The 57,671-nt window shown below is 45.6% G+C and carries 47 protein-coding genes (2 of these 47 cut by a window edge); 25 read left to right on the top strand and 22 right to left on the bottom strand.

Annotation, left to right across the window (positions count from 1 at the left end):
- The 4 genes from BLR32_RS28090 to BLR32_RS28075 form a co-directional block, all read left to right on the top strand.
- Positions 1-492, top strand: partial view of a RagB/SusD family nutrient uptake outer membrane protein gene (locus BLR32_RS28090; RefSeq protein ID WP_089836937.1) — the final stretch only. The gene continues 1,152 nt to the left of window position 1, outside the view; 492 of the gene's 1,644 nt are visible here — the last part of the coding sequence; its start codon lies beyond the left edge, outside the window; its stop codon occupies positions 490-492.
- A gap of 17 nt (positions 493-509) precedes the next feature.
- Positions 510-1,769, top strand: coding sequence for a glycan-binding surface protein (locus BLR32_RS28085; protein ID WP_089836936.1), 1,260 nt, complete (start codon positions 510-512; stop codon positions 1,767-1,769).
- 93 nt (positions 1,770-1,862) lie between these two features.
- Positions 1,863-3,605, top strand: a complete 1,743-nt coding sequence (locus BLR32_RS28080; protein ID WP_089836934.1) for an alpha-L-arabinofuranosidase — start codon at positions 1,863-1,865, stop codon at positions 3,603-3,605.
- Between the two features lie 107 nt (positions 3,606-3,712).
- Positions 3,713-5,179, top strand: coding sequence for an MFS transporter (locus tag BLR32_RS28075; protein ID WP_089836932.1), 1,467 nt, complete (start codon positions 3,713-3,715; stop codon positions 5,177-5,179).
- Between the two features lies 1 nt (position 5,180).
- On the opposite strand, the gene BLR32_RS28070 is transcribed toward BLR32_RS28075, so the two are convergent.
- Positions 5,181-5,648, bottom strand: coding sequence for a group II truncated hemoglobin (locus BLR32_RS28070; protein WP_089836929.1), 468 nt, complete (start codon positions 5,646-5,648; stop codon positions 5,181-5,183).
- 15 nt (positions 5,649-5,663) lie between these two features.
- Complete coding sequence (locus tag BLR32_RS28065; RefSeq protein WP_218124266.1) at positions 5,664-6,068, bottom strand: antibiotic biosynthesis monooxygenase family protein; 405 nt, start codon at positions 6,066-6,068, stop codon at positions 5,664-5,666.
- Positions 6,069-6,160: 92 nt separating this feature from the next.
- Between BLR32_RS28065 and BLR32_RS28060 the strand changes: the two genes are divergently transcribed.
- The 4 genes from BLR32_RS28060 to BLR32_RS28045 all read left to right on the top strand — a co-directional run bounded on the left by BLR32_RS28060 (position 6,161) and on the right by BLR32_RS28045 (position 14,451).
- Positions 6,161-6,526 carry a winged helix-turn-helix transcriptional regulator gene (locus tag BLR32_RS28060; RefSeq protein ID WP_089836928.1) on the top strand — a complete coding sequence of 122 codons (366 nt, stop codon included), beginning with the start codon at positions 6,161-6,163 and terminating at the stop codon, positions 6,524-6,526.
- A 76-nt stretch (positions 6,527-6,602) separates the two neighbouring features.
- Positions 6,603-9,038 (top strand): bifunctional YncE family protein/alkaline phosphatase family protein, encoded by a 2,436-nt coding sequence (locus BLR32_RS28055; protein WP_089836926.1) that lies wholly within the window; start codon positions 6,603-6,605, stop codon positions 9,036-9,038.
- 422 nt (positions 9,039-9,460) lie between these two features.
- Complete coding sequence (locus BLR32_RS28050) at positions 9,461-12,646, top strand: SusC/RagA family TonB-linked outer membrane protein (protein WP_089836924.1); 3,186 nt, start codon at positions 9,461-9,463, stop codon at positions 12,644-12,646.
- Positions 12,647-12,669: 23 nt separating this feature from the next.
- On the top strand, positions 12,670-14,451 hold the full coding sequence (locus BLR32_RS28045) for a RagB/SusD family nutrient uptake outer membrane protein (protein WP_089836921.1): 1,782 nt from the start codon (positions 12,670-12,672) through the stop codon (positions 14,449-14,451).
- Between the two features lie 64 nt (positions 14,452-14,515).
- Here the strand turns inward: BLR32_RS28045 and BLR32_RS28040 are convergent, their stop codons facing one another.
- The 5 genes from BLR32_RS28040 to BLR32_RS28020 form a co-directional block, all read right to left on the bottom strand.
- Positions 14,516-15,046, bottom strand: coding sequence for a hypothetical protein (locus BLR32_RS28040; protein WP_089836919.1), 531 nt, complete (start codon positions 15,044-15,046; stop codon positions 14,516-14,518).
- Between the two features lie 19 nt (positions 15,047-15,065).
- Positions 15,066-15,338 (bottom strand): hypothetical protein, encoded by a 273-nt coding sequence (locus BLR32_RS28035; protein ID WP_089836917.1) that lies wholly within the window; start codon positions 15,336-15,338, stop codon positions 15,066-15,068.
- A gap of 127 nt (positions 15,339-15,465) precedes the next feature.
- The gene (locus BLR32_RS28030; RefSeq protein WP_143011619.1) at positions 15,466-16,200 is read right to left on the bottom strand and encodes a hypothetical protein; all 735 of its coding nucleotides are present in this window, start codon (positions 16,198-16,200) and stop codon (positions 15,466-15,468) included.
- A gap of 7 nt (positions 16,201-16,207) precedes the next feature.
- Entirely contained in the window at positions 16,208-16,909 is a 702-nt protein-coding gene (locus BLR32_RS28025; RefSeq protein ID WP_089836914.1) for an LA_2272 family surface repeat-containing protein, read from the bottom strand.
- A 31-nt stretch (positions 16,910-16,940) separates the two neighbouring features.
- Positions 16,941-17,600 carry an LA_2272 family surface repeat-containing protein gene (locus tag BLR32_RS28020; RefSeq protein ID WP_143011618.1) on the bottom strand — a complete coding sequence of 220 codons (660 nt, stop codon included), beginning with the start codon at positions 17,598-17,600 and terminating at the stop codon, positions 16,941-16,943.
- A 156-nt stretch (positions 17,601-17,756) separates the two neighbouring features.
- Here BLR32_RS28020 and BLR32_RS28015 point away from each other — a divergent pair, with 156 nt between their 5' ends.
- On the top strand, positions 17,757-17,981 hold the full coding sequence (locus BLR32_RS28015) for a DUF2798 domain-containing protein (protein ID WP_089836910.1): 225 nt from the start codon (positions 17,757-17,759) through the stop codon (positions 17,979-17,981).
- Between the two features lie 22 nt (positions 17,982-18,003).
- Positions 18,004-18,573 (top strand): Crp/Fnr family transcriptional regulator, encoded by a 570-nt coding sequence (locus tag BLR32_RS28010; RefSeq protein WP_089836908.1) that lies wholly within the window; start codon positions 18,004-18,006, stop codon positions 18,571-18,573.
- Between the two features lie 27 nt (positions 18,574-18,600).
- On the opposite strand, the gene BLR32_RS28005 is transcribed toward BLR32_RS28010, so the two are convergent.
- The 5 genes from BLR32_RS28005 to BLR32_RS27985 form a co-directional block, all read right to left on the bottom strand.
- Complete coding sequence (locus BLR32_RS28005) at positions 18,601-19,290, bottom strand: hypothetical protein (RefSeq protein WP_176842455.1); 690 nt, start codon at positions 19,288-19,290, stop codon at positions 18,601-18,603.
- 92 nt (positions 19,291-19,382) lie between these two features.
- On the bottom strand, positions 19,383-20,435 hold the full coding sequence (locus tag BLR32_RS28000; protein WP_089836906.1) for a hypothetical protein: 1,053 nt from the start codon (positions 20,433-20,435) through the stop codon (positions 19,383-19,385).
- Between the two features lie 87 nt (positions 20,436-20,522).
- Positions 20,523-21,920, bottom strand: a complete 1,398-nt coding sequence (locus tag BLR32_RS27995) for a sialate O-acetylesterase (RefSeq protein WP_089836904.1) — start codon at positions 21,918-21,920, stop codon at positions 20,523-20,525.
- Positions 21,921-21,944: 24 nt separating this feature from the next.
- Positions 21,945-23,789, bottom strand: a complete 1,845-nt coding sequence (locus BLR32_RS27990) for a glycoside hydrolase family 2 protein (RefSeq protein WP_089836902.1) — start codon at positions 23,787-23,789, stop codon at positions 21,945-21,947.
- A gap of 73 nt (positions 23,790-23,862) precedes the next feature.
- Complete coding sequence (locus BLR32_RS27985; RefSeq protein ID WP_089836900.1) at positions 23,863-27,945, bottom strand: two-component regulator propeller domain-containing protein; 4,083 nt, start codon at positions 27,943-27,945, stop codon at positions 23,863-23,865.
- A 209-nt stretch (positions 27,946-28,154) separates the two neighbouring features.
- Between BLR32_RS27985 and BLR32_RS27980 the strand changes: the two genes are divergently transcribed.
- The 7 genes from BLR32_RS27980 (at position 28,155) to BLR32_RS27950 (ending at position 40,862) form a co-directional block, all read left to right on the top strand.
- Entirely contained in the window at positions 28,155-31,088 is a 2,934-nt protein-coding gene (locus BLR32_RS27980; protein ID WP_089836898.1) for a SusC/RagA family TonB-linked outer membrane protein, read from the top strand.
- 18 nt (positions 31,089-31,106) lie between these two features.
- Positions 31,107-32,699 carry a RagB/SusD family nutrient uptake outer membrane protein gene (locus BLR32_RS27975; RefSeq protein WP_089837256.1) on the top strand — a complete coding sequence of 531 codons (1,593 nt, stop codon included), beginning with the start codon at positions 31,107-31,109 and terminating at the stop codon, positions 32,697-32,699.
- A gap of 20 nt (positions 32,700-32,719) precedes the next feature.
- A complete protein-coding gene (locus BLR32_RS27970) occupies positions 32,720-33,775 on the top strand; it encodes a SusE domain-containing protein (protein WP_089836897.1) in 1,056 nt (351 codons plus the stop codon).
- Positions 33,776-33,814: 39 nt separating this feature from the next.
- Positions 33,815-34,843, top strand: coding sequence for a glycoside hydrolase family 53 protein (locus BLR32_RS27965; RefSeq protein ID WP_089837254.1), 1,029 nt, complete (start codon positions 33,815-33,817; stop codon positions 34,841-34,843).
- An 18-nt stretch (positions 34,844-34,861) separates the two neighbouring features.
- Positions 34,862-37,417, top strand: coding sequence for a cellulase family glycosylhydrolase (locus BLR32_RS27960; protein ID WP_143011617.1), 2,556 nt, complete (start codon positions 34,862-34,864; stop codon positions 37,415-37,417).
- Positions 37,418-37,420: 3 nt separating this feature from the next.
- A complete protein-coding gene (galB, locus tag BLR32_RS27955; protein WP_089836895.1) occupies positions 37,421-39,865 on the top strand; it encodes a beta-galactosidase GalB in 2,445 nt (814 codons plus the stop codon).
- Positions 39,866-40,100: 235 nt separating this feature from the next.
- The gene (locus BLR32_RS27950; RefSeq protein ID WP_089836893.1) at positions 40,101-40,862 is read left to right on the top strand and encodes a hypothetical protein; all 762 of its coding nucleotides are present in this window, start codon (positions 40,101-40,103) and stop codon (positions 40,860-40,862) included.
- A 12-nt stretch (positions 40,863-40,874) separates the two neighbouring features.
- On the opposite strand, the gene BLR32_RS27945 is transcribed toward BLR32_RS27950, so the two are convergent.
- Positions 40,875-41,096, bottom strand: a complete 222-nt coding sequence (locus BLR32_RS27945) for a hypothetical protein (protein WP_089836891.1) — start codon at positions 41,094-41,096, stop codon at positions 40,875-40,877.
- A gap of 105 nt (positions 41,097-41,201) precedes the next feature.
- Here BLR32_RS27945 and BLR32_RS27940 point away from each other — a divergent pair, with 105 nt between their 5' ends.
- A complete protein-coding gene (locus tag BLR32_RS27940; protein WP_089836889.1) occupies positions 41,202-42,080 on the top strand; it encodes a serine hydrolase in 879 nt (292 codons plus the stop codon).
- A gap of 12 nt (positions 42,081-42,092) precedes the next feature.
- Here BLR32_RS27940 and BLR32_RS27935 read toward each other — a convergent pair whose 3' ends face one another.
- The 4 genes from BLR32_RS27935 to BLR32_RS27920 all read right to left on the bottom strand — a co-directional run bounded on the left by BLR32_RS27935 (position 42,093) and on the right by BLR32_RS27920 (position 44,934).
- Positions 42,093-43,433: a BamA/TamA family outer membrane protein gene (locus BLR32_RS27935; protein ID WP_245705537.1), complete on the bottom strand. Its 1,341-nt coding sequence runs from the start codon at positions 43,431-43,433 to the stop codon at positions 42,093-42,095.
- A gap of 107 nt (positions 43,434-43,540) precedes the next feature.
- Positions 43,541-43,972, bottom strand: a complete 432-nt coding sequence (locus BLR32_RS27930) for a hypothetical protein (RefSeq protein WP_143011616.1) — start codon at positions 43,970-43,972, stop codon at positions 43,541-43,543.
- Positions 43,973-43,984: 12 nt separating this feature from the next.
- Positions 43,985-44,488, bottom strand: a complete 504-nt coding sequence (locus BLR32_RS27925; RefSeq protein WP_089836886.1) for a GNAT family N-acetyltransferase — start codon at positions 44,486-44,488, stop codon at positions 43,985-43,987.
- 11 nt (positions 44,489-44,499) lie between these two features.
- Complete coding sequence (locus tag BLR32_RS27920) at positions 44,500-44,934, bottom strand: MarR family winged helix-turn-helix transcriptional regulator (protein WP_089836884.1); 435 nt, start codon at positions 44,932-44,934, stop codon at positions 44,500-44,502.
- A gap of 209 nt (positions 44,935-45,143) precedes the next feature.
- Here BLR32_RS27920 and BLR32_RS27915 point away from each other — a divergent pair, with 209 nt between their 5' ends.
- Both BLR32_RS27915 and BLR32_RS27910 read left to right on the top strand, forming a co-directional pair.
- Positions 45,144-45,959, top strand: coding sequence for a helix-turn-helix domain-containing protein (locus BLR32_RS27915; protein WP_089836882.1), 816 nt, complete (start codon positions 45,144-45,146; stop codon positions 45,957-45,959).
- Positions 45,960-45,977: 18 nt separating this feature from the next.
- On the top strand, positions 45,978-46,775 hold the full coding sequence (locus BLR32_RS27910; RefSeq protein ID WP_089836880.1) for an SDR family NAD(P)-dependent oxidoreductase: 798 nt from the start codon (positions 45,978-45,980) through the stop codon (positions 46,773-46,775).
- A 110-nt stretch (positions 46,776-46,885) separates the two neighbouring features.
- Here BLR32_RS27910 and BLR32_RS27905 read toward each other — a convergent pair whose 3' ends face one another.
- The 4 genes from BLR32_RS27905 to BLR32_RS27890 all read right to left on the bottom strand — a co-directional run bounded on the left by BLR32_RS27905 (position 46,886) and on the right by BLR32_RS27890 (position 50,197).
- A complete protein-coding gene (locus BLR32_RS27905) occupies positions 46,886-47,134 on the bottom strand; it encodes a hypothetical protein (protein ID WP_089836878.1) in 249 nt (82 codons plus the stop codon).
- 121 nt (positions 47,135-47,255) lie between these two features.
- Positions 47,256-48,251: an alpha/beta fold hydrolase gene (locus BLR32_RS27900; RefSeq protein WP_089836876.1), complete on the bottom strand. Its 996-nt coding sequence runs from the start codon at positions 48,249-48,251 to the stop codon at positions 47,256-47,258.
- A gap of 186 nt (positions 48,252-48,437) precedes the next feature.
- Complete coding sequence (locus BLR32_RS27895; protein ID WP_089836875.1) at positions 48,438-49,187, bottom strand: M57 family metalloprotease; 750 nt, start codon at positions 49,185-49,187, stop codon at positions 48,438-48,440.
- A gap of 266 nt (positions 49,188-49,453) precedes the next feature.
- Positions 49,454-50,197, bottom strand: coding sequence for an SDR family oxidoreductase (locus tag BLR32_RS27890; RefSeq protein WP_089836873.1), 744 nt, complete (start codon positions 50,195-50,197; stop codon positions 49,454-49,456).
- A 93-nt stretch (positions 50,198-50,290) separates the two neighbouring features.
- On the opposite strand from BLR32_RS27890, the gene BLR32_RS27885 reads away from it, so the two are divergent.
- The 4 genes from BLR32_RS27885 to BLR32_RS27870 all read left to right on the top strand — a co-directional run bounded on the left by BLR32_RS27885 (position 50,291) and on the right by BLR32_RS27870 (position 52,873).
- Positions 50,291-50,860, top strand: a complete 570-nt coding sequence (locus BLR32_RS27885; RefSeq protein ID WP_089837251.1) for a Crp/Fnr family transcriptional regulator — start codon at positions 50,291-50,293, stop codon at positions 50,858-50,860.
- 102 nt (positions 50,861-50,962) lie between these two features.
- Positions 50,963-51,697 carry a peptidase associated/transthyretin-like domain-containing protein gene (locus BLR32_RS27880; RefSeq protein WP_089836871.1) on the top strand — a complete coding sequence of 245 codons (735 nt, stop codon included), beginning with the start codon at positions 50,963-50,965 and terminating at the stop codon, positions 51,695-51,697.
- 40 nt (positions 51,698-51,737) lie between these two features.
- Positions 51,738-52,001, top strand: a complete 264-nt coding sequence (locus tag BLR32_RS27875) for a hypothetical protein (RefSeq protein ID WP_089836870.1) — start codon at positions 51,738-51,740, stop codon at positions 51,999-52,001.
- 128 nt (positions 52,002-52,129) lie between these two features.
- Entirely contained in the window at positions 52,130-52,873 is a 744-nt protein-coding gene (locus tag BLR32_RS27870) for a 1-acyl-sn-glycerol-3-phosphate acyltransferase (RefSeq protein WP_089836868.1), read from the top strand.
- A 740-nt stretch (positions 52,874-53,613) separates the two neighbouring features.
- On the opposite strand, the gene BLR32_RS27865 is transcribed toward BLR32_RS27870, so the two are convergent.
- Positions 53,614-56,367, bottom strand: coding sequence for a putative LPS assembly protein LptD (locus tag BLR32_RS27865; protein ID WP_143011615.1), 2,754 nt, complete (start codon positions 56,365-56,367; stop codon positions 53,614-53,616).
- Positions 56,368-56,606: 239 nt separating this feature from the next.
- Between BLR32_RS27865 and BLR32_RS27860 the strand changes: the two genes are divergently transcribed.
- Positions 56,607-57,671: the 5' portion of an N-acetylmuramoyl-L-alanine amidase gene (locus BLR32_RS27860; protein WP_089836864.1), read on the top strand. The gene runs 594 nt beyond the window's last position; only the first 1,065 of its 1,659 coding nucleotides appear in the window; its start codon is at positions 56,607-56,609; the stop codon falls past the right edge of the window.

Below are 57,671 nucleotides of genomic sequence, written 5' to 3'. Positions count from 1 at the left end.
GAAGACAATGATGGTAAAGTTACACAACAGCATACGGAGATCAACACCTATATGCTTCGCCTGGCAGACGTATACCTGATATATGCGGAAGCAGTACTCGGTAATTCACCATCTACCAGCGATGCCAAGGCGCTCCAGTATTTTAATGCTATACGTACAAGAGCCGGCGTACCGGCAAAGACCAGCATCACCTGGGATGATATCTACGTGGAAAGAAGGCTGGAACTGGCGATGGAAGGACAGGCATGGTATGATATCGTGAGACTGCATTACTATGATCCTGCAAAAGCGATCACTATGCTGAACAACCAGGACAGGGGTACTTACAGGATCGTTGCCAATGCAGCCACCAATGCTACTTCCTGGACTGTTACCTCAGATACGCCGGCGTTCTACCCGGTAACGGAAAGCAACTTCCTGCTGCCCTACCCTGCCGCGGAAATGACAGCTGCGCCTAACCTGAGAAAACCACCGGTGCCGTACAAGTTTTAACTAAAAAAGAAAACGTTATGACTCACTATATATCAGCCACTATCAGAAATATGAAATGGATACTCTTCTTCATCCTGCCAGTGGCGCTTTCCCTGTTCGTATCCTGTTCGAAAGATGAGAGCCACACAGGAATGCCTATTGTCAGCAGCGTCACCCTGCTGGATTCTACCAAACAGGATAGCGCCTTTGTAAGGGCCTTACCCGGTACACTTATTCTGATCACCGGTCAGAACCTGGGCGGCATAACCCGGGTGGAATTCAACGGACAAAGCGCATATTTTAATCAGACTTACAATACGGATACACACCTGATCATTACCATACCTGGTAATGCACCAACAGAAGCAACAGATCCAAAGGTGCCCAATACGATCCATATCGTGACCACTCATGGTGAAACATCCTACTCTTTTGTAGTAGATATTCCACCACCTTCCATTGCGGTTATTTCGAACGAAAATGCGCTGCCTGGAGATTCCCTGATCATTTACGGCTCCAGCTTATGGCTGATTGACAAGATCGTTCTGCCCGGCGGCAGAGAGATCACAGCATTTGCTGCCAATGAAGCAGGTACCCGGGTTGGCCTCATTATGCCAGACCTGGGCTCAGATACCGGCAGATTGGTGATCCATGCAAAATATGGTACTACCATGTCTGACGGTCCGTTGAATGACCATGAGAGCGGTGATGTAATCAGCAACCTGACCAATGCCGGCGAAACAGGAGAAAATCCGGTATTCAACTGGGGATGGTGGGGCGCTAACAGAACAAACGATGCTACACTGTTCCCCGGCACAAGGGGTAGCTACCTGCAGAATATCTTCGGTGGTGTTGGTGCTAACGATGGTGCATGGTGGAATGGCAACCGCTCCGGCAATTTTTCAGATATAACAAACATGTTCACCGCAGCTATCATGACACAGCAGGCATCCAACTATGTATTGAAGTTTGAAATCAACACCAAGGAGCCCTGGACAGCCGGTATCAATCTGATCCGCTTCGGTGACAATTATGCATACCGCTTCATGCCCTGGTCAGGAGCTCCTGACAGCAAATTTGATACAGAAGATAAATGGAGAACCGTTACCATCAATTTAGCAGCCTTTAAAGCAGCAGCAGACGGAAAAGAAGGTACAGGCGCAGGCGCTGTAACCATGGGAGATCTGCTAAAGCCTGGCGGTGTGGTAACATTTGGTTATCGTTTCATAACAGAAGATGCTCCTGTAGACGTGTATAATGCTGCATACGACAATTTCAGAATTATTAAGATAAGATAGAAGACGTTAGTTAGTTACCGGGAAAAGATCAGGTCTGCAGAAGCAATTCTGTGGGCCTGTCTTAAAAATGTATCACTAAATAAAATTTTGCGGATGAAGAGAATATCAGCTATCTGTTCGGTATATATGTTACTGACGATAGCAACCGCCTGCAGCAAGAACGGCAATGAGAAATATAACAATGAAAGCAATGGCAGTGATACAACGAAGGAAGTCGTTAAGCCTGAGGATCCTTCAGTGGCAGCCAGCATTGGGCTTTTCATGGATACGTGGACACCAAAGAATTTCACAGCACCATTTTATACCGAAGTGGCGCCACCGACATCAACGGAATATACAGTGAATGTAGATGCTTCTGTGGTATTGACAAAGATCTCTCCGGCATTATTTGGCAATAATAGCAATCCCTACATGAGCCAGATAGTGACAGAGCCGGCACTGATGCAGCACATCACAAATCTGCATCCCCGCATTATCAGGTTCCCCGGCGGCAATATCAGCAGTGTTTATTTCTGGAACAGGCAGCCCGGCAATCCGCCTGCTGACGCACCTGCCAAGGTGCTGAATGCGGATGGATATCAGACAGATCCCGGGTACTGGTATGGTGGTAATACTGTCGGCTGGACATTGTCTGTCGAGAACTACTATAATATGTTACAGACCACAGGTAATGAAGGGATCATCACGGTCAACTACGGCTACGCAAGATATGGCACCAGTGCCGACCCTGTTGCTGCTGCTGCTCACCTGGCTGCAGACTGGGTAAGGTATGACAACGGTCGGACCAAGTACTGGGAAATAGGCAATGAAAGCAATGGTACCTGGCAGACAGGCTACAGGATAGACGTATCGCAGAACAAAGATGGTCAGCCGGAGTACGTTAGCGGAGAACTGTATGGCCGTCATTATAAAGTGTTTGCAGACTCTATGCGTAAAGCGGCGGCTGAAAAGGGTAAAACAATCTATATCGGTGCACAGATGCTGGAACATGAACCGGCATTCTGGGCAAACAATGTTGATAAACAATGGAACGCTGGTGTACTGCAACAGGCGGGCGCTGCTGCGGACTACTTTATCGTACACAGCTATTATACACCGTATAACACCAATTCTAATCCGCAGGAGGTGCTTGCCTCTGCCACTACTGTTACCAAGGCGATAAGTGATTATTTATCTACTACTATCGCCGGCAGCGGTACTACCATGAAACCTATTGCGCTGACAGAGTGGAACATCTTTGCCGTGGGTTCACAGCAAATGGTATCGCAGGTAGCAGGTATGCATGCAGTAATGGTGTGGGGTGAGCTGATGAAGAACAAGTTTGGCATGGCCAGTCGCTGGGACCTTGCCAACGCTTGGGAGAACGGAAATGATATGGGACTTTTCAGCCAGGGAGAGGCTGCTTCCGGCGAAACAAAATGGGCGCCGAGACCAGCATTCTATTACCAGTATTTCCTGCAGAAATTCCTGGGCGACAGATGTATCAATGCAACGGTATCTGACAGCAGTGCCAATATCAATGCATATGCATCCACCTTCACTTCGGGAGAAGTGTCGGTAACACTGGTCAACCGGGCGGGCACTACACAGAACGTAGCGCTTTCCTTTAAGAACTTCAACGCGGGCGCCCGTTTCTACTGGTATGTATTAAACGGTGGAGAAGGCAGCACAGGCTTTTCCCGCAAGGTATTTATAAATGGCGCAGGACCTTCAGGTGTTGCAGGTGGTCCTGAGGGATACACCACACTAAAGGCATATGCCGCCAGTACCGGCAATGGCGTAAAGATCGCATTGCCGCCGATGTCTGTCGTCAATTTGGTTGTGGATAAAAAATAGGCATACCAAAAGCCGGTATCGTGTCAACGATGCCGGCCTTTTCTGTAATACCGCGGGAATGAAATTTGTAATAAACGCTGGAACTTGAAAACACTAACAGCGGCCTTATGAATTTAAAACCGAAAGAAGTACTAACAGAGAGTGAAGTCCGGCGGGGAATGAATGTAGTGATATGGGACGGGCTTGCTTCTGAAATGATGACTACTTTTACCGGTAGCGCCTTCCTCGTGGCAATGGCTTTGCTGATGGGCGCGAACAATGTTCAGATCGGGATACTGGCTGCATTGCCAACATTTACAAATATATTTCAACTCATCTCAATATGGCTGGTCCGCAAGTTTAACAACAGGCGGGCCATTGCAGTTTTCTGTGCCTTTCTGGCGAGGTTTCCCCTGGTATGTATTGGCGCCAGCGCCTTGTTCTTTTCCGGCAGTTCTATCAGCATCCTTATTTTCTTTCTTTTCTTTTATTACCTGTTTGGATCTATTGCCGGCCCTGCCTGGAACTCGTGGATGAAAGACCTCATCCCTGAAAGTATGCTGGGCGGGTACTTCTCCCGGCGCAGCCGTTACAACCAGATACTGGATGTGGTATTCAGTATTGTGTTGGCCGGGCTGCTGGATTTTGTCAAAAGCAGGTTTCCTGAATATGAATTGCGGGTATATGCCATTTTCTTTATCATTGCGGGAATTGTCGGTACCATAGGAGGTTATGTATTGTCGTTTGCACCCGAACCGCAATCATACCTTTCCAATGCAAATATCCTTTCACTTTTTAAGCAACCTTTAAGAGACAAAAATTTCCGCAGATTGCTGACATTTAACTCCGCCTGGGTATTCGCACTGAACATCGCCACTCCTTTCTTTACGGTATTTATGATGAAAGCGATGGGACTACCCATCTCATATATCATCATTCTTTCCATCATCAGTCAGCTGTCGAGTATTATGACCATACGTGTGTGGGGAACATTTGCCGACAGATATAGCAACAAAACCATTATAGCACTCAGCGCCCCCATATATATCGTTTGTATCCTGGCCTGGTGTTTTATAGGCATATACTCTAATCTGTATATTAACCTGGTGCTGCTGGCAGGCATTCATATGTTCACCGGCATTTCCACAGCAGGTATCAACCTTTCACTCACCAATATTGGTCTGAAACTGGCCCCCAGGGAAGACGCCATTGTGTATCTGTCAGTCAAGAATATCATCACTGCTTTTTTCTCTTCTATGGGCCCGCTGGTGGGCGGTATACTGGCAGACTATTTCGCCAGCAGAAGTCTGCTGATCACGGCACAATGGAGCTCCCCCGGGTTGACCAAAGTGGGCAAGCTGTTTTCTTTACATCAATGGAACTTCCTGTTCCTGATAGGCGCCATGTTGGCTTTACTATCAATGGAACTCCTGGCTCATGTAAATGAAGTGGGTGAAGTTGATAAAGATGTAGTGAAAAAGGTCATGCGCAAAAGCATCAAAAGGGATCTCAAGGAGTATTTCCTGATAGGCAACATTATCAGCTGGCATGAACAGCTACGTACAATTATCAAACTGAAGAAGAGAAACGTCTGACTTATGGCTGATAAGGCCCGCCGGGAACTCCCCACCCCCATTTAGGCATTGGTTCGTCTGTATTGATAGCCGGATCGTCCAGATTGGAGTTGATCACCGCCAGGCGGGTGCCCCATTCCAGGTATGCCATGAAAGCAGATCTGAATTCAGGATCATCTGGCAGTCCCAGTTCATCGGCAGTCTCCAGCAGGAGCTTTAACCATTGCTTACGGTGCTGTTCGGTCAGGTGTTTGCCGATATGTTTTTGTATCATGCGGAAATGGCTTCCTTCATTGGTACTGTAAAAAGCAGGACCGCCGAATACCTCCGCAATAAAATGGGCAACATGCAGCTGATGTTCTTTGGACATATGCCTGAACACAGGTTCCAGCAGTTCGTCCTGAAGTACTTTAGCGTAAAAACGGTCTGTCAGTTTCTCAAATACAGGCATTCCTCCAGCCCATTCATAAAGTGTGGGTACATTACTCATATAGGTCGTTACTTATTATCTTTTCCAGTTTACCAGTGGTGGATGATAATGTTTCATCTCAGCGATATTACTATAAAATGGTTTAACGAGCTGAAAAAATCCGGTAAACTGTTCACTTTTGCGGAACTTTTGCAGATGATCTTCTTCTGATGTCCAGTAGATGGTTACGATGTAATGGTCCGGCTCATCACTTCCCTTGATAATTTGATAGCCTTTACAGTAAGGAGATGCTTCTAATAATTTTCCGGCGTCAAGATAAGCTTTCTCAAAAGCGGCATAGTTTGATGCGGGAATGTTGTACCTGATAATTTCAACACTGTAGTCTTTGTTGTCTTCCATATTTTTTTGCTTAGTTTGTGCAAAGGATTGACCTGTTATAAACAGGATAAAAACGGCAATAACGAGAGATAGCTTTTTCATGGCTTCAAGTTGCCACATTTTAGCGGTTCCGGCAATAACTTACCAAAAAGTAAGCCCGGCAACAGCTGTTTTATCATCTAATTTTATACCCTATGATCAAACTAAATAATAAAACGTATACCTGTCCGGTTGATGTGACATTGAGCTTTATTGGCGGCAAATGGAAGATACTGATCCTCTCCCATCTCAACATTTTCAGCGACAGGGGATTCAGTGAGATAAGAGACAACCTCCCGGGCATATCAGAAAAGATGCTGGTACAGCAACTTAAAGAACTGGAAAGAGATCAGCTCATTGAAAAGAAGGTGCTTTCCTTAAAGCCTTACCGGGTGCAGTATAACATTACGCCAACGGGTAAGTCCTTATCTCCCTTGTTTGAGTTTCTGAGCGAGTATGGCATTAATTACCTCAAAGAGCATGGTATAGACTACATCAAGGATCAACAACTATATAAATAAATAGTCAAAGGATAACAGTAACTTAACATATCGCCATATCGATTTTTGCAAACTTGCCGGTTTATAATTGGAAACTATGAGGAATATTGTTGCTATTCTTATTGCATTGTTGTACACAACTATTGGCTTCGCTCAAACGGCTGCACAGCTGGAAGCAAGCGTTGTTCACTTACCCAATGGGTGGTCGCTGACGCCTGTGGGAGAGCATTTACAACTGGGAGATCTTCCCCTGAACATTGCCGTGTCTTCTTCGAAGAAATACATGGCTGTTACCAACAACGGACAAAGCGTTCAGAGCATACAGCTCATTGACGTAAAATCTCAACAGGTAACAGATGCTGTGGTGATCCCTAAAAGCTGGTTCGGACTGAAGTTCAGCGCAGACGGGAAGAACCTGTATGCTTCCGGCGGGAATGATAACCGCATCCTGCAGTATGCGGTAGAACAAGGTAAGCTGTTGTTAAAAGATAGTATTATCCTCGGACCGAAATGGCCAACAAAGATCTCACCTTCCGGTATAGAGATAGATGATAGCAGAAAGTTAATGTATGTGCTGACAAAGGAAAATAACTCTCTTTACATCATAGATCTTGCTACGAAGAATATCATCAAACAATTACCGCTCGGCGGAGAAGGATATAACTGTTTATTATCTGCTGATAAAAAGCTGTTGTATATCACCTGCTGGGGATGTGATAAGGTGCTGCTATTTGATACCAAACAACAATCCTTCAATGGAGAGATCAAAGTGGGTGACAATCCCAATGATCTTTGTATATCTAAGAATGGCAAATACCTCTATGTTGCCAATGCGAATGACAACTCTGTTTCAGTGATAGACCTGCGCAAAAATGCCGTCATAGAAACACTAAATACGGCGCTTTACCCTGATGCGCCTAACGGTTCCACTACAAATGGTCTGGCGCTGAGCGAGAACGGAAAAACAATCTATATCGCCAATGCCGACAACAACTGCCTTTCTGTATTTGATGTCAGTACTCCGGGCGCCAGCAAGAGCAAAGGATTTATTCCTGTGGGATGGTATCCTACCAATGTAAAAGTGATCGGGAAGAAGATATATGTAGCCAACGGTAAAGGTTTCTCATCCATGGCGAATCCCTTTGGTCCTAACCCGATGCGGAAAAAGGAAGATGTGGAATACCAGGCAGGAGATAAGAACCGGCCTAAGGAAGTACAGTATATCGCAGGACTGTTCAAAGGCACGATGAGTATTATCACCGAGCCAACAGAACAGCAGCTGACAGTCTACTCACAGCAGGTATATAAGAATACCCCTTATACCAAAGAGAAGGAGCGTGTTACCGCAGGTGAAGCAGGTAATCCGATTCCTATGAAAACAGGCGCCTCCTCTCCTATCAAATACGTGTTTTATGTCATTAAGGAAAACCGTACGTACGACCAGGTACTGGGTGATATGAAAGAAGGTAATGGTGATTCCAGCCTGGTACTTTTCGGTGAGCATATCACTCCCAATCTGCACAAGATCGCAAGGGAATTTGTACTGCTGGACAACTTCTATGTTGATGCCGAAGTGAGTGCGGATGGCCATAACTGGAGTATGGCAGGTTATGCAACTGATTACCTGGAGAAAACATGGCCTACCAGCTATGGCGGCCGTGGTGGTTCTTACGACTCCGAAGGTAACCGGGCTATTGCCAATGCACCTAAAGGGTTTATCTGGGACCATTGTCAACGTGCAGGTATCAGTTACCGTACCTATGGAGAATTTGCTGATAATTCAAGGCCTAATATCCCGGTACTGAAAGATCATTATTGTCCCTACTATACCGGCTGGGATATGAACACATACGATACCACCCGTTTTTATCAATGGAGAAGAGAATTTGATTCCCTGCTGGCGATTGGCCAGGTGCCCCGTTTTAACACCGTACGTATGGGAAATGACCATACCGAAGGACTACGTAAGGGCAAGCTTTCTCCGCTTGCACATGTGGCAGATAACGACCTTGCTGTAGGCTTGTTCATCGAACACCTCAGCAAAAGCGCTATCTGGCAGGAAAGCGCTGTTTTCGTGATTGAAGATGATGCACAGAATGGTGCAGATCATGTGGACGCGCACCGCAGCACGGCCTATGTAGCGGGAGGTTTTGTAAAGCAGGGATATGTGGATCACACAATGTATTCGACTACCTCCATGCTCCGTACGATGGAACTCATACTGGGTATACCACCGATGAGCCAATATGATGCCGCCGCTACTCCTATGTGGAATTGTTTTGCTGCGGATGCCCGTCATGCATCATTCCAGTCAGTACCTGCGCAGGTAGATCTCAGGGAAAAGAATGTTGCTGTAAATGAATGGCAACGCCGTTCCGAACATTTTGATCTCTCCAAAGAAGATAATGTGCCCGACCTGGAATTCAATACTGTATTGTGGAGTGGATTGAAAGGCACTCCTTTCCCGGCGCCTAAAAGAGCCGCTTTTGTGAATCTGGTAAAGAAAGAAGGCGACGATGATGATGATGATTGATGCCAGCCGGCAACTATCCAATTAAATAGTATACACAACGAACTGATAAGGGCATCTTATACTGTAAAAATGCAGACAGTCCAGGATGCCTTTATCAATTTTTTTTGCTTAATTTTATATTGTTACATTGACACTATTATCCGGTTTAACCTGTTAAAGATATCAATGACCCGGCAAGGAAAAACCCACTAGATCAGTTACGACCCAATATTCTGTATGTAAACAAGCTACCGGATATTCAATACCAGTTATTATCGTTCATCAACCAAAGAAAACATTGTTATGACCTAAGTATTACTACACAACACATTCCATGTTATGCAGGTAAAGCCCTATCTGTACACTTCCTGACCTGAAAAACAACGTGCCGGGTACGGCTCAGGGCACCGGTATGTATTCTTCCATCGTTTAATGAAAAACATATGAAACCAAACAAATGGGGCGCCCCTCTGTGCAAGGGTCTGTCCTCACTCCTGTTGCTGCTATTGCTGATCTGCAACCGGATACCGGCCTATGCTTGGTATGCGCCTGCCACCCATTCTTTTCAGCAGGCTGCCGCACTAAAAGGCATTGTCAGAAACACAAAAGGGGAATTCCTGGCTGGTGTAACGATCAAAATAAAAGGCAGTGCAAGCGGTACGGTATCTAAAGAAGACGGTACTTTTCAACTGCAGGTACCCGAACCTGATAAAGCCATCCTGGAGATCAGTTATATGGGGTATCAGTCGCAGGAAATTGCGCTGGGAGGCCGTAAAACGCTGGAGATCACACTGGCAGAAAGCGCCAGCGGATTGAATGAAGTACTGGTAATCGGATACGGTACACAGAAGAAAGTATCTTCCACTGCAGCCATATCATCAGTGGGCGGTAAAGAACTGGCTAAATCAACCGTACCTAATATCTCCAACTCACTGGCGGGAAGAGTAGCGGGCGTCAGTATGCGACCAAATGGTGGTAGGCCGGGAGCGGATAATCCTGACATCCACATCAGGGGTATCGCTACTACCGGCAATAACGGGGCACTCATTGTAGTGGATGGTATTATCCGCAACAACATCAACGAAATACCTGCCAGCTCCATCGCTTCTGTAACAGTTCTGAAAGACGCAGCAGCGGTAGCGCCTTATGGTTTAGGTGGCGCGAACGGTGTATTACTTATCACCACGAAGAAAGGGGCAGCCGGCCAGCCGCAGTTGTCGCTCAACGCCTATTACGGTGTACAGACGCCCACTTACTATCCTGAGATGCTGAATGCACAGGATTATATGCGCCTGCACAATGAGGCCTATCTGAATGAGAATCCCACCGGTACGCAGTTACCGTATGCCCAGACCCTGATAGATCAGTATGCGGAGCTCAATGCGAAAGATCCTGACAGGTACCCTATCAGCAATACCAAAGATCTTGTACGTATGCATGCTCCTATGCAGAACTACAACCTCCAACTGAGTGGTGGTGCTTCTGCCGTAAAATATTTCGTATCACTGGGCTACCTGAACCAGGCGGGTATGTTTGATCCTGTTAAATATCAACGGTACGACTATGCCGTCAACCTGGACATACAGGCTACCAAAACCACTACGGTGAACGTTTCCCTGCTCGGCGCTTTCCAGCAGACCCGTACTGTAGATGCAGCCACTACTGTGAATATACTCTTCCGCAGTGGCTATAAATTCATCCCTATCGCTAATCTACGTTATAGTAATGGTTTGTGGGGAGAATTTGCTGGTAACTCTCCTATTGGTATCCTAAAGGCGGGGTATCAGCGGGATAATAAGAGCACTATGCTGTCGACCATCGCGGTGAACCAGGACCTGCCCTTTATACCCGGCTTAAGCATCAAAGGTAGTTTCAGCTTTGACCCTATGCAAACGACCCGTAAAGGATGGCATACACCGTTCTATTTCTATTCCCAGAACCTCTCTACGACACCCTATACTTATACAAAGCAGGTATCCACCTCTGAGGGCAATGCAGCCTCTTATACCTGGCTGCAACAGGAGTATGCCCAGCAACGGACATTTACCTACCAGGGTTACCTGAATTACAAGCGCAGCTTCGGTAAACATGATATTACCGGCCTGGTGGTGGCAGAAGCACGCGACAGCGATTCCAGCGCCTTTTCTGCCCGCAGGAACAATTTCGGCGTAAGCATCGATGAACTCAGTATGGGCAGTTCCAATAAGAACGATTTTGATAATAGCGGGTCTTCCTCCACCGGTAGTCAGATCGGATTCGTATACCGCGTGGGTTATAGCTATGCCAACAAATACCTGGTAGAAGCATCAGGACGTTATGATGGTCACTACTATTTTGCACCCGGCAAACGCTGGGGGTATTTTCCTGCCGTATCTCTTGGCTGGGTATTGTCGGGCGAAAACTTCATGCACAAGCTGCCGTTTATCAACTATCTGAAGCTAAGAGGATCATGGGGTAAATCAGGTAACCTGGCAGGCAGCGCCTTCCAGTATTTACAGGGATATTCATTGTATGGCAATGCCTATGCCTGGGGCAATGGCACGATGGTACAGGGATCTTTTGTACCCCGCGAAGCTAACAGGAACATCACCTGGGAGATCTCTACCAAAACGGATATCGGTTTTGAAGCCTCCTTATGGAACGGGTTGCTGGATCTTGAGGTAGATTATTTCCGGGAAAGAAGGACTGGTATGCTGCTCCCTCCTGCTGTTACCATACCGATCGAATATGGCCTCAGTCTCTCGGACGAGAACGAAGGCATCATGCAAAACCATGGGATAGAAATTACTGCCGGTACCAATCATCAGTTTGCCAATGGCCTCCGCGTAGGCATCAGTGGTAATTTCAGTTATGCCCGCAATAAGATGCTGCAGATCTTTGAGACTTCCGCTACGCGCAATAACCCTAACAGGAGCCGTACGGGCAGGGCATTAGGCACGCCATTCGGTTATCATGCACTTGGGTTGTTCAGCACTGCTGATGATAAAAATAATGATGGAGTAATCAATCCTGCGGATGGTTATAACGTAATACAGTTCGGTAACCTGCATCCGGGTGACATTAAGTATGCAGACCTTAGCGGTCCTGATGGCAAACCGGATGGGAAGATTGATGCCAATGACGAGATCCATACGGGTTATCCCACCTATCCATTGATCACTTATGGATTCACGCCAACAGCTTCCTGGAAAGGGCTGGACCTTAGTTTATTCTTCCAGGGATCTGCTATGTCGAGCTTTAATATAGCGGGCTTCCAGACCATTCCTTTCAATAACAACAACAGTAATTCTGCATACGAATATTATAACAACCGCTGGACGCCTGATCATCAGGATGCGAAGTATCCAAGGGCTAACCAGTCTCCTTATGCTAATAATACACAGACATCTGATTTCTGGATGGCGAGTACCTCATTACTCCGCCTGAAAACAGCGGTGCTGGGTTATACCCTGCCATCACAATTAACACAGCGCTGGAAGATGCAGTCCGTGCGGGTATATGTATCAGGGCAAAACGTATTCACCATCAGTAAAATGAATTTCATGGATCCTGAAGTAGGTTATACTGATGGCGAAGTAGCCTATCCCAATCAGAAAGTGTATGTGGCTGGATTGAATGTAACTTTTTAGATCACGCTTTAAGAGGACTTACTATGAAACGTATAATATATTGCATGCTGTTCATCATATTGCTACCGCTTTTCTCCTGTACGAAAGACTTCCTGGAGAATACGGACAAAACACAACTGACGGATGAACTACAGTGGTCGTCAGAAGGCAATGCCGACATTTTTCTGAATGACATCTATAGCGATCTGCCCAATTACTGGAATCAACCGGAGAACCTCGACAATTTCACGGATGATAATGATGCGGGTTTCTATTACACTTCCTACAACTGGAAGCAGGGCATTGTATCTCCTGCGGGCACGGATTATACGGTGTGGGGCGGTATTACAGGATCAGGCGATCTTACTAACTGGCCCGCTACTTTTATAGCGATCCGGAAATGTAATACCTTCATGGCGAAGGTGCAGGCCTATGCCACCAATTTCTCTGAAACATGGCGGAAGAAGCGCCTGGACGAAGCGCGCTTCCTGCGGGCATTCTTTTACAGTGAGCTGTGGATGCATCTTGGCGGACTTCCTATTATCACTGGTGTACCTGATCGTAGCAACAACGATAGCAGCCAGCTCTATTATCCGCGCAGCACATTTGCCGAGACGGTGGATTTCATTACCAGTGATCTGGACACAGTTGTGCGTAACGGCAATCTGGCAGTTAAATATAACCATGGCGATGCTGATGCTGGTCATGCTACACTAGGCGCTGCACTGGCTTTAAAAGGCTGGATACAATTATATGCTGCCAGTCCTGCGTTCAATGCAGCACAAGCTGCGGCAGGCGCCGATCCGCATCATGTAGCGGGTTATGGTCAGTTTGATGCAAACAGGTGGGCTGTTGCTGCTGCTACACTCAAACAGTTTATCGATCAATACGGCAACGGGCATCCTTATGGATTGTTTTCCGATCTCTCAGCATTGTGGTATGAGGCCAATGAATACAACAGTGAAGTACTGTGGGACCGGCAGGTAGTAGCAGTTACCATGGGATCTTCCTTTGAACAATATGGTGGTCCCGTATGGATCAATGGCGCTTATTATACCTGGGGTAATTACAATCCTACACAGGAGCTGGTAGATCAGTTCAGGATGGCCAATGGTAAGCGTATTGAAGACCCAACATCAGGTTATAATCCCCAAAATCCTTATGTAGGAAGAGAGCCCAGGTTCTATCAATGGATCGTGTATGATGGCGCTCCGTATAAGATGACATGGATGGATAAACAGGATACTATCTATACGCGTATCGATAAGGTACGTCCATCGAAGAACCAGATCGATTTCGGTACGGATGATGTAAGCAATACAGGCTATTATTTCAAGAAAAGGCTGAATCCATTGGTAAGACCAGGCGGAGGTACTATCAGCGGCGCAAACTTCATCTACTACCGCTATACGGAGATCCTGCTGGGATATGCAGAAGCACAGAATGAGGCTGTAGGACCTGATGCAAGTGTATATGACGCCATCAACCAGGTGCGTGCAAGAGGCGGCCTTCCTGCCTTGCCGGCATCACTCAGCAAGGATGAGATGCGTACTGCTATTTACCAGGAACGCCGGGTGGAATTGTGTTTTGAGAACAAACGTTTCTATGATCTCATCCGCTGGAAAACAGCAGAACAGGTGCTGATCCACGACCGGCATGGGATGAAGATCACGAACAGTATTCCGGAAAACAATAGCGGCGTATGGAAGTATGAGCCAGTGCTCTTAAACCATCCGCATGTGTTCGTTCCGAAGATGTATCTGAATCCGATACCACAGGATGTGATAGACCGCAATCCGCGGATCACGCAGAATCCGGGGTATTAGTATAATAAAGAGGGCGCGTCAAGCGAATGATGACGTGCCCTCTTTTGTTCTATATAAAACAATATTATCGTTTATTACCCAGGCCGGCGATTAATGTAAGCGCGGCTACCAGGTTGCCATCTTTTGTGACAATACCATCATAGTTTCTTCCGAAGGAAAAGGTCAGTTTCTGGTTTCTGAAGATAGAATAGTCTGCACTGAATATCAATCTCCAGGAAGGATCGATGGTGTTGGAAGATAATACACTGCGATACACGGCTTCAACGCTACAGTTAAATCGTCCGCCATTCGGGGAATAGACTGCTCTGGCACCTCCATCGAGTGTAGAGATACTTCCCATTTTGTTCAACTCGTTGTCTTTAGCGAAGATCTTTTCCGGATTATGGAGAAAGCGAACCAGCCCTAATATGGCAAGGCCTTGTTTTCCGGTGTACCCCATTGTTGTCCAGATGCCTGCATTATGTACGCGGGAATTGTTGAATTGCTTGTTTAAGAATTCACTGCTTATTCCTCCGGCCAGTTCCCAGGAAAAGCCGCTACGGGCGCCATCGAAAGATGCTGCCGCTCTTTGTAAATTTTCAGCATTAGCCTGCATGGCCTCTGCAGTCTCGTTATCAGCTCAAGCGGATGATCATCTCCGTAAAATTTGACAATTCGGAAGTATCAGTGATAGTTGTAGTGATGAATAAGACCTTATTATTCAATTCTCTGTTCGTTCCTAAAGGAGTTTCTGACAGGGAACCCTCGTGGTCTGTGGGGTCTTCCTGATCAATTGCAATCAGGCTGCTGGCTGTCTGCCCAACATCGCCAATAATAATTTCCAGTGAAACATCTTTATCTGTATCACTCACCAGATAAAGGGTGTCAAGCGTGGTTTGATCTGCCATAGTTTTGGGGCTTATGGGGTTCAGATAACTAAAGCAGTTACTTGATCAAAGATGGCAGATTTGAGCTGGATTGAAAATACCAACTAGTTTGTATTTTTTATTGAAGGCTAAAACATATTCATCTTTATTATTTCCCGAAATGCATGTTGATAAAGGGCAGCCTTCTGAATCCCCTGGGGTTATTTAACGCTATATTGTATAAACCTATTTGTACGCCCTTTAACCGGGAAGTTCTGTTAATGCCACCAATAGCAAGTCCTTTATGTAAAATGGACAGATTACACGCAGCAACTGTCATCCCTCTTACTTCACCAATGTTTGCTATAAATAGAGACAACGCAACCCCATTGACGACATTCTGCGCAGAATCTCTAATATATCTGTTATCCGATAAGAAAGCACTAATTGCCAGTCCGTTCACAATATCGGTCATCATACCCCCCATAACACCTACTCCATTCAGCCTGGTTCCTCCACCCATAACAGCCGCCAGCATTATTCCGTTCTGGCGCTCTGCAGCATTCATAAAACCTCCAATGGAAAGACCATTATTCTGAGCCTGCATTTTACCGACAATACCAATTGAGATACCATTACTCGTTCTATTATCATCCTCGTCCAGATCCAGCAAAGTAAGATCGAATCCATTTAATGTTCTGACCTTTTTGTTCATCAGGTTAAATCTGAGACCGGTATAAACAGTTGAATTACCGAAACAGATACCTGCCTTTTTGAATCCAATGCTAAAATATTTTGCTTGTAGTGAATCAGTTTCAGCGCAAGCCAATATAGGAAAGAACACTATAAAAAAGACGGTTAAAGAAGTGGACATTGGTATAGGTATGGGTTTATCTTTTAACAAATTTATATTATTTCCCGAAATGCATGTTGATAAAGGGTAGTCGTCTTAATCCTCTGGGATTGTTTAACGCCACATTGTATAGTCCTATTTGTACGCCCTTTAAACGGGTACTCCTGTTGATGGCACCGATAGCAAGTCCTTTATGGGCGCGGGAATGGTTATATAAGGAAATAGCCAGTCCATTAATCTTACCAACATCTATTCTGAAAACAGACACCGCCATTCCATTGATAAGGCTTCGCGCTGAATCCCCGAGATGTCTGTCCAATAACAGAGTATTAATCACCATCCCATTCAATGTATCGGTGATCAGAACGCTCCCTATTCCTATTCCGTTCAACCTACCCACGCCACTGATAACAGGCCCCACCATTATTCCGTTCTCACGATCAGCAGCATTAAAGATCCCTCCAATGGAAAGACCATTATTCCGATACTGCGTTTTAGCGACAATACCAACTGAAATACCATTACTTCTTCCATCCTGGTCATCGTCAAGCAATGTTAAATCGAGTCCATTTAATGTTCTGATCCTTTTGTTCATCAGATTAAATCTGAAACCGGTATAGGCGGGAGAGTTACCGAAACAGATACCTGCCTTTTTTAATCCAAGACTGAAATATCCTGATGGTAATGTGTCAGTTTCAGCGAATGAAAGAATTGGGAACAGTACTACAAAAAGAAGGGTTAAGAAAGTGGACCTGGGCATAATTATAGGTTTATCTTTTGTCAAATCTATATTACTTTCCAAAATGCATATTAATCAGCGGTAAGCGCCTGAATCCCCTGGGGTTATTTAGTGCAACATTGTAAAACCCGATTTGTATACCTTTCAATCGTTTGGTATTGTTATAAGCACCGATAGCAAGTCCTCTATGCCTGTCGGAAAAATTCTCCAAAGAAACAGCTAATCCATTCATCGTCCCGGTTATCGTCCCACCAACAGCTAAGGCCACGCCATTGATAGCGCCTAATGAATCCATTCTGCCTACTTCCCCTGCTCCTATGGCAAATCCGTTCACCGTATCGCATGCAAAAAGTATCCCTGCTCCTACGCCGTTAAGCCTGTTGCCTACGTTATACAAAAGTCCCAGCATTATTCCATTCTCACGATTTACAGCGTTCAAAAGTCCACCTATTGCAAGACCATTATTCCGCTCCTGCGTATTAGCGCCAATAGCAAGTGAAATACCGTTAGATGTTCCCTTGCGTTCCTCGTTGACCAACGCAAGATCGAACCCATTTAATCTGCTGACATTTTTGTTCAGCCCATTAAATCTAAAACCAGTAAATACAGGTGAATTACCGAAACAAAGACCTGCCTTTCTCGATCCAAGGCTTAAATATTTTGCTGGTAATGAATCAGTTTCAGCGAATGCCAGCATAGGGAACAGTACCATAAAAAGAATGGTTAAGAAAGTGGGCCTGGGCATAGTTATAGGTTTAGTATCAAACTTAGCCCTTTTAATGGGAAATTCAAATTTTTTGACTTAGATCAAATCTTAACGTTCAAGGCTAATGCAACTTTGCAGTGTTATAATTTTAAAAAAACAACAATGAAACAGAAACATTTCAAGTACATCAACACACTCTTTGTAGTAATCCCTATGACGCTGATCATGGCATTTGTAGGACTGATCCGTAACTATGGTTTTGGTGAAGACTGGTTCATCAAATTCCTGAAAGCCTGGAGCATTATGGTTCCTGTTGCTTATATGGCAGCCTTCATTATTATTCCCAATGCACGTAAATTAGCGGAAAGGGTCACGGCAAAATCGTAATTTGAGCAGGAAATACGATTGCATGCACGAACAACTGGCTAATTATATCAAAGAAAAGATCAAGGTCAGTGAAGAGGAATTAACGACTATCCTCTCTTACTACAAGCCATTGAAGCCCAAAAAAAATGAGCTCCTGTTAACACAGGGACAAACCAGCCAACGATCTTATTTCGTTGGCAAAGGTTGTTTGAGAATATACTTTATCAATGAAGACGGACAGGACGCCACACGCTATATTGCATTTGAAAACCAGTTTGCTACAGCATTGATGAGTTTCACTACTGGTGAACCTTCTGAAGAATTTATCCAGGCCGTGGAAGCCAGTGAACTACTCTATATCAGTCATAAAGATTTTTTTCATCTACTGGATATTATACCACAGTGGGAAAAGTTCTACCGGAGTTATTTAGAACATGCTTATGTCACTAATACCAGGCGTTTAATGTCTTTTCTTACATTAGATGCCGTGGAGCGTTATCGGCAATTACTTGAGAAAAGCCCCGACATTGTAAAAAGATTGCCGAATAAAATGGTGGCTTCTTATCTTAATATTTCACAGGAGACGTTGAGTCGTTTGAAGTCCAGAGTCTGATAGCTGCGTTGGATAGCTATTCTGAGTTCATGCTGTGGCTTTCGCTGAGGTGGACAATGTCGGAGTATACTTTTTTATATTCCATTTAACAAAGTCGGTTTCTGTTCTTGGAACGAAAAAACCTTTTATACCATTCAAGTTTCTGATGCAGATCTGGATATGATTTTTTTCAAGGATGCCCGCTCCTGCAAACGCAGGACCGCCTTCGGTAAATACTCCTCTTACGGTATCAAACATTTTAATATCTGTGAAACCTCTACTCTCCATATCAGATTTATAGCTGTTTGTTATTTCAGCATGCATATATTCAATGACCGCACAGTCGAGTTCACGGAGGAGAAGGTCCTGATGTGGATCCCTTGGTAGATCTTTATTGACGGGTAACTGCTGATTTAACTGCGCATACGCTGCTTCCATAGAGTTATAATATGGATTAAGCAAATTAATATATTTTGAATCTAAAAAATCGCAGCAATAGCCAAGACTTATAATGGCACCAACAACTGATGGCTCTTTTATAAGGCCTCTCTCAAACTTGGCATTTGCCCATTGAATGGCTCTGTCAATATTATTTTCCCAGAAATAAAAGCCGTGGCCTAACCAGTCATATGGCTTTTCGCTGATTTTTATAGCTTGGGGATCATTCACTAATTCATCACGTGTGGTTTTATCACAACCGTGGAAACCTATTACAAGGTTTGGGCGAACATCATACATGAAAAGATTGCTTACCTTTTTGTAGCATTCTTTACTGCTTGCATGCCAGGGTACATGTATAGTCAAACAGATTGACCAAAGGTCGTCCCAATCTAATCCACATAATAAAACTTCTTTATACTCGTCTCCTCCATCTTCCCCCCTTCCACTACCCTATAACTAATAGTAAACTCCAGCTGCGACTTTTCATTATACTCATTACGGAAAAACATAGCCCCTACCGTCTCCCGGCTATGCGGCTCTATATACTTAACCTCAGTCACATACCCATTGTCATCATATTTCTCAATAGTACAGCTTTGTGCATCAAACGTAGCAGTCTCCGCATACCTTTTATCATAGGTCGGAATAGCCCACTCCATGCCCCTCTCTCTCAACGTATCATGCAGCGCTGCCAGGTCATAGTAGCCAATCATATGCTCGATAGCTGAAACAGACGCCTCTTTTTTAGTCAGCACATTACCCTGACGGATAGTTTCCTCTTTTCTGTACAGCACCATTTTACCATCATATCTGCCATAATACTCGGTTTTCTCCACTTCCTTCTCCGCATTATAGAGGAACTTCTTCTGCGAAGCCATATACTGCGTATCCTTATACTTGCCAAATCGCTGCTCTTCCAACAATACCTCGGTATTCCCATATACATAAATGATCTGCTCAGAAAACTGACCGTTACTAACAGTAAGTATTGATTGCAGCATACCATTGTGATAAGTGTAAGTCGTTTTCAGCACGGTACCATCCTCAGCTATCCTTGTTTCTGAAGCCTTTACCCCATTCTGATAAGTATAAGTCAAAGACTCCTTCGTACCATATTGGATGTTGTGATAATACTCGGCTACCAGCAAACCATTCTCAAACTTATATTCACGGGTAGTAGATGCTTCTTCTACAGTATGCCAGTTATTTGTATGCAGTATCGTATGCCCTTTGTCTTTAAACGCAGCATAGCTTTTTGTTTCATGCCCATATTTTACTATACGGTAGTTCTCTCCTGTATATTCATAGACACTCAGGAAACCATGTTCTCCAGAGCTCTTTGCAGATTCCAGTATTCCGGTTATCTGCTTTTTGTCGTTGTAGAATATTTCCTTTGTATTACTGGAGTGCTCATCGCGGTAAACTTCTTTGAAGACGCGCATAGGTATATATGTTATTAGAATATGAAAATAAGCAAATTATATCAGGCAAAAAAAAGCACCGACTTTCGTCAGTGCTTTTGAAATAAGTTATTCCACATCTGTCCTGAAAGGCGAGGCAGGCAGGTCGGCCGAATTGTACAAATTACAATCAGGCACGTTCGCCCAGCCATATCGTACTGCAACAGGTTTGGATACCGCGGAACTATGCACGATCACCTTATCTCCTCTGATTACTGCTACCGCAGGTACAAATTTCTTGTCTCCACCAGCGATGGTAAAACCAGACAAGGTTCCATTACCTTTTGCCTGAAGACCTTTTGCTGCATGATCGAAGATCAGCGTCACACTATCTTTATTGACACGGAAGGTTTTCAACATCGGCCCTGAATATTCTATCTTCTGGTGATAAACCAGTCCACTGGCAGCCAGTGCCAGTCGTGCGCCTACAGGTTGCTTATGGGAAGGATGGATATCATTGGCATCACCACAGTCTGTTGTTACGATCAGTGCCGTGTTTTTAACTTTCTGCGTTATTTTCAGCTGTGCTTCCCTGATCTCCGGCGTCATGTCCTTATAAGGTGCAATCTGTACGATCAGGAATGGGAAATCTCCCTGACCGAAATCAGTTCTCCAGTTCTTTATCATATTGGGCAGCACAACCTGGTATTGTTTAGGACGATCATTATTCGCTTCTCCCTGATACCATGCAACGCCTTTAATAGCATAAGGAATAAGCGGATTGATCATACCGTTATAAAGCCCACTCATTAATTTCCCTGGAGGTCTGTAACCGGTAGTGGCTTTATCATAGTTCTTCACGAGCTCTGTTAATTCCGGATTCGCTTCCAAAGCAGCCTTGCTGGTCCAGTCCTCTGCAGGCGTACCACCAAAAGCGGAGAATATAATCCCTATGGGAACATTGATCCGCTTATACAGATCCCGGGCAAAGAAATAACCTACCGCCGAAAAATCAGCGACTGTTTTAGGTGAGCAGACTGTCCACTTTTCATGTACATCCTCTACCTTATCTGCCGCATATTTCAGGGGAACATAATACTCCCGGATCATCGGGAAATTCGCCGCATCCCTCTCCTTTTCCCAGTCAGTGATAGGCTGCTGCGGAGGCCTTGGTCCCAGTTGTCTTTCCATATTGGACTGACCACTGCATAACCACACTTCACCCACGAGAATATCCTTAATGGATATCTTGTTCTCTCCTGTTATCGTCATCTCCTGCGGAGTGGTGATATAAGGCAGCGGCGCCAGTTTCACCATCCATTTCCCACCCTTAGCAACCGTTGACACTGTCTGACCATTAAAGCGGACAGTCACCTTCTCCCCTTCATTGGCATGCCCCCAAACCGGTACAGCCACACCTTTCTGTAAGATCATATGATCTGAAAAGAGGCTATTGGGAACAACTGTAGCCTCAGCAGCTACAGTTGTTCCAAGTATAAAAAAAGCAGTTAAAACGTTCTTTAACATAGTTCGGTGTTTATGTTATTATCATTATTTCACCAGTGCAGGATCATACAATTTCACATTCGCCTCATGCAGCTTGTCGACAGGCATTTTATCTACCTGACGATCGTATGTCATAAATCCATTCACCTCCCCTTCAACATCGGTTGTCTGTGTGTATACAGCTGCTGACAAACCTAAAGGAATCAGCTGGGCAAGCCTTTCAGTGAAGGTCTGGTAACGTTTAAACATATCTTCAGATGTTTTGAATGACTGGTAACCCCAGTTTTTGTTCTTCTGCCAGGTATGACCTTCCAGCGGCAATCCCAGTCCGCCGAACTCTCCCAGTACCAGGATCTGTTTCTGACCAAACAGGTCTGGTCTCGGCATAGCAGGATGAGGATAGTTGTGCAGATCGATGATATGTCCTGTAGGATAGAAGTTACCACCGCTGGCACTGTTCACCAGTCTGGATGGATCTTTCTTCATCGTCCATTCAGTGATCTCTGTTGTTTTGAATTGCCCCCAGGCTTCGTTGAATGGAATCCATACCACAATGCTCGGATAGTTATACAGGGCATCTATGATAGCATTCCATTCTTTGCGGTAATAACCCTCTGACTCCGGTGTACGGTCTTTGTCCGTTGCGTGGTCCAGTATTCCCGGACGGTTCTCCCATCCATTGCCCCTGTCGCCACTCGGCATATCCTGCCAGAGCAACATACCTACCTTATCGCAATAGGCATAATAGGTAGCAGGTTCTACCTTGATGTGCTTACGGATCATATTAAAGCCCATCTTCTTCAGCTGATCGATATCGTACACCATTGCTGCATAAGTAGGCGGTGTATACAAACCGTCAGGCCACCAGCCCTGATCCAGCGGACCGTATTGGAAAAGGAATTTATTATTCAGCAGCATGCGCTGTATCCCATTAGCATCAGGTGCCATGGATATTTTACGCATAGCGAAATAACTCTTTATCTCATCTACTGGTTTATTATTGCGCACCAGTGTCACTTTCAGATCATACAGGAAAGGAGCTGAAGGCGACCATAATTTCTCATTGTTAATCGTAATCACTGCAGTTTCCTTAGCACCTACCTGCTGCTGTGCAACCACAGTAGCACCGTCCAGTACTTCAATTTTCAGGTTATCACCCTCCTGCAGGTTTTCCACATCTGCCGCTACAGATATCGTGTGTTTATCGATATCAGGCGTATTTTTAGTTGAACTGATATATGCTTTAGGGACTGCTTCCAGCCATACCGTTTGCCATATACCAGTTACGGGCGTATACCAGATGCCTTCAGGTTTAACTACCTGTTTGCCGGCAGGCTGCGGACCATCATCCGTTGGGTCCCATACACGTACAGTTATTTCCTGCTTTGCACCTTTCTTAAGATAAGGTGTGATGTTGATGGAAAACGGATCATAACCGCCTTCATGCTTGCCTGCACTCTTGCCGTTCACAAACACTTCTGTCTGCCAATCTACCGCACCAAAATGCAGGAGAATGTCTTTGTTCTTCATGGAAGAAGGAATGCTGACGCTATTCTTATACCACAGCAAACTGTCTTTTCCAACGGTGCGGCCTACTCCTGATAAGGCAGATTCTACTGCAAAAGGCACCAGGATGCTGCCCTCATAATTAGCAGGTTCCGACTGCGATTTCGGCGTAATAGCGTAACTCCAGAGACCATTTAAATTTATCCAGTTATTACTTCTGACCAGGAGCGGACGTGGATATTCTGGTAGCGGGGCTTTCGGATCGACCTGAGTTGCCCATTGGGTTACAATTCTGTCTTTAATAACGTGCCATTGCGTTCCCTGGGCGTTTGCAGCAGATGCAATACCGAGGGATACAACAAAACAGGATAATAATTTCTTCATGTCTTGATTATTAGAGTTCGGTTGTTAGAAGTTTGAATTTACTCAAATGTTTGTTAAATCTATAGTGGTTTCCTTATTGCTTTAGTTCCTGCAAAAACTGTGTAGGCGTTTTTCCAAACTCCTTTTTGAACGCCTTTGTGAAATAAGATTGGGTCTGTATCCCTATCCTGAGTATTACTTCAGACAATGGTACATCCTCGTGAGACATGATATAAGCTGCCTTCTTTAACCGGATAGTCCGTACGAAATCACCGGTAGACTGCCCCGTCAGCTGTTTGATCTTCTGATATAAATTTGTCTTACTCATGCCCATGCTGCTGCATAACAAACTAATATCAAAATCAGGGTCCATTAAATGATGATCTATCTGGCTCAGCAGCTCATCCATAAACTCTTTGTCTTTGGAAGAATTCACCAACTCTTTCGCCTCATAAAAATAATCCTTCAGGAAGCGCTCTTTCGACTTGCGCCGCTGCTCCAGTGTATTTCTGATTGTGATCAACAACAGCTCTATGCTGAGTGGCTTGCCGAAATAAAAATCAGCGCCGGAGGCAGCTCCTTCTATGTTAGACGACAAAGCAGTCTTTGCTGTCAACATCATAAAAGGAATATGACTTGTCTCCAGGTTTTCCTTCACCAACTTACAAAAAGCAATACCATCTAATACAGGCATCATCACATCACTGATAATAATATCCGGCATCTCTGCCCGGGCTTTCTCAAATCCCATCTGCCCATCAGATGCTTCTATTACCCTGTACTCCGGCAGCAATGCTGATTTCAGGAATTCCCTCAACTCACTGTTATCATCTACAATTAAGACAGTATGTTGATTTGCTGGTGCATGATGAATAGCATCTGCAGGGAGTTCCGCTACCGGCGTGGCTATAGTATAGCGCTGATTGGACACCAGGCTTTCCAGCTGTTTTGCTGTCTTAGCAGGATCTCCCATCCATCTCTCCTCCTCTGAATAATCCGATTTGTAGAAGGGAATAGAAATGATGATCTCTGTGCCTTGTTTGCGTTCGCTATATACACGTATACTGCCTCTATGCAGGAACGTGAGGCTTTTAACAAATGCCAGGCCAATACCTGAACCGAGATGGTTTTCATTTACTCTGAAATATCTTTCAAACAGATGTTCTATCGATTCTTTAGAAATACCGATACCATTATCCACTACCCTGATATGCAGGTATTCACTGGCTTTATAATCGTTCTGCAATATCAGTTCATGCGGATATGCAGGCTTCACATCCTCTATTGAATTACGCATTTCCAGTGTGATCTGACCACCACGAGGCGTATATTTAAATGCATTGCTCAACAGGTTGTAGATGATCTTCTCCAATACTTGGTTATCAAACCAGGCCTCTTCTGGCGCAGCAACAATATTCACTGTAAAGCGGACCTGTTTATCTGCTGCCCATTCCCTGAATTCTTCGGAAATCTCTTCCAGGAACAACACAGGATTAGCAGGCATCACTTTTAACTGCAATACACCTGACTCCACTTTTCTGAAATCCATCACTTCGTTTACAAGATCCAGCAGGCGATAAGCATTTTTCTGCATTAGCTTAAACGAATGCTGCTGCACATTGTCCCTTGACTCCCTGATCATCTTTTCCAGCGGACCAAGGATCAGCGTCAGCGGAGTGCGGAACTCATGGGAGATATTGGTAAAGAACTGTAGCTTCAACTGGTGTACCTCTTCGCGTTTCCGTTCACTGATCTCTTTCAGCTCTCTTTCACGGCGGAATGCCAGTAGGCGGTACACGGCATACACGATAATTGCCGTCAATAGCAACACAAACCACCATGTTCTCCAGAACGGAGGCTGGATAACAACTGTAATGGTCCTTCCCTGCTCATTCCAGACACCATCACTGTTAGATGCCTTCACATGAAAGACATAAGTACCGGGATCAAGATTGGTATAGACCGCCTTTCTTTCACTACCCACATAGTTCCAGCCCGTGTCCCAGCCGTCCAGCTTATACGCATACTGGTTGTTCTCCGGCGCTGTGTAATCCAGCGCAGCAAACCCGAATGAAAAAGAAGATTGTTTGTAATTGAATTTTATCCGGTCAGTCAGGCTGATGTCCTGCTGCAAAGGAGAGCCCTCCACGCCTGGCAGCATCCGTTGATTGGACACCTGCAGGTCGGTAATATAAACAGGGGGCATAAATGAGTTAGCCCCGATCTCCTGCGGATAAAAGACATTGAACCCGTTAATACCACCGAAGTACATCTCACCATCCCGGGTCTGCAGATAGGCGTTCGCTTCAAACTCAGGCCCCTGCAATCCGTCGCCTGTATTGTAAGTCTTATACCGGTGCTGGTCAGGGTGAAAACGTACAATACCATTCGAAGTAGAGATCCAGCAATTACCGGTTTTATCTTCTGTCATGCCTTTGATAAAAGCAGTACCAAGACCAGCATCAGTTGTATACAGGGAAAAGTTGTCCTTCGCCACATCAAAGAGGTAGAGCCCTGACTGCCCTGCCCACAAACGTCCTTTGCTATCGATGAACAGTACCCGCAGATCCGGCTTTTTCTCACCGGCAGTAAAATAGTGTCTGATCTTACCACTGGATGGATCATAACAATTTAAACCACCATCGTCGGTACCTATCCAGATGCGGCCTTTGCGGTCTTCTATTATGGAAACAGCATTCTTTCCTGACAGACTGTTAGCACCAGTACCCGTGAAACGAATAAAGTGCCCCGCCTTGCGGTCGTAAATATTCACACCACCATAATAGGTAGCCACCCAGAGATTCCCCCGGCTGTCTTCCAGTATTTTCTGTACATAGTTGGAGCTGAGGCTATGAGTGTCCGCCGGGTCATTCAGGAAGCGTGTAAAACTTTCGCTGGCGGCATGGTATAAGTTCAGGCCTCCTCCCCAGGTACCTATCCAGACATTGCCCTGTTTATCTTCTGTAATACCAAGCACCTCGTTAGAGCCCAGCGTATTTTTATTAAAGGGGTCGTACTGGTAATGACGGAAATGCTGCTGCTCACGATCAAACAGGTTCAGTCCTCCTCCATCGGTTCCTATCCATATCCGGCCCTGCCTGTCTTCACAGAACGCTTTTACATCGTTGTAACTCAGGCTGTTCTCTTTTACCTGCTGCTGATAAAGCCGGAACTTTTCAGCGCCCGGCACATATATATTGATACCTCCCCGGTGGGTGCCTATCCACAGAATGCCCTGTTTGTCTTCGAAAAGCGCTGACACCGTTCTTTGGGATAAGCTCCTGGGATACTCCGGTTCATTCTGATAGTGGAAAAAGGAGCCATTGGCCGCATTGAAAAGACTCAGTCCCCCGTTCACACCACCAGCCCACAGGTTGCCCTTACTATCGGGCAATACAGCCCTGATCTGGTTAGTCGACAAGCTGGAGGCATCCTTCTCTCTGTGCTCATAGGTAGTAAACCCGCCAGTGCCCGGGTCGTACAAAAGCAGCCCTTTCTCTTCTGTTCCCAGCCAAAGCTTGCCTTTTCCATCGTCCCTGACAATCCTGACTGCCTGTTGATCGCCATCGTCGGTATAGGGCAGCGGAATGGTATGGAAACGTTTCTTTTCCCGGTCAAACAGGGCCAGGCCATTCTCCGTAGCCACCCAGAAACGTCCCTGGGGATCCTCACAAAGATAGTTTACCCGGTTGTCCGGGATATCCTGTATGTTCCCCTGCCGGTGCCGGAAATGGGTAAAAGTGCCGGTTGAGCGGTCGAACAGGTCGAGCCCTCCTCCATAGGTACCGATCCAGAGACGACCCTGTTTATCCTCATAAATAGCCGTCACCTGATTATGCCCCAGGCTCCGGCTGTCGGTCCGGTGCATGAAACGTGTAAAACGGTTCAGACCAGGTTCAAGCCGGTTCAGGCCATTCTGGGTACCTATCCAGAGATGATGCTTTCGATCTTCGTAGATGCATTTAATATAATTATCGCTGATGCTGTTGCTGTCCCCGGGGTTATACCGGTACACCACGATCTGGTACCCGTCGTATTTATTCAGCCCATCCCGGGTACCAAACCACATGAATCCCTTGCTGTCCTGAAAAATGGTTTCCACGGTACTATTGGATAATCCCTGCTCATTGGTCAGATGACGGAAATGTAACACCGGCGCCTGGGAAAATACACCCATAGGCAGCAAAAAAAGCAAGCCATACAACACAGCGAGACGCCTCCGGCAACAACCGTAAACACATGAAAGAACGCGGGATAAAGCGTGGAATATCAACACAGTGGCAAATTTGATCAATAGAACCAAAAAAATGAACGATAGAATAACAGCTTGCGACAAGGCACCCCTACTTTGCAAGCTAAAATACAGCCAAAATAAAAAATGCCACGATGAAAATGAAAAAACGGATACTCCACGGTATACTGTATCTATTTATTGTCATGCTAACGGGACTGTCTGCCTATGCCCAGCAACCTGTCAAAGGAACGCTGAAGACATCCTCAGGCGAACCGGTTCCCGGTGCTACCATCACAGTGAAGAAGGCCAATACTGTCGCCATTGCCGATTCGGCAGGCAATTTTACCATCAAAGCACAGACAGGTGATACCCTGGTGATCACCTTTGTGGGTTTCAAAAGACAGGAGATCAGGGTGCCTGCCACCATGCCTATGCAGGTGATCCTCCAGGAATCGGTTTCCACCCTCAATGATGTGGTGGTGATCGGTTACGGTACCCGATCCCAGAAAGACCTGACAGGGTCCATTGCCACCGTCAGCTCGAAAGATTTCCAGCAGGGCGCCATTACCACCCCGGATCAACTGGTAACGGGTAAGGTGGCGGGCGTGGTCATTACCTCCAACGGAGGAGCCCCCGGCGCTGGTGGTACCATCAGGATACGGGGAGGGACCTCTCTCAACGCCAGTAACAATCCGCTGATCGTAGTAGATGGGGTACCGCTGACCGGCGAGGGCGTTTCCGGCGTAGCCAATCCACTCAGCCTTGTCAATCCGAATGATATTGAGTCTTTCAATATATTAAAAGACGCTTCTGCTACCGCGATCTATGGTAACCGCGCTTCCAACGGTGTCATCATCATCACTACTAAGAGCGGCGCTGCCGGCAGACTGAAAGTGACGTTCAACACCGTATTGTCTGAGTCTGTAAGAAGGAACGAGATAGATGTCCTGGACGGCGATCAGTACCGCCAACTCATTGCGCAGAAAGGCAATGACGATGAAAAAGCACTGGTAGGCGTGGCCAGTACCGACTGGCAGGACCAGATCTTCCAAAAGGCCTTTGGCGGCGACTATAACCTGGGTATCTCAGGGGGTATCAAAAAACTGCCTTACCGCCTGTCTGTGGGCCATACCTACCAGGATGGTATCTTAAAAACCAGCAATATCAAGAGGACTTCGGCGAGCCTCAACCTCTCCCCTTCGTTCTTTAATAATCGTCTGAAAGTAACGATCAATGTAAAAGGGGTATATCAGAAAACGAGATTCGCCAACGAAGGCGCTATTGGTGCGGCCATCGGATTCGATCCTACCCAGCCGGTATACGCCAGTAACAAATATGGCAACTTCTGGGAGTGGCTGAATGCTTCCACCGGTACTCCTATTGAATTGGCCACCAAAAACCCGCTTGGATTGCTGATGCTCAACTCCAGCCTGAGTGATGTATACAGGAGCATTGGTAGTATCAAGGTAGACTATAAACTGCCTTTCTTCCCGGCGCTTACGGCAACAGCCAATGCTGGCTATGACGTTTCCAAAACAGAGGGTAACGGCTTTGTGCCAGCGTATGCTGCCCAGTCTTACCAGAGAGGCGGGTCTATGACCCAGTATTCCCAGAGAAGGAAGGACAAGCTACTCGATCTCTACCTGACATATGCAAAAGACCTGAAAGGTATTGCCAGCAAAGTAGATGTTACTGCCGGTTACTCTTACCAGGATTTCTTCCGCGGTAGCCCAGCTTATCCGGTACGTAATGCACAGGGCGATGTGATTAATATTCCGACGGCAGATTCAAGCCGTAATACGCTGATCTCTTTCTTTGCCCGTGCCAACTATACCCTGATGGACCGTTATCTGTTGACTGCCTCCATCCGCCGGGACGGTTCTTCCCGTTTCGCGGCCAACAATCACTGGGGCGACTTTTCTTCTGTGGCCCTGGCCTGGAGGATCAAAGAAGAAGGATTCCTGAAGGATGTCAATACCTTCTCTGACCTGAAGATCCGTGTGGGTTATGGTGTAACCGGCAACCAGGATATAGGTCTTGCCTATCCCTTCCTGCCGATCTATACCCGTGGCGCTAATAACGTGCAGTATCCTTTCGGGAACGGTTCTTATTTCACTTACCGCGCCGAAGCCTATGATCCTAATATCAAATGGGAACAGACTGCTGCCTGGAATGCCGGTCTTGACTACGGATTCCTGAACAACAGGATCAGCGGTACCCTGGATTTTTATTATAAGAAAACAAAGGACCTGCTGGCTGATATTCCTACTGCTGCTGGCGCGAACCTCAGTAACCACGTGCTGACCAATGTAGGTAACATTGAAAGTAAGGGTGTGGAACTGGCCATCAATGCTACTGTTGTTGAGAAACAAAACTTCGGATGGAAAGCAGGATTTAACATCAGCTACAATCAGAATAAGATCCTGAAACTCTCTAACGTATCAGATTCCAGCTCTGAAGGTATCCTCACAGGAGGTATCTCCGGAGGTACAGGTAACACTGTTCAGATCAATACGGTGGGATATGCACCGCAAACTTTCTATGTATATAAGCAGGTGTATGATCCCAATGGCAGACCAGTGGAAGGTGTATATGAGAAACCAAGCGAAGGAAGCAACATGTTCTATCGATATAAATCTCCCAATCCTAAGTTAACTATGGGCTTTACCTCACAGTTCAATTATCTCAACTGGGATCTCTCCTTTGTTGTGCGCAGCAACATCGGCAACTATGTGTATAACAACATCAGATCGGCAGGTGGCGCGTATAACAGCATCAGAACATCCATGGGATATATTGGCAACGTGAACGCTGACTACCTGAATACAGGATTCAGTAACAGCCAGTATTCCTCTGATTACTATGTGGAGAATGCTTCTTTCCTGAGAATGGACAACCTTTCACTGGGATACAATTTTGGGAAGATCCTTCGCAAGACTGCTACACTTCGCGTGAATGCTATTGTACAGAATGTATTTGTGATCACTAAATACAGTGGCCTGGATCCGGAGATATTCAGCGGTATTGACAACAATCCTTATCCGAAGCCACGCATTTATTCACTGGGGATCAACATCGCTTACTAACTGATGAAAAGAAGAACCATGACAATCAAATCTCTTGCTATAATAACTGCCTGTGTAGCCACTATGATGGCTGCCAGCTCCTGCACCAAAGACCTGAACCGTTTGCCGTATGTGCAGGAAACATCAGAAACCGTATATAAAGACCCGGTAAAAATAAAGGGCGTGCTTGCCAAACTGTATGGCAGTCTTTGTCTCAGCGGACAACACTATGAAGATAACAGCCTGTCAGATATCGTGACAGACAATACAGGTACTAACGTATTCCTCCGTAATTACTGGTCACTACAGGAACTTACCACAGATGAAGCAGTGATCGGCTGGAATGATGGCGACCTGCTGAGTTTTCATAATCTGAACTTTACACCGGATGGGAAATATGTAAAGGTGATGTACGACCGTATCTTCTTTGGAGTAGCAGCCTGTAACGAATTTCTCCGTCAGACGACAGATGATAAAACAAGCAGTTTCCCGGCTGATGTAACAGCTAACATTAAGGAATACCGTTATGAAGCCCGCTTCCTGCGTGCGTTTTACTACTGGATCGCTATCGACCTGTATGGGAAAGTTCCTTTTGTAACAGAGGCTGATCCTGTTGGTGCATTCCAGCCCAAACAGATCTCCAGGGCTGATCTTTTCACTTACCTGGAAACAGAACTGAAGGATCTGGAAACCCTGTTGCCTGAGCCACGTACCAACGAATATGGCCGGGTAGACAAAGGAGCGGCATGGGCACTACTGGCGAAACTCTATCTCAATGCGAAGGTGTATACTGGCACGGAGAAGAACGCAGAGACAATCACCTATTGTAATAAGCTGATCAACACTACTGCTTATCAGCTGGCAGCGGATTATTCCCGGTTGTTCAAGACAGATAATAATCTCACGACAGAGATCATCTTCCCTATTCTTGCAGACGGCGTAACATCCCAGTCTTATGGTAACACCAGCTACATTGTACTCGGTTCTATCGGAGGCACCATGAACCCCGCTGACTATGGCATGTCCACCGCATGGGGAGGTATGAGGACTACCAAAAACATCGTGGACCTGTTCCCCGATCCATTCGGCAATACAGATAAACGCGCGATGTTCTACACCAGCGGACAGAACCTCGACATCAGTGACCTGTCCAGCTTTAACGATGGATACGCAGTGCCTAAATTCAAGAATATCAGTTCTACAGGACAACCGGGCTCTGATCCTACCAGGAGATTTACCGATACAGATTTTCCTATGTTCAGACTGGGAGATGTTTACCTGATGTATGCAGAAGCTGTACTAAGAGGTGGCAGCGGTGGAACCCTTGCGGAAGCGCTCAACTATGTGAACCTGATACGCCGCCGTGCTTATGGTAACACCAACGGCGATATCAGTGCTAGTGAGCTGACACTGGACTTCATCCTCGCAGAAAGAGGCAGGGAACTGTACTGGGAAGCCAAGAGAAGAACAGACCTGGTGCGCTTTGGTAAACTGACCAGCGGCAGCTACGTGTGGCCATTTAAAGGCGGAGTGGCAGCAGGTACAGGTGTACAGGAGAAATACAATGTATTCCCTATTCCCAATACCGACAGGATCGCCAACCCTAACCTGGTACAAAACGATGGCTATTAACATCAAAGTAAAACGATTGTATGAAACGCATTATTAGTTATTTTCTGCTCATCCTGGCATTCGCGTCCTGTAAGAAGGATGAAACAAAAGCAGTGTACACGCTACCTGCAGGCAAGCCGGATTTCAGCAGCAGTATTACTTCTATCATATTAGACAGTACTCACCGTGATGATAAAGCGGTGTCATTTGCATGGTCTACCCTGAGTTATGGCATCAAAGCTGATGTCACTTATTCTCTTCAGTTTGACACCAGCAGTACCATGAACACCGCGGTGGAGTTTGCGATGAATGCTGATACGACTAAGGATTACACCGTTGATGCATTGAATACTATTGCACTGCGGGCAGGCCTTGAAGGCAATAAAGCCGGTCTGCTGCATGTACGCATGAAAGCAGAGGTACGTCAGAACGGGACGTCGACGAATCCTTCTACTATACCTGCTACTTATTCAGATATTATTGCTCTTACTGTAACAGCTTATGCACCAGGCACTGTTTCAAGGTTATGGGTACCGGGAGAATACCAGGGATGGAATGCAGCTACAGCACCTACACTGGCAGACAAAGCAGGTAAAGGAGCCTATGAAGGGTATATCTATTTCCCGAACAATCCCAGTAATAACTACACTTTCAAGATCACAACGGCGCCTAACTGGAATGATCCTTCATGGGGTTATGAAAGCGATACCAAGATGGTGAAAGGTGGTGGTAATCTTTATACACCCGGAGAGGGCTATTTCCTGGTAAGGGCCAATGTCAACTCCCGTGACTGGAGTACGATACTCACTACCTGGTCTATCATAGGTGATGCCGTTACCGACTGGGATACGGATGTACCAATGCAGTTTGATGCAGCATCCGGCACATGGATTATCAACTCGGTGCAGATCAAGGCTTCCGGCGGATTTAAGTTCAGGGCCAACAATGCCTGGACTATCAACTATGGCCCTACTGATGGTAAACTGGTACAGGACGGAGGTAATATCTCTGCTCCCGGTGGAGTGGCTGGTAACTATAAAGTTGTACTCAACTTGAATGATGCAGCTAATTACACCTTTACGCTCACAAAATTGTAAGAAGGGGACATCATTATGCAAACAAAGAATGAGAACGTTATGAGATATCTTTTGATAGTCGCTGGTATATTGCTGATGGCCACTATAGGCTGCAGGAAATTCGACATGCCTGATAATATGCCTGCGACCAATCCCATACTGGTAAATATGGTGCGTGGTGCAGATGTAAGCTGGATCACTGAAATGGAGGATGCAGGGCTTAAATTCTACGATACTACAGGCAAACAGACAGACGGCATACAGCTGATGAAGGACATGAACCTCAATGCCATCCGCCTGCGGGTATGGGTAAACCCAGCTGATAAATACAATAACATCGCTGATGTAACAGCAAAAGCAATGCGCGCAAATAGTCTGGGCATGAAGCTCATGATCGATTTCCATTATAGCGATTCATGGGCTGATCCAGGCAAACAAACAACACCTGCCGCCTGGAGCGGACAGGATATCACCACTCTGCAAACATCTGTCTATAACCATACGCATGAAGTGCTGAGCGCCCTGAAAGCAAAAGGCATCACACCGGGATGGGTACAGGTAGGCAATGAAACCAATGATGGTATGTTATGGCCATTAGGAAAGGCTTCTGAGCACATGGATAACTTTGCATTGTTGATTAATGCAGGTTACAAGGCAGTGAAGGAAATTGATAGTAATATTAAAGTGATTGTACACCTGTCCAATGGGTATGACAACGGCTTATTCAGATGGATGTTTGACGGATTGACGAAGAACAATGCCAACTTTGACATTATAGGCATGTCCTTGTATCCTGCCACTGCTGAATGGCAGACGCCTAATCAGCAATGCGAGACGAATATGAAAGACATGATCTCCCGTTATAACAAAGCCATCATGATATGTGAAGCCGGTATGCCTGCTACAGCCCCGGTAGCTACCAACTACTTTATTACTGACCTTTTCAGAAGAATCCATAACTTACCTGATGGCAAAGGTCTTGGGATCTTTTACTGGGAACCACAGGCTTACAACAAGTGGCAAAATTATTCACTAGGTGCATTCGACAATTCCGGGAAGCCCACTTTTGCAATGGATGCTTTCAGATAACAGTTCAATCAATCCGGCATGGCAATAAGAAGAATAGCTTTATTATTAATCATCACTATCACTGCTCATACAGGTTTCGCGCAGCGTACAGGAAAGGCAAAGCCGCTGATATATGTCGATAAGACGGGTATCATCCGTTATACAGCAGATGGTACCGAGGCCGCCTTCTTCGGCGTTAACTATACAGTGCCTTTTGCATATGGATACCGTTCTCATAAAGCGTTAGGCGTGGATCTGAAAAAGGCCATTGACGAAGATGTATATCATCTCGCCAGATTGGGCGTTGATGCATTCCGCGTGCATGTATGGGATACTGAGATCACAGATGCAGCAGGTAACCTGTTAACGAATGATCATCTTGATCTCTTCGATTACCTGTTAAGCAAACTAAAAGAGAGAAAGATCAGGATCTTATTAACGCCTATTGCTTTCTGGGGCAATGGTTATCCTGAGAAGGATGAGAACACGGGCAGCTTTTCTTCCATCTTCGGTAAGGATAAGGCACTGGTAAATGATACCGCTATCCGTGCACAGGAGAATTATGTAAAACAGTTCTTCGTACATGTGAATCCATATACAGGCCTTAGTTATAAAGATGATCCGGATATCATTGCTACGGAGATCAATAATGAACCACATCACAGTGGACCATTATCTGCTGCAGCCAGTTATGTAAACAGATTAGCTGCGGCTATCAGGAGTACAGGATGGAACAAACCGGTGTTCTATAACATCAGCGAATCACCTTCATATGCGAGTGCTGTTGCGGCCGCCAATATTGATGGTGTGAGCTTTCAATGGTATCCTACAGGGCTGGTGGCTAACCGTACATTACAGGATAACCTGCTGCCTAATGTAGACCGCTATGCGATCCCGTTTGACACTATTCCTGCCTTTAAAAATAAAGCACGGATGGTATATGAATTCGATGCAGGAGATGTATTGCAACCGGTGATGTATCCCGCTATGGCGAGGAGCTTCCGCACTGCCGGTTTCCAGTGGGCAACACAGTTTGCATATGATCCTTTACACACAGCATATGCCAATACGGAATACCAGACACATTACCTGAACCTGGCATATACTCCGGAGAAGGCGATCAGTTTCCTCATTGCAGGTAAGATTTTTCGCCAGCTTCCCCGCATTAAAAACTATGGTGTTTATCCTGCGGATACCTTATTTGGTGCTGCCAGGGTAAGTTATGCACAACAGCTGAGTGAGTGGAACACTGCTGCGGAGTTTTATTATACAGGCAATACAAACACTAATGCTATCGATCCGGGTCAACTGTCGCACATGGCAGGTACAGGCAACTCTCCCCTTGTTCAGTATAAGGGAACGGGCGCTTATTTCCTGGACAAAATAGAAGATGGTGTATGGCGACTGGAAGTGATGCCTGATGTAATACCGCTGAAAGATCCGTTTGAAAGAACGTCTCCCGCAAAAGAACTGAGACGCGTACAATGGAACCAGCAGTCAATGACGATCAGACTGCCGGATATGGGAGATGACTTCACGCTGAGTGCTGTCAATAAAGACAATCATACACAGACGAATGTAGCTGGTAATACTTTCACTATCTATCCCGGAGCGTATTTAATTATCCGTAAAGGCAGGCAAAGTAATATCACCGGCAATAAGATCAACGGAGTGATCGGGCTGTCTGAATTTGTAGCACCTCAACCTGTGCGCACAGAGCTTGCAGTCAATCATACGCCCTTTACAGAGTTAACAGCAGGCACTCCTGCGACTATTGAAGCAACTATTGCCGGCATAGACTCCACAGCACACGTCTGGCTGGAAGGCACTCAACTCAGCGGACAATGGTTCAAGCTGGATATGCATTCCGCCACTCCATCAAGCTACACAGCTACACTGCCAGCAGAGCTGCTTCAACCGGGTCTTCTGCAGTATAGACTCATTATACAACAGGGTAACAGCTATACCACCTTCCCGGGTCAATATACAGGAGATCCTTACGCATGGGACAACTATCACCGCGATACATGGCAGACGTATATCGCTGCCCCAGGCACTATGCTGTCTTTACTGGATGCAACGAAGAATAAAGACCTGATCATGTTGCCTACCTATACGCCCGGTGCTTATACATCCGGCGACAGGTCAGAACAACTGGCTATCCGCATCAGTGGTAATGGTACTAAGACCGACACCGTAACGGGCGTAAGTCGCGCGGTAGCAGCACAACTAAAAGGCAGAAGCCAGGAGTTGCAGGCATTTAATACAGTGGTTCTCCGGGCCAGGGTAACAGGCCAGCAGACAGCCAATGCAAGAGTAGCATTGATCTCAGCAAATGCTACTGCTATCGCGGCAGTGGCTCCGCTTACAAATGAATTCAGGGATATTGAGTTGCCGCTGAATAGCTTTAAGTCAGATCAAACGCTGTTGCTACCGAGGCCTTATCCAGGCTTTATGCCGCTATGGCTGAAAACTGGTGATCAATCCGTGCCTGACCTGCGTACGCCCGATAAAATAGAGATCACGAATATACCCGCTGCTGGCGCCACACCATATACAATAGAAATAATAGCCGTCTGGTTAAAAGTAAAATAGGTTATGAATAAATATAAAGGATTATTGCTGCTGGCTATCATGGCCATGAGTGTGCAGAGTATGGCCCAGATACGCCAGGAATACCTGCTGGAAAAGAACTGGAAGTTTGCAAAAGGAGATCATCCGGAAGCTATTCAACCTTCATTTGATGATAAACAATGGGAGACGGTTACTGTCCCCCATGACTGGGCTATCAGCGGTCCTTTCGATGGTAACAACGATATCCAAAAAGTAAAGATCGAACAGAACGGAGAACAGGAAGCCTCCATGAAAGCAGGACGTACCGGTGGTCTGCCTTTTATCGGCACGGGCTGGTATCGCCTGTCATTCACTGTTCCGGGATTGGAAACAGGCAAAAGAACGGTGCTGGTGTTTGACGGCGCCATGAGCAATGCCATTGTTTATGTTAATGGTAAAAAAGTGGGTAACTGGCCTTATGGTTACAATTCCTTTTCTTTTGACATTACCGATTACATCCACGCAAAAGGGGCAAACACGCTGACTGTAAGGCTGGAGAACTTCGAACAGGCATCACGCTGGTATCCCGGCGCGGGGCTGTATCGCAATGTTCATCTGATCGTGACAAACGATACGCATGTTCCGGTATGGGGAACTTATGTTACTACTCCTGCTGTAAGCGCTTCACAGGCAACTGTGCAGCTGCTTACTACTATTGACAGATCTGCCAAAGCGCAGGTAGTAGAAGTAAGAACAACATTGATGAATGCTGCTGGTAAAAAGGTGGGTACGGTTACTACACTGGTGCCGGCTGACAGTACTGTTGCCAGACAAGCGTTCCTCATCAAACAACCTGCTTTATGGTCGCCGGAGACACCGACCTTATACAAGGCAGTTACACGTCTGTATGAAGGTGGCAAGCTGAAAGATGAGTATGAAACACCTTTTGGCATCCGCTCTATTGAGTACAAAGCCGGTAAAGGATTTCTGCTGAATGGTCAGCAGAGGAAATTCAAAGGTGTATGTAATCACCATGACCTTGGTCCGCTGGGCGCAGCTATCAATACCGCTGCACTGCGCAGGCAGCTCAGGTTACTGAAAGATATGGGCTGTGATGCTATCCGTACTTCGCATAATATGCCGGCTCCGGAGCTGGTGAAGGGCTGTGATGAAATGGGCATTATGCTGATGGTAGAATCATTTGACGAATGGAAAGCGCCCAAGGTAAAGAATGGTTATAGTCAGTATTTTGACGAGTGGGTGGAAAAAGACCTCGTGAATATGGTACATCATTACCGTAACAATCCTTCCAACATCATGTGGAGCATAGGCAACGAAGTGCCTGATCAAAGCGCTACGAATGGTAAGGACATCGCCCGCCGCCTGCAGGATATCTGTCACCGGGAAGATCCTACAAGACCTGTAACAGCAGGTATGGACCGCATCGATGATGCGCTTAATAAAGGTTTCGCAGCAGTATTGGATATTCCTGGTTTTAATTACAAACCTGCCCGTTATCCGGAGGCGCACAACAGACTGCCACAGGGCTTTTTGATGGGTACTGAAACTGCATCTACTGTGAGCTCAAGAGGTGTATATAAATTTCCGCTGGCTTTCCAAAAAGGGAAGATGTATGACGACAACCAGTGTTCTTCCTACGATGTTGAAGCCTGCTCCTGGTCGCAGGTGCCCGATGATGAATTTGTACAGCAGGATGATCTTGATTATGTAATCGGGGAGTTTGTCTGGACCGGATTTGACTATTTAGGAGAACCGACTCCATACGATTCAAAATGGCCTTCTCATAGCTCTTACTTCGGTATTTTTGATCTGGCAGGAATACCTAAAGACCGCTTCTACCTTTACAGGAGTAAATGGAATACCCAACAGGCTACACTCCATCTCCTGCCCCACTGGACATGGCCCGGACGTGAGGGACAGACAACACCGGTATTCTGTTATACCAGCTATCCCAGCGCAGAACTATTTGTGAATGGCAAAAGTATGGGCAGACTTTCCAAAGATACCTCCAGCCATCAGGCCCGTTATCGCCTGATGTGGAAGGATGTGGTTTACCAGCCGGGTACAATCAAAGTAGTGGCTTACGATAGTCAGGGAAAAGCAATAGCGGAAGACAGCATCAGGACTGCCGGTGCCCCGCATCATATTGTGCTGGAAGCTGACCGCAACAGCTTATCTCCTGATGGAAAAGATCTGGCTTATATTACTGCCAGTGTGGTAGACAAAGACGGGAATCTTTGTCCCGATGCAACCAATGAATTGCATTTCAACGTAACAGGCACCGGCAATTTTAAAGCGGCAGCTAATGGTGACGCGACCAACCTCGAGCCGTTCCAGCGGCCGCAGATGAAGGCGTTCAGCGGAAAGCTGGTGTTTATTGTGCAATCAGCGGAGAAAGGGGGAACGATCAAAGCGGGCGTGGAAGCTGAAGGACTGCAGGGAGCTAATTGTAGTATAAAAGTGCAATAATAATTAGCCTGTTTATTCCAGGCTATCAAGAGGGCAAATCGAATTAAAACTCGATTTGTCCTTTTTTTTGCGATGTTCCAGGGTCGGCACCCATGATAAAAAATACCAACTACTTGGTATTTACTTTTCATGTCTATTGCAATAATTTACAATCAAATCAAACATTAATATTCGCTAATCCCATTACACCACATTAATATGGACTCGCAAGACCTTAGTTTACGAAAATTCGAGCATGACCAGAAAATTCAGCTGGAAGAGCTGGCTCTCAAAAAAAAAAGAATTAGACCTTAAAATACAGGAACAGCGAAGTAAAAGAATATTTACGCCGCTACTTGTGTCTATCATCGGCGGACTAATCACAGTTATTACTGGTATAGCGTTGAAATATTTTGATAATCGTGCTACACTTGCACTGGAAGACAAAAAATTTCAGTCGAGTATTTTATTAAAAGCCACTGAGGCGGCCAACTATCAGGAGTTTTCCGATATCATCGTTGCATTTCAGGAAAATGGATTACTTGCGCTTGATTCAGCAAAACTTACGAACTTCAGAAAAAAGCGGTTTTTAGCAGAAAAAATAGATCTAATTGCTAAAAACGCTGAGCCCTATAGTATTGAGATACCCCCACTCAAAAAAAAACCAGGTACTACTTCTTTGATACCTCACTACGATGTACCTGATACCATCATTCAATCTGTCAATAATCCGGATAATAGCTATTGGCTTATCGTTGCAGGTGGTGATAAGGATATTGACGCAGCAAAATATGAAATGAAGAGATCAGTTGATAATGGATTCAAAGATGTGGCCCTTTTTTTCCGACAGAATTATTATAGAACAGCCATTGGCAAATACTCTTCTTATATCGATGCCTGTAATACGCTATTCGACGTGAAAGAGAAAATAAACAACACATCTTATGTGGTAAGAAGTGATAAATGGTGTGCAAATCCGGTCTATGATGCCGAAAAAAAATTATTTGTATGTAAATAAACATACACCCGTTCATAACCGGTCCTGATAACCATATTCTTCATCTTCCGCCAGTTTGCGGCCCTTGTATACACCGTATTTCAATACTGTATACACCATCCATATTACCAGCACGGGGGAGAGAAGGAACATATATACGGCCAGCCATTGTGTATATTCGATCTGTAACAAGATACAATAGAGTAACAGGTATACCGTAACGGTGATCACTGAAAAAGTGGAATTCGCAAGCATAACACAGGTTTACCTGTTATGCCACAAAATATGCGCCAGTGGACTTATCTTTTAAAGAAATTTCCGGTACTGTTTTATATCTTAGGGCAAACGTCGATATAAAACATGTACCGGTTCCTCTTTTTATTCATGCTTCTTCCCACACTGGCATTTTCACAACAGGACCGCAAACTTGAGAAAGGATTGCGGGAACTTATAAAGGACTTCAACGGAGATATAGGTATCTACGTCCGGAACCTTAAAACCGGTCGTTATGTGGGTATTAATGAAGATACCATCTTCCCGACAGCCAGTATTGTGAAAATCCCCATCCTGGTGGGCGTGTTCGACAAGCTCGAAAAAGGGGAACTGAAATACCATCAGCCGCTTATTTACCGGGACTCTATCAAATACGGAGGCTCGGGCTTAATGCAATTCTTCAAAGACAGTACGGAGACAGATCTCAGTGTATTGCTGGCATTAATGATGTCCTATAGCGACAATACCACCTCTCTATGGAACCAGGCCCTGGCCGGCGGCGGACAACGCATCAATGAGCTGATGGCGCAATATGGGCTTTCTGTTACCCGGGTTAATTCCCGTACACCAGGACGTGAGGCAATCAGGAATATCTACGGCTGGGGTATGACTACCCCACATGAGATGGCAGAGTTAGTGGTGAAGATCCGTCAGGGAGAGATCATCAGTAAAGCGGCTTCTGAACGGATGTACCGCCTCATGACGCACGGGTATTATGATGAAACCGGGCTTTCCCAAATTCCTCCTTATGTACAGGCAGCGCATAAAACAGGGTCTGTAGATGCTTCCCGGTCTGAGGTGATACTGGTAAATGCGCCACATGGGGACTATGTATTCTATGTGGGCACTAAGAACAACAAAGATCAACGCTGGACAGATGAGAATGAAGCGGAAAACCTGATCAGGAAGATTTCGAAGTATTTATGGGAGTATTTTGAGTCTTCAAAGCGTAGGAAAAAGGGTTAACCCATTTTGGCCCTAAAACGCCTCATTTAAGCCCAGAAAGAACCCTCTGGCACCATACTGACCCCAGGCATAATCCAGGCAAAGATTGGTACGCGTATGCTTGTTAAACAGTATCCGCAGCCCTGCACCTCCTCCTGGCCGGAATGTCTGGAACAATTTAGTGCCTATTTCATCGCTGGCGGTCTGCAAATGGAAGAAAGCCACACCACTGATAAAATTATTCCTCAATATCGGGAAGCGGTATTCCACTTCTGAATAGTTATAGTTCTCACCTTTGAAATAACCGACCACATATCCCCTGCCGCTACGGGAGCCCGGGTCTTTGGCGGTACCAGGCAGTTCGAAATAAGGTATTGCGCCATTGATCAGGTAAGAGCCCCAGTTCCAGAACGCTATTACATGTGCCGGATTCCGGGTAGAGAGGCTGACATACTTCCTGAAATCGGTCGTGAACTGCAATCCGCTCCGGGTACTTCCCAACCAGGTCTGGTTCGCACGGAAACCTGCATCTATGTACATGCCCTTATATGCACGGTTTTGATTGTCGCGGGTCGTATACTGAACGTTAAACAGCAATCCGTTCGCCATATAGTGATCTCTCGGAAATCCGTGCCGGTCGCTGTAAATATTGAATGGTGTCAGATCAGTAGTAGTGTCTTTGTTTTCAAGCTTACGCCTGATGTCAAACGACACTCCCATTCCCAGGAAAAGGTTCTTGCTGACTTCTTTGTACACCTTTTCTCTGAAGTTGTAGAATTGCCCTTTCACTGCACGGGGCTTACGCGCTGCATTCGCCAGTATGATGTCGGCTTCACTCTTCCCTCCTTCATTTGCTATACCCAGTCCGAAATCGGGTGTCACTGTTCTGGCAGCGACCAGGCTACCCTGCAGGTTCCATTTGTTACCCGGAGTGTAGACATTGTGAGAGATGTAGAAATAAATAATGCCTTTAGTAGTAATGGAGGCCGATGTTGCTGCTACTGAAAGAAGGGTGCGGGGATCACCTCCCAGCTTTTTCCCTGCCACAGCCTTAATACCAATCTGTGAACCAATACTGGGATTAGAGGCCACATTGGGGATGACAATAATACCTGAACGTTTCTTCGGCGGCCCCGGCGGCCTCTTCGGATGCAGGATATAATTTGCCAGATCACCGAGGTCAAATTGTTCAAACAGGTTCTCTTCAGCCCTTCTTTCGGCTGGCGTAGGTACAGTGTCCCGCTTCAGGGTGTCTGCAGGCGGCGACACCTGGCTATAGACAGTCCCGTGTACAATGACAAAGGATGCCACTAGTAAGAACCGGCATAGCATGCGTCTCCCTATACGGATATGGTTTTCTCCACGGTTTAGCAAAGCTTGAAGTGTTTTGTCTACAGGTAGGATCAAAACAAATTTCAAACCAAGTATGCTCATTCAATGCTGATGCCTGGTGCCGAGTCTGCTTTTCTCATCGCGAAATTCTACTGACCATATTGCCATAAAATTTCCAATGCTGTCTTTTCTTCTTCTGAAATGGCTGAGCATAGAATCGCTTCAAGCCCACCATTGTGATCGGTCTTTACACTGGCTACTTCGTGAAAGAGTCGAATGAAATGAGGGGTATCACAGTCGCTTATCTCCCTGCCTATTTCCGATTTACAAGAGCAGATCAGATTAGGTAATCCTTCACTGCTCGGGCCACAACAGCCAATCATCCTATTATCATCAGGATGGTATTTCAGACCATGTTTGTCAGTAATAGCGATGTAAAAATCTCCGTCCGGATCAATACAATATTGACCGCTTGCCAACAATGGCTCACCTCCGAGTCCGCGAAATTCGGGTAAGATAATGTTGCTTAAAAGCGCGGTCACTCTTTTCCGACAGGATTTACAGGTAATAAAATGTTTCATTAGGATAGATTTTTAAGCTAACTCCATATCATACCTTCTCTCCACTAACTCCTTATCAAAGGTATTGGATTTCTTCTCTTCCGTTAATGTAAAACCATGCCGCGTATACAAAGAGATCGCTTCTTCCTGCTCATTAGTCGTCCACAAATAAGCTTTCTTAACCCCTATCTCCTTCATGTAACTGATAAACTCATTCATCAGTTTCTTCCCCAATCCTATTCCTCTATACTCCGGCAGGAAGATAAAATAACGCAGCTGCACACTATCTACCCTGTTAAGTCCCATCAGGAAACCGATGATCTTACCTTCATGTTCACAGATCCAGATCCTGTCCTTTGACGGATCATACCGGTGAGCAAACTCCCCTAAGCCATCCAGCACATAACCTTCAAAATTAAGCCCGTAGCCGCGTTCCTTTGCATAAAGCAGCCCATGCAGATAAGCGACATAGCCAAGATCTCCCGGCAACAGCTCATTACGCAGGCTGATATCATTTATACTCATTCTAGTTGTCATAGCATTCCCTGTTATTTATGTTGTAATATCTCCTGTATCGCTTTCATATGATTTACCAGCTCCTGCTGCTTCTTTGGAGAGAGGTTGCTGATCAGCCCATCAATCTGTTCGTCTGATGCTTTATTGAGTGCTTTAAATACCTTCGTTCCTTGTTCTGTAAGGGAGATTAGCGAGGCTCTTGCATCCTCCTCAGATGGCATTTTTGAGATTAATCCTTCCTGGGTCAGTTTCTTTAATATGCGACTTAAATAACTCTTATCAATATGCATAGCTGTCATGATCTGTGAAGCCTGCACACTTTTACCAGCATATATTTCATACATGGTACGCACTTCAGACAGCGAATAAGCGCTGTTCAGCAAATGCGTATCCAGCAGTCCGATGATATCAGTATAGAAACGGTTGAACGCACGGATCTCCTGGACCGCTATTTTAGTGTCCTTCATTTTTTTTGATTATAAGTTTGCCAGTGAATTCAATGCGAATATATAATATTTAGTAGACAAAGTCCACTATTTAATATTAAATAATTTTAAGTAGGAAAGAGTATAGACGGAGAAAATTACTCAATTAACCTTTTAAACAAACCATTTTGACCCATTCAACAAACTGAAGAAAACCTAAAGTCGCGAACTTTGTGTTCTAATTTAAATCAATGGCAGAGGACAGCTATATGAATAGACTTAGCAGGCCGCGTATCCTTGCCAATAACTATGACAAGGAGATATTGGAAAATGAGGTATTTGTTATGGATCATATATTCAGTTACATCATTGCCGGCTTCCATGAAGTATGGTCAGGCAACCATCTATACACTTTTAAAGCAGGAGACTATAGATTCTTTAAAAGAAACCAATTGACCAAATCAGCGAAACATGCCGGACAACAAGGTTTCAAATCAATTGCCGTCCATATTGACCAGGGTACGTTAAAAGAAATAGTAACCTCCTATCATGACTCCACACAACAGATCTACTTAGGCAGGGACATAGAACTGCTGAAGTCAAATGGATATTTAGAAAGTTATGTTAATAGTCTGACACCTTATCTGGGAGCAGCAGGTAAATATGATGAAGAAATCATTGCGCTAAAGACGAAGGAGCTTATATTAATTCTCTTGCAAACGAATCCACTCTTAAGAGGTGCATTGTTTGATTTTAATGATCCAGGAAAAATTGATCTGATTGCTTTCATGAATGCACATTATCGATATAACGTTGGATTGGATCGAATGGCGTTCCTTTCCGGCCGCAGTTTGTCCACTTTTAAAAGGGACTTCAAAAGAGCCTTTAATGCTACTGCCGGTCGCTGGCTTACACAAAAGCGACTGGAAGAAGCCCATTATCTGATCCATCAGAAAGGAAAAACAGTTTCAGAGATCTACCTGGATCTGGGGTTTGAAGATCTTTCACATTTCTCTTTCGCTTATAAAAAGGCATTTGGCAACGCGCCTTCAAAAAAGACTGATTAATATTTAAACATTTATATTATGGATTACAAATTATCTGGAAAGCGGGCCCTGGTAACGGGTTCCAGCTCCGGCCTTGGCGAAGCCATTTCAAAAATGCTTGCAGGCGAGGGCGTACATGTAATTGTACATGGCAGAAATGCAGATCGTACAAATGCAGTAGTAACCAGCATCGCTGAAAGCGGCGGCAGCGCAGAAGCAGTGTTAGGCGACCTTTCTTCTGATGAGGGAGCCGATATGGTTGCAAATGGTGCGCTGAAATCCGGCCCTGTAGACATACTGGTAAACAATGCCGGATTCTATGCTCACACAGGCTGGTCAAATACAACATGCGTCGATTGGATAGAAGTGTTTAACGTCAATGTAGTGTCTTATGTACGCATGATTCAAAGATTTGTGCCGGATATGAAAAAACAAGGATGGGGAAGGGTCATCAATATTGGTGGCGGGCTGGGTATACAGCCTATAAATGATCTGCCACATTATAACGCCAGCCTTGCTGCCCGTCACAATATGAGCGTGTCGCTGGCGAGGCAACTTAATGGAACAGGCATCACTTCAAATGTTGTCGCGCCCGGCGCAATTATGAACCCGGGTGTTGAGCAATGGCTGCGCAATGTGGCGCCCACAAGAGGTTGGGGAACAGATTTAGCAGCTATCGAACGTAATGCCGTTAAAGATATTGTACCGAATGACACGAACAGGTTTGGCCGGCAGGAAGAAGTAGCCGCTGCTGTCGCCTACCTTGCCAGTCCCTATGCGGACTATATCAGCGGAGCACTTATACGTGTAGATGGAGGCACCGTTCGAAGTATCTAGTCAGCAACAGCAACTTATTCTGCCAGGCAGTTACTTCTGCGGAAACACCCGTGTTCCATTTCTTTTGGCAAAGAAGCCGTGATATCCTGGCTGTGATCGCACAGACAATCTTAACATTCAGAGTAATCAGAAGAGAAGGTCCCATTCACAGCATACAACTTATCAATCCGGATCTCGGTCTGGTCTTCCAGCTTTAACCACTGATGACCATCGCGTTCAAAAAGGCTCTCTATCAAACCGTTGGCACGGGTCACACCATTATCATCGTACAGAATACCCGCCTTTTGTTTCTTTTCGAAAAGCTCTTTCACTATGGGGTAAAAAGTACCACCGGTAGGAATTGTTTCTCTCTTGTCCATGATCAATCATTTTTAGAAGTACAAAGTTACAGGTTACCCTGTTTATTTACAATGCCTGTAAAAAGCAGAGGGCGCCTCCATACAGGACGCGCCCTTTTGCTTTTCTTATTCGGATACCGTGTTAAATGTGTTGTTCTTTTGCCCACTGTTCAAAAGCCTTGTAAAACTCTTTCGGCTGTTCTATCCAGGGCAGGTGTCCGGCATTCTTCACAATTACCAGTCGTGATGTAGGAATATGTGCATGTATCCTCTTCGCTTCTGATTCAACGCCGCAGATAAAATCTCCGTCACCCACTATTACCAGTACAGGTACCTTAATATTGTGCAGGTCGTCCAGCAGGTTCTTACTCTTAAAGATATTTGACGCACGTGTATAAGCATATGCTTTATCACTGACTTTCAGCTTAGGTATAGTACGGATTATCTGGGTATTCGTAAAGTACAATGGTAATATCACCTCCAAAAACTCGTCCATTGTACGTTTAACAGTATCCTTACCAAAGAAGGCTGCCTTCGCTTTTTCAAACTCAGGACCATTCTTTGTTTCGTTAATGACCTTCATCATTTCTGCATGATGCAGACTGTCATACCGTGCCATCGCGTCCAGTGCAATGATACCATTCACATGATCATTGTACAGGGAACCATAGTTAAGCACCTGGTATCCTCCGCCGGAATGACCTGTCAGCCATACCTTTGACAGGCCAAGATATGTTCTCAGTGAGTCCATGTCATTCATGAAGTCCTGGTCAGTATATTTTGTCGGATCATCGGGGCCGGAAGACAAACCACTTTTACGGGTATCATAATACACCATCGTAAAATGTTTCTCAAAAGGAGTCAGTGAACGCATATAATCTACATGCGCACCCCATCCCGGAGACGGCGCCAGGCAAACAGGCCCTTTACCGGAAACATAATAGTGCAGCTTAACACCGTTAACATCAGCGAAATGTTCTCCGGTAGCCAGCTTCTGCTGGCTGAATGCATAAGCGGTAGAAAAAAACAGCATGAACAGGCAACAAACCAACTTTCTCAAAGCATTGGTATATCCGGTTACATTTACACTCCATCCACGCCCTGTTGTAATGGAGTTGAGGGCAAAAAAGTTACTCATCAGATAAAAAATTTAAACAGGGCGTGAAGTTACTGTGAAAGCCAGCGGCAGGATATCCCCAAATCCGGGGACTTGTTGCACATTTCATGGGAGGAAACGAAACTCATGAGAATTGTCGAAATAATGTATAAAAGCGCCTGTCCACAAAATGCAGACAGGCGCTCACATTTTCAACCGGTTATGTTATCAGGGGTATAAAGCCGATGCTGCCTGTTTATCTTTAGTAGATAATACAGTTGCACCACTGCCACACTGTCCGCCGTTCATAATAGAAGAGGCATCAGTACCTCCTACGCCAGGAACTGCTGTAGCACTGGATTCACCGATAGAAGCCCAGTTAGTGTGCCTGAAAGAAACGTTATGTCCCATTTCATGGCAGATAGTACGTGCACGTTGTGCAAAGCTGTTACCTGCAATTTGTGCCTTGTTGATCCGGATAGTGTTACCCGCTCTTCCACCGGAAGGGAAGGTACCTTGTCCGCACACACCTGATCCCAGGTTACTGTTTATGATCAATACATCGTAAGTGCCGGACGTAACTATTGTCCAGTTAATAGAGCAATTGGCCACCGCATTCCATTGTGCAATAGCAGAGTTAATTTCTGACAGCATAGATGTCATAGAAGCATCTACCATCAGGCGGATGTTCGTAACATTGCCTGCAGACACCAGGCTTCCGGTGTAGTACTGTTCTGGTCTCACTTTTTCAGCAGGCACTTCCATGTTCTTAGGGAAGATGATGTCTTCTTCAACAATAAATTCATTCGCATTTTCTACAATCTTGTCTGATGGGAATCCCAGGTCATGGATGTAAGCCAGTACTTTTTTAGCGTTGTCATACTCCGTTTGCGGATCGCCAGCCGGTACGTCGGCCGACTTCTTACAGGCTGCAAAACAAATGATCAATAGCAATAGGGGAAAAAGCATGTTTTTCATGTTTCATTTGGGTTTTAATGTGAAAGATTAGGGTAATGAATAAAGACGGTATACAATAGTGCTCTCAGTACGTTTTACGTAATACAGGATTTATAAAAAGGATTTAGATTTTGGTTGACAGATCAGGGTTTTAACAATAATACTAATTTTTCTTTATCATTAAAAGACTTTTAATTATGCCCCTGTGGCAGGATATCAGTAGAAATTATTACCGGCCGGTAATACTATATATTCATTTCTCCGGAAGAATAAATGGCTACATGCGATCAGATCAGTACGGCGCCTCCGTCAACAGTTAATATATGCCCTGTGGCAAACTGTTGTTTCATCATATACAGGAAAGCCTGGGCAATATCCTCCGCTTCACCTACACGTTTTACCAGCAGGGAATTTCCGACTGAAGTATACAGGTTTTCACGGTCTTCGGCCGACATACTATTCCACAGGTTTGTTCTGATAACACCCGGAGATACCTGGTTCACACGGATAGGCGCCAGCTCTACTGCCATCGCCCTGGTAAAGCCTTCCATTGCGCCACAGATACTGGCAGCTATTCCCCATCCTGTATTGGGCCGCGGACTGGCAATACCGCCGGTAAGATTGATAGAACCGCCTTTGTTAATGTGAGGCGCGCCATATTTCACTGCCGCCAAAGCACCCCAGTAGCGCAGGTTAAAGAAGGTATGCGCCTGTTCCAGGTTGATGTCTTTCATGGTGTTCAATACAATGTTTTCACCAGCAGTATATACCAGGTGATCAAAGCTTCCTGCCTTTTCGAAGAAAGATTGAATGTTCTGTTCATGAGAAAGATCTACTGCATAGCCTTCGCTACCTGCCGGCAGCCTGTTCAACGCTTCATTGATACGCTGCTGATTACCGGATACAATAACCACCTTAGCGCCTTCCGCAGCGGCGGCGATGGCTGTTGCCAGTCCAAGTCCGGAACTACCACCCAATACAATTACTCTCTTTCCTGTTAACGCCGTTTTGTTTGTTTGTTGACTTTCCATAATGCTTTGTTTTGAGAGATCAAAGGTCGACAGTCCACATGTGGGTCTATTTAACAAATGGTAAAAAATGATTTCAATTCCGATATTTGTTACATGGACAATCAGCTGCTCAATCATCTGCAACTTGATAAATCACTGTCAGCAAGCGACCAGGCTGCGATCCTGGAAGCATTTGAACACCGGACGTATAAAGAAGGGGCTACTTTATTTCAGTCAGATCATATCTGCCGGCAACTATTCTTTGTATGTAAAGGCATACTCCGGATACTGGTACAAAATGAAAACGGCCATGAAGTAACACATTACTTTATCAGCGAAAACCGTTTCTGTACTATCCTGAATAGTTTCATCAACCAGGTGGTAGCGCATGAGACCATCCAGGCAGCCTGTGATGCAGAAGTGCTGTATATAGACAGGGCTGCGCTAATGGAATTGTATAACAAATACCCGACACTGAAAACGGCTATCGACCAGTCCATCCAAAAGACGCTGCTGGAGAAAATAAACACCCGTAACGCCTATCTGGGATATGATTCCAGCGAGCGATACCGTTTATTCCTGGAACGGCAGCCCGACATAGCCAGGAGGGTGCCACTGGGTGATATAGCCTCCTACCTGGGCATTACACCACAGTCGCTCAGTCGTATCAGGAGGAAACATTAACGCCCCGTTGGTCCTTTTCAAGCGGCCGTTCATCTAAAATGAAATGTTAATATTTACCCTGCTCTTGCTTATATATTACTCCTGTCTTAGATTGGTCCCGAAATGAACAATAATAACCTCTTCCTGAAAACAGCCCTGTTTGTCGTATTGGTCCTGCTGGCCGGGATAACCAAAGCGCAGGTCCGTACTGTCTACGGAACGGTATATGAACGTTCGGCCCGTTATGGACTATCGGGCGTAAGTGTAATGAGCACTTCCGGCGCCGGCACTATTACAGATTCCCTGGGCCGCTATAGTATCAAACTACCACTCACCGACTCTATCAGTTTTTCTTACCTGGGGAAAGCCACTATGAAGATCCCTGTAAAGGAGGCCCCCCTCGGCCGCGCATTTGATATGAGCCTGCATGTGGATGTCACTACACTGCCTACCGTAGAGATACAGGAAAAAAGGAGAAGTTATCAGTTAGACTCTATCGCCAATCGTGAGGAATACCGCAAGGTATTTGACTATTCACCGGAATATATTTCCTCTGCAGGCGGTGGTGTGGGCGTTAACCTGGATGCCTTATTCAGCATGAGAAAGATCAAAAGAATGGAAGCATTCAGAGAACACCTCATAGCGATCGAGCACGATAAATACGTAGACTACCGCTTTAACAAGACCCTGATCCAAAAACTAACAGGTTTACAATCGCCCGTCCTGGATAGTTTCATGGTGCAATACCGGCCTACCTATGAGATGTTGCAGAGCTTCGAAACCGAGTACGAATACTACAAATACATCCGCGACTGGGGCAACTATTACCAACAGATATGGAAGCAGGACCATCCTTAATTATGAATGTAAATTGCGATAGCTACATTGAGCTATTTGCATGAAACCAGTACTTAAAGATCCGAAATCCGGCGGCACATTACTGCTGTTCAAAAACGAAGAAAACTTCGACCGCCTATACTATGGCCGCGACAGAGACACAAAGTATTTTACCATTGCCTGGAATTCGGGAGACACACAGACGGTCACCATAGATAGGGAGAAGAACACGCATTCACGAACGCAACACCACTTGAATTCAGAAATGCAAAGGTCGGTGAGGCATAAAAAATGGATCCGCCTGTATAACGGAGCTGATTCCTGACATTTCTATCTGAATACAGAACTATTACAGGGAGTGATCAGAATCATAAATTAAGACTGCGATATATAGCGGATTATAACTATATTTATGTACGAAAAAAAGGGACTAAAGAATAACTACTACAGATTATGAAATGGCTTAAGAATCTCCTGGCCAGGTTGTACGCTGCTTATGCATTGATCCTGTTTATCTGTACTATGCTGATCATGCTGCTACCTATGTGGCTGGTATCTCTCCTACCTTCTCCCCGCAATATCCGTTATTTTATGGCATTGGGCCGCGGCTGGATGCACGTATATATGCCACTGATATTCTGTCCTGTGCGCAGAAAGGGCACGGAATATTTCAAGTCAAAAGAAACTTACATCATTGTCTGTAATCACAACTCAATGGTAGATATCCCGGCTACTACCTATGCCATCCCTGCGGGAAGCAAAAGCCTGGCGAAAAAAGAGATGGAGAAAACGCCCATCTTCGGTATCATGTATAAGGTCGGTTCCGTGCTTGTGGACAGGCATGATCCGGAAAGCCGTAAAGGAAGTGTGCTGGAAATGAAAAGGGTGCTGCAGGAAGGAGTACATATGTTGTTATACCCCGAAGGCACCCGTAATAAAACAGACCAGCCTCTCAAGTCTTTTTATGACGGCGCCTTTACCCTGTCGATTGAAACGGGGAAACCCATTCTTCCGGCCGTTATTTTCAATACCCGTAAGATATTGCCTCCCGGCAAGGTCTTTTATGCCCTTCCTCATGCCGTAGACGTCCATTTTCTGCCTCCAATATATCCGGATGGACTTACACTGGCAGATACGGAATCACTGAAAGAAAAGGTGTTTAAAACGATGTGGGAACATATCGAACAAAACTGGTAGCAGATGCCATCAGGTAAGCCCGAAAGAATGGCAATTATGATACTATTTTAATACTTGTTCGATACTTTGCCGTCGCTTATTCGTCGCTTATTCGCCGCTTATTCGTCCCTTGCTCTCTCAGTAAAAAAGAACCTTAAAAAACATAACAAACTGACAAACAGTCAGTTAATATTTTCACTCTTCATTTCAGGCTTAAAATGCCATGTGAAAAAAGTATCAGGTAGCCGTTTTACCTGGTCCGCCGAAGCTTATTCGGTCAACCTCCCTTGAGATTCGGTGGAGGCTATACCTATAGGTCGGGTATAGGCGCACGCTATCTATGCCCCGGGAGATCCGACCCGGAAATTGTCACAGGTCCAACTTAAAGGCATGTCAAAGGCATATCAAAGGCATGTAAAAGGCATACTAAAGGCATGGATGCCTACAGCAAACGTAATTAACAAAACGTAATAGGACTCCGGCAGGAGTCCCATTGTTTGTAGCCCGGGGTTTTCAACCCCGGGGAAAACGGAATCGGTTTTCAACCCACGGGTAACCGAATCGGTTTCACCCCGGGAAAACGGATCGATTTCATCCCCGGATGACCGAATCGGGTTTCCCCCGTGGAAACGGGATTGGGTTTCACCCCCGGGTAACCGAATCGGTTTCCCCCCGGAAACAATACGGACTGCTCCCGGCAATCCGCGCCAGGCATAAATTTATCCCCCCGGGCGATAACCCGGGGGAAAACGGAAATGATGTTATAAATCGTAGAACGTTCGCGACCTGTTGAGACGGAGGTCACGCAGAATACCTGATTTCGGACTAATAGTAATGCTGAACTGACGGTAAGTACCGATCGGGATCAGGTTGATAGACATCTGCCAGCAGTGGAGATCACGTGAAATATACACGTTCGTATATGCCAGCTTATTGTCAATAAAGTTATAACCACTGTTCACCCCTATCTTCCATTTAGGCGTCAGGCTGAAGTCTCCATTAAATGCGAGATACTGGTTAATGCTCTTTACCACCCCTCCTGAATCGGGAATGATAGATTTACTATAGGTTAAGCTATAGGAGAGGTCCAGTTTCCACGGAATATCAAAATCCACATATTCACCCGGATTCTTTCTGATGGCCTGCAGCTGACGCTGTTGCGCCTGGAAGGCAGCATCGTTGCTCTGCTCATTCTCAAGATTCTGGATTTCCTGTTCCTTCTGTTTGCTTTTCTTGTCGGACGACTGGAAAGAGGTGCTCAATGCAATGTTGGCACTGGTAAGACGACCAATACTGAATTTGCCATCCTGCCATACATACTTCTCTATCCTGTTTCCCCTGGCATTTACTACATAAGGATCAATAGTACCACCAGCTGTGATATTCAGTTTATCGAAGAGGTTTGTACGGGCATAAATATTAAAATTGGACAACTGGAAGCTGTCTGCCAGGAAGTTATACGAGCCATTGATACCAAAACCATCCAGCAGCTTGATCTTTTTTTCTTTATTGGCAGAGGTATCCTTTTTCGAGAATACCTTCATTTCCAGGTTGTTATCTATTCCGAAGGAAATAGATCCGGACCTTCCTTCCGAAGGCACTCCAACGGAGGAACTGGTGAAATACGACTGCCTTACTTTCTGGCTATCCCTGGTATAATAAAGATCATAATAAGCGTTCTTCGCAAGATCGGGCGCAAGGCTGGCGCTGATGGTTGGCCTCATTACGTGCCTGATAGCTTTGATCTTTGAATTCTTGCCAAACTGGTACATACCATACAGGGCGGTGGACAATGATACGCCGGCGCTGGCCTGTCTGGCGGTAAAGAAGCCTGACTGGTAGGAGGTATCTATGCGTCCTAATGAATCTAAACTATAGCGCTTATCGCGGTTAAATGTCCTTATTGTCTTCTTGGTAAACCAGTATTCAGAATAACTTATCGACGGAGAAAAGGTAAAATTCTTAAATACCGGTATGGAGAAGGAAATAGGAATGGCATGCTTCATACCGGACTGTAAGGCGTCAAACATCTGTGACTTACCAAACAAAGAATCTTTAAAGGTCACACTGTTTTGCAGTGTGGCATTATAACCTATCCCCAGTTTATGATACCATTTGGCCTTGCCTACCACTTCTTTTGGCTGGAAAGGATAGATGGTATTCATAGTAAAGGTGGCCGACGGGAATGATATATTAACGTCGCGCGTGGTCAGGTTCTGTGAATGGGTAAGGCTGGAGGTAAAGTTGAACGGTTTTCCCTGCCAGGTCTTCGAGAAACTGATAGACGATCCTAAGTTATTATTAACGCGGGACGCGTAATCATACACGTTGAAAGTATTATAGCTGGACGTACCGAAGTTTACGCTGGCCCCGAAGGTAACACCGGGACGCGCCTTACTGTCCATACTATGGTTCCAGGTAACACGGAAGTCACGTGAGCGGCTAAACTCACTTTTAACAGACGGGTCGCCGAAACGGGTATTGGCGAAACTCAGCGTCATACCGCCATTATAATGGTAGCGTTTCCGGTAGGTAGGACTGGCTGTGATGGACCAGCTACCGTAAGAGTAGATATCACCACGCATGGTCAGGTCGAAATTGTCGCCCAGACCGATATAATAACCACCATTTTCCAGACCCATACCCTTCTGTGCATTCACTACATAGCCAGGCACCAGGATACCAGACTGTTGTCCGTGGGTGATAGGGAAGATGGCAAACGGTATAAATAAGGGTGTAGGTACGCCTTCAATCTCGAGGTTGGCCGGACCGGAGATCACCAGTTTATCCGGTATCACCTTGATCTTTCTGGCCCTGAACTGGAAGTGAGGAGTATCCAGGTTACAGGTAGTATATCCATTCCTGAAACCGAAGATGCTGTTGTCTGGCTCACGTTTCGTCTGCTCACTGGCCACAAAGCCTTCCCCATATTGGGAACGGGTATTGTAGATTTTTGCCCGCTGTGTGGTAATATTATATCTGAGTGTATCAGAATCGAAGGCCTGACCGTTATCATCCAGCTGCGGACGGCCATAGGGCTTACCGGCAGTATCCAGCGCGGTGGTGGCTTCCATGATGCCCGTAGACTGGGTATAGTTCATACGTTCTGCAGACAGGCTCGTTTTCTTATACTTGGTATTGGCAGTACCATAAAAATAAAAACGTTTATCCGGCACTACCAGAACGATCGAATCCTTAGCTTTATACGTGATAGGCGCATCCAGGCTGTCTTTGGAGAGTTTAGGGACAAACATACTGTCAGTACCGGTATAATCAGTCGATACCGGAACGCTGTCAGTTACCTCTTCGGCTGGCGTTATAACTGGCCTTAATGTTGTATCTTTTCCCCGGGAGGAAGTATCAGTTCTGGAAACGGGCACCGTATCTTTGGGCACGCCATCTGTGAAACTTTTGTTAAAACTCTCATAGGCATCTGGCGCAGGAGTTGCGACAGCTGTTATTATGAAGGGAATGACAATTAATATACCGGCAAAAACCAGGTATATCTGTCGCAAAAACTTTTTATAATTATTTTTGTGATTCAGGTGCATGTGTTAAGCGGGCACAAACCTACATGTTTTTAGACAAATTATTATCAATTGTAAAACGAAAATGAGTGCCAGGCCAAACAAGCATACGGTCATTTATCAGGGCCAAAATACGAACGACATCTTAATGGTCAAAGCGGACGCTGCGATCTTTAAACAATTTAACATACTACTAACGCCCACTAAAATATAATAAAAACTGAGTCATGCGCTGGAACCGATTTTGGATCTTTTTGGGATGTGCCATCTTTTTAGGGACGATCCTTCTTTATGCAACGAACCGAACTGTCATTGGAAAAAAGCAAAATCCGCCCCTCAGAACTATCATCATCGATCCTGGCCATAGCGCCCAGACTCCGGGAGCCCGGGGCAAGTATTCCACCGAAGAAGGAGTTGTACTGGATGTGGCGCTACAGCTTGGAAAGCTGATTGAAGCAAATATGAAGGACGTACGTGTAGTATATACGCGTAAAACCAGGAATGCCCTGGGTTCCACCCTTCGTGCCGATCTGAATGAGAGAGCTATTATCGCTAACAGGGAAAAAGGAGATCTTTTTATTTCAATTCACTGTAACTCAGCGGGTCCGACCCGTCGGGTGACTGGTTACAAAACCGTATACGTTAAAAAAGGTAAGCGTAAGGTGCCCGTGAAAAGGGCTATCTATGCCACCTCTCCCAGTACCGCCCAGGGTACCGAAACCTATGTATGGGCTACCGGAAAGAACAATGCCAAAACGGAATCGCTGAAAGAAAGCTCCTCCGTGATCATGCTGGATGCCAATTCCGAAGACGCCAATTCCGTACTGGACATGTCTGATCCTGAAACCTTTATATTATTAAATACCCTCCGCAACGCCTACTTTGACCAGAGCCTCCGCCTGTCAACACTCATTGAAGATGAATTCTCCAGTGTGGGTCGTATCAGTCGCGGCGCCCGCCAGCGTGATGAAAAAGGTATCTGGGTACTCCAGGCCACCGCTATGCCGAGCGTACTGGTGGAACTGGGCTTCATCAGCAATCCTGAAGAGGAAGATTACCTGAACTCTGCCTCCGGACAGCAGGAAGCTGCGAACTGTATCTTTAAAGCTATCAAACGTTATAAAGAGGAACTGGGCCGTTACAGCACTCCGGAAGAACGCCAGGCCACTCCTGCATCTGAGCAGCCGACCATGGACGCTACTCCTATCAGCTATAATTCACCTAAGTCAAGGAGCAAAAACACGAAACCTGCTGCAAATACAAAAACGCAGGCAACTACCAGAACAGCCAAC

Origin of the sequence: Chitinophaga filiformis, assembly GCF_900102545.1 — a bacterium.
GTDB lineage: Bacteria > Bacteroidota > Bacteroidia > Chitinophagales > Chitinophagaceae > Chitinophaga > Chitinophaga filiformis.
Note: the sequence above shows the minus strand (reverse complement) of the source record. Positions and strands in the feature narration are given on the sequence as shown.

Coding starts and splice junctions, on each gene's coding strand:
- BLR32_RS28085 (WP_089836936.1), top strand. CDS start 510: ATGACTCACTATATATCAGCCACTATCAGAAATATGAAATGGATACTC.
- BLR32_RS28080 (WP_089836934.1), top strand. CDS start 1,863: ATGAAGAGAATATCAGCTATCTGTTCGGTATATATGTTACTGACGATA.
- BLR32_RS28075 (WP_089836932.1), top strand. CDS start 3,713: ATGAATTTAAAACCGAAAGAAGTACTAACAGAGAGTGAAGTCCGGCGG.
- BLR32_RS28070 (WP_089836929.1), bottom strand. CDS start 5,648: ATGAGTAATGTACCCACACTTTATGAATGGGCTGGAGGAATGCCTGTA.
- BLR32_RS28065 (WP_218124266.1), bottom strand. CDS start 6,068: ATGAAAAAGCTATCTCTCGTTATTGCCGTTTTTATCCTGTTTATAACA.
- BLR32_RS28060 (WP_089836928.1), top strand. CDS start 6,161: ATGATCAAACTAAATAATAAAACGTATACCTGTCCGGTTGATGTGACA.
- BLR32_RS28055 (WP_089836926.1), top strand. CDS start 6,603: ATGAGGAATATTGTTGCTATTCTTATTGCATTGTTGTACACAACTATT.
- BLR32_RS28050 (WP_089836924.1), top strand. CDS start 9,461: ATGAAACCAAACAAATGGGGCGCCCCTCTGTGCAAGGGTCTGTCCTCA.
- BLR32_RS28045 (WP_089836921.1), top strand. CDS start 12,670: ATGAAACGTATAATATATTGCATGCTGTTCATCATATTGCTACCGCTT.
- BLR32_RS28040 (WP_089836919.1), bottom strand. CDS start 15,046: ATGCAGGCTAATGCTGAAAATTTACAAAGAGCGGCAGCATCTTTCGAT.
- BLR32_RS28035 (WP_089836917.1), bottom strand. CDS start 15,338: ATGGCAGATCAAACCACGCTTGACACCCTTTATCTGGTGAGTGATACA.
- BLR32_RS28025 (WP_089836914.1), bottom strand. CDS start 16,909: ATGCCCAGGTCCACTTTCTTAACCCTTCTTTTTGTAGTACTGTTCCCA.
- BLR32_RS28020 (WP_143011618.1), bottom strand. CDS start 17,600: ATGGTACTGTTCCCTATGCTGGCATTCGCTGAAACTGATTCATTACCA.
- BLR32_RS28015 (WP_089836910.1), top strand. CDS start 17,757: ATGAAACAGAAACATTTCAAGTACATCAACACACTCTTTGTAGTAATC.
- BLR32_RS28010 (WP_089836908.1), top strand. CDS start 18,004: ATGCACGAACAACTGGCTAATTATATCAAAGAAAAGATCAAGGTCAGT.
- BLR32_RS28005 (WP_176842455.1), bottom strand. CDS start 19,290: ATGTATGATGTTCGCCCAAACCTTGTAATAGGTTTCCACGGTTGTGAT.
- BLR32_RS28000 (WP_089836906.1), bottom strand. CDS start 20,435: ATGCGCGTCTTCAAAGAAGTTTACCGCGATGAGCACTCCAGTAATACA.
- BLR32_RS27995 (WP_089836904.1), bottom strand. CDS start 21,920: ATGTTAAAGAACGTTTTAACTGCTTTTTTTATACTTGGAACAACTGTA.
- BLR32_RS27990 (WP_089836902.1), bottom strand. CDS start 23,789: ATGAAGAAATTATTATCCTGTTTTGTTGTATCCCTCGGTATTGCATCT.
- BLR32_RS27985 (WP_089836900.1), bottom strand. CDS start 27,945: ATGGGTGTATTTTCCCAGGCGCCGGTGTTACATTTCCGTCATCTGACC.
- BLR32_RS27980 (WP_089836898.1), top strand. CDS start 28,155: ATGAAAATGAAAAAACGGATACTCCACGGTATACTGTATCTATTTATT.
- BLR32_RS27975 (WP_089837256.1), top strand. CDS start 31,107: ATGACAATCAAATCTCTTGCTATAATAACTGCCTGTGTAGCCACTATG.
- BLR32_RS27970 (WP_089836897.1), top strand. CDS start 32,720: ATGAAACGCATTATTAGTTATTTTCTGCTCATCCTGGCATTCGCGTCC.
- BLR32_RS27965 (WP_089837254.1), top strand. CDS start 33,815: ATGAGATATCTTTTGATAGTCGCTGGTATATTGCTGATGGCCACTATA.
- BLR32_RS27960 (WP_143011617.1), top strand. CDS start 34,862: ATGGCAATAAGAAGAATAGCTTTATTATTAATCATCACTATCACTGCT.
- galB (WP_089836895.1), top strand. CDS start 37,421: ATGAATAAATATAAAGGATTATTGCTGCTGGCTATCATGGCCATGAGT.
- BLR32_RS27950 (WP_089836893.1), top strand. CDS start 40,101: ATGACCAGAAAATTCAGCTGGAAGAGCTGGCTCTCAAAAAAAAAAGAA.
- BLR32_RS27945 (WP_089836891.1), bottom strand. CDS start 41,096: ATGCTTGCGAATTCCACTTTTTCAGTGATCACCGTTACGGTATACCTG.
- BLR32_RS27940 (WP_089836889.1), top strand. CDS start 41,202: ATGTACCGGTTCCTCTTTTTATTCATGCTTCTTCCCACACTGGCATTT.
- BLR32_RS27930 (WP_143011616.1), bottom strand. CDS start 43,972: ATGAAACATTTTATTACCTGTAAATCCTGTCGGAAAAGAGTGACCGCG.
- BLR32_RS27925 (WP_089836886.1), bottom strand. CDS start 44,488: ATGACAACTAGAATGAGTATAAATGATATCAGCCTGCGTAATGAGCTG.
- BLR32_RS27920 (WP_089836884.1), bottom strand. CDS start 44,934: ATGAAGGACACTAAAATAGCGGTCCAGGAGATCCGTGCGTTCAACCGT.
- BLR32_RS27915 (WP_089836882.1), top strand. CDS start 45,144: ATGGCAGAGGACAGCTATATGAATAGACTTAGCAGGCCGCGTATCCTT.
- BLR32_RS27910 (WP_089836880.1), top strand. CDS start 45,978: ATGGATTACAAATTATCTGGAAAGCGGGCCCTGGTAACGGGTTCCAGC.
- BLR32_RS27905 (WP_089836878.1), bottom strand. CDS start 47,134: ATGGACAAGAGAGAAACAATTCCTACCGGTGGTACTTTTTACCCCATA.
- BLR32_RS27900 (WP_089836876.1), bottom strand. CDS start 48,251: ATGAGTAACTTTTTTGCCCTCAACTCCATTACAACAGGGCGTGGATGG.
- BLR32_RS27895 (WP_089836875.1), bottom strand. CDS start 49,187: ATGAAAAACATGCTTTTTCCCCTATTGCTATTGATCATTTGTTTTGCA.
- BLR32_RS27890 (WP_089836873.1), bottom strand. CDS start 50,197: ATGGAAAGTCAACAAACAAACAAAACGGCGTTAACAGGAAAGAGAGTA.
- BLR32_RS27885 (WP_089837251.1), top strand. CDS start 50,291: ATGGACAATCAGCTGCTCAATCATCTGCAACTTGATAAATCACTGTCA.
- BLR32_RS27880 (WP_089836871.1), top strand. CDS start 50,963: ATGAACAATAATAACCTCTTCCTGAAAACAGCCCTGTTTGTCGTATTG.
- BLR32_RS27875 (WP_089836870.1), top strand. CDS start 51,738: ATGAAACCAGTACTTAAAGATCCGAAATCCGGCGGCACATTACTGCTG.
- BLR32_RS27870 (WP_089836868.1), top strand. CDS start 52,130: ATGAAATGGCTTAAGAATCTCCTGGCCAGGTTGTACGCTGCTTATGCA.